Annotated in this window: 44 protein-coding genes; 22 read left to right on the forward strand and 22 right to left on the reverse strand. The window is 58.6% G+C overall.

Translation table 11 applies throughout. The features are described 5' to 3' along the window. Positions 1-8: 8 nt before the first annotated feature. The 5 genes from BN1130_RS03095 to BN1130_RS03115 form a co-directional block, all read right to left on the reverse strand. Positions 9-1,535: an efflux RND transporter periplasmic adaptor subunit gene (locus BN1130_RS03095; protein ID WP_042040264.1), complete on the reverse strand. Its 1,527-nt coding sequence runs from the start codon at positions 1,533-1,535 to the stop codon at positions 9-11. A 263-nt stretch (positions 1,536-1,798) separates the two neighbouring features. After that, a complete protein-coding gene (locus BN1130_RS03100; RefSeq protein WP_042040265.1) occupies positions 1,799-2,281 on the reverse strand; it encodes a hypothetical protein in 483 nt (160 codons plus the stop codon). Positions 2,282-2,465: 184 nt separating this feature from the next. After that, positions 2,466-3,272: an exodeoxyribonuclease III gene (gene xthA, locus BN1130_RS03105; protein WP_042040266.1), complete on the reverse strand. Its 807-nt coding sequence runs from the start codon at positions 3,270-3,272 to the stop codon at positions 2,466-2,468. A 79-nt stretch (positions 3,273-3,351) separates the two neighbouring features. Further along, positions 3,352-5,016 carry a tetratricopeptide repeat-containing response regulator gene (locus BN1130_RS03110; protein ID WP_042040267.1) on the reverse strand — a complete coding sequence of 555 codons (1,665 nt, stop codon included), beginning with the start codon at positions 5,014-5,016 and terminating at the stop codon, positions 3,352-3,354. 122 nt (positions 5,017-5,138) lie between these two features. After that, the gene (locus BN1130_RS03115) at positions 5,139-6,179 is read right to left on the reverse strand and encodes an FAD:protein FMN transferase (RefSeq protein ID WP_084218110.1); all 1,041 of its coding nucleotides are present in this window, start codon (positions 6,177-6,179) and stop codon (positions 5,139-5,141) included. Positions 6,180-6,484: 305 nt separating this feature from the next. Between BN1130_RS03115 and azu the strand changes: the two genes are divergently transcribed. After that, complete coding sequence (gene azu, locus BN1130_RS03120; protein WP_042040269.1) at positions 6,485-6,925, forward strand: azurin; 441 nt, start codon at positions 6,485-6,487, stop codon at positions 6,923-6,925. Positions 6,926-6,968: 43 nt separating this feature from the next. Here the strand turns inward: azu and BN1130_RS03125 are convergent, their stop codons facing one another. Together BN1130_RS03125 and BN1130_RS03130 are read right to left on the reverse strand one after the other, a co-directional pair. Next, on the reverse strand, positions 6,969-7,424 hold the full coding sequence (locus BN1130_RS03125; RefSeq protein WP_042040270.1) for a PD-(D/E)XK nuclease superfamily protein: 456 nt from the start codon (positions 7,422-7,424) through the stop codon (positions 6,969-6,971). An 84-nt stretch (positions 7,425-7,508) separates the two neighbouring features. Further along, entirely contained in the window at positions 7,509-8,051 is a 543-nt protein-coding gene (locus BN1130_RS03130; RefSeq protein ID WP_042040307.1) for a HutD family protein, read from the reverse strand. A 351-nt stretch (positions 8,052-8,402) separates the two neighbouring features. Between BN1130_RS03130 and BN1130_RS03135 the strand changes: the two genes are divergently transcribed. Continuing rightward, positions 8,403-8,735, forward strand: coding sequence for a DUF3634 family protein (locus BN1130_RS03135; protein ID WP_042040271.1), 333 nt, complete (start codon positions 8,403-8,405; stop codon positions 8,733-8,735). A gap of 157 nt (positions 8,736-8,892) precedes the next feature. Here BN1130_RS03135 and BN1130_RS03140 read toward each other — a convergent pair whose 3' ends face one another. Continuing rightward, the gene (locus tag BN1130_RS03140; RefSeq protein WP_042040272.1) at positions 8,893-9,990 is read right to left on the reverse strand and encodes a YdcF family protein; all 1,098 of its coding nucleotides are present in this window, start codon (positions 9,988-9,990) and stop codon (positions 8,893-8,895) included. 229 nt (positions 9,991-10,219) lie between these two features. On the opposite strand from BN1130_RS03140, the gene BN1130_RS03145 reads away from it, so the two are divergent. Both BN1130_RS03145 and BN1130_RS03150 read left to right on the forward strand, forming a co-directional pair. Beyond that, on the forward strand, positions 10,220-11,191 hold the full coding sequence (locus BN1130_RS03145; protein ID WP_042040273.1) for a nucleoside hydrolase: 972 nt from the start codon (positions 10,220-10,222) through the stop codon (positions 11,189-11,191). Between the two features lie 52 nt (positions 11,192-11,243). Next, entirely contained in the window at positions 11,244-11,612 is a 369-nt protein-coding gene (locus tag BN1130_RS03150; protein ID WP_042040274.1) for a DUF805 domain-containing protein, read from the forward strand. A gap of 102 nt (positions 11,613-11,714) precedes the next feature. Here BN1130_RS03150 and BN1130_RS03155 read toward each other — a convergent pair whose 3' ends face one another. Further along, positions 11,715-12,626: a LysR family transcriptional regulator gene (locus BN1130_RS03155; RefSeq protein WP_042040276.1), complete on the reverse strand. Its 912-nt coding sequence runs from the start codon at positions 12,624-12,626 to the stop codon at positions 11,715-11,717. Positions 12,627-12,749: 123 nt separating this feature from the next. Between BN1130_RS03155 and BN1130_RS03160 the strand changes: the two genes are divergently transcribed. The 8 genes from BN1130_RS03160 to BN1130_RS03195 all read left to right on the forward strand — a co-directional run bounded on the left by BN1130_RS03160 (position 12,750) and on the right by BN1130_RS03195 (position 20,621). Then, a complete protein-coding gene (locus tag BN1130_RS03160) occupies positions 12,750-13,193 on the forward strand; it encodes a carboxymuconolactone decarboxylase family protein (RefSeq protein ID WP_042040278.1) in 444 nt (147 codons plus the stop codon). 556 nt (positions 13,194-13,749) lie between these two features. Next, the gene (gene cyoA, locus BN1130_RS03165) at positions 13,750-14,757 is read left to right on the forward strand and encodes a cytochrome o ubiquinol oxidase subunit II (RefSeq protein ID WP_084218111.1); all 1,008 of its coding nucleotides are present in this window, start codon (positions 13,750-13,752) and stop codon (positions 14,755-14,757) included. A gap of 3 nt (positions 14,758-14,760) precedes the next feature. Beyond that, positions 14,761-16,737: a cytochrome o ubiquinol oxidase subunit I gene (cyoB, locus tag BN1130_RS03170; protein ID WP_042040280.1), complete on the forward strand. Its 1,977-nt coding sequence runs from the start codon at positions 14,761-14,763 to the stop codon at positions 16,735-16,737. Positions 16,738-16,745: 8 nt separating this feature from the next. Next, positions 16,746-17,360: a cytochrome o ubiquinol oxidase subunit III gene (locus BN1130_RS03175; protein WP_005905469.1), complete on the forward strand. Its 615-nt coding sequence runs from the start codon at positions 16,746-16,748 to the stop codon at positions 17,358-17,360. Next, entirely contained in the window at positions 17,360-17,689 is a 330-nt protein-coding gene (locus BN1130_RS03180; protein ID WP_042040281.1) for a cytochrome o ubiquinol oxidase subunit IV, read from the forward strand. The genes BN1130_RS03175 and BN1130_RS03180 overlap by 1 nt, the downstream gene beginning before the upstream one ends. A gap of 5 nt (positions 17,690-17,694) precedes the next feature. Then, entirely contained in the window at positions 17,695-18,588 is an 894-nt protein-coding gene (gene cyoE / locus BN1130_RS03185) for a heme o synthase (protein WP_042040309.1), read from the forward strand. 232 nt (positions 18,589-18,820) lie between these two features. Then, on the forward strand, positions 18,821-20,182 hold the full coding sequence (locus BN1130_RS03190; protein WP_042040282.1) for an MFS transporter: 1,362 nt from the start codon (positions 18,821-18,823) through the stop codon (positions 20,180-20,182). Between the two features lie 70 nt (positions 20,183-20,252). Further along, on the forward strand, positions 20,253-20,621 hold the full coding sequence (locus BN1130_RS03195) for a DUF1428 domain-containing protein (protein WP_042040283.1): 369 nt from the start codon (positions 20,253-20,255) through the stop codon (positions 20,619-20,621). Between the two features lie 68 nt (positions 20,622-20,689). On the opposite strand, the gene BN1130_RS03200 is transcribed toward BN1130_RS03195, so the two are convergent. The 5 genes from BN1130_RS03200 to BN1130_RS03220 all read right to left on the reverse strand — a co-directional run bounded on the left by BN1130_RS03200 (position 20,690) and on the right by BN1130_RS03220 (position 24,238). After that, entirely contained in the window at positions 20,690-21,163 is a 474-nt protein-coding gene (locus tag BN1130_RS03200; RefSeq protein WP_042040284.1) for a DUF1203 domain-containing protein, read from the reverse strand. Positions 21,164-21,382: 219 nt separating this feature from the next. Further along, on the reverse strand, positions 21,383-22,084 hold the full coding sequence (locus BN1130_RS03205) for a hypothetical protein (RefSeq protein WP_042040286.1): 702 nt from the start codon (positions 22,082-22,084) through the stop codon (positions 21,383-21,385). Between the two features lie 220 nt (positions 22,085-22,304). Further along, positions 22,305-22,547, reverse strand: a complete 243-nt coding sequence (locus BN1130_RS03210) for a DUF3297 family protein (RefSeq protein ID WP_042040288.1) — start codon at positions 22,545-22,547, stop codon at positions 22,305-22,307. Positions 22,548-22,644: 97 nt separating this feature from the next. Continuing rightward, a complete protein-coding gene (locus BN1130_RS03215) occupies positions 22,645-23,961 on the reverse strand; it encodes a HipA domain-containing protein (protein WP_084218112.1) in 1,317 nt (438 codons plus the stop codon). Next, positions 23,945-24,238, reverse strand: a complete 294-nt coding sequence (locus BN1130_RS03220; RefSeq protein WP_232301917.1) for a helix-turn-helix domain-containing protein — start codon at positions 24,236-24,238, stop codon at positions 23,945-23,947. The genes BN1130_RS03215 and BN1130_RS03220 overlap by 17 nt, the downstream gene beginning before the upstream one ends. Positions 24,239-24,518: 280 nt before the next feature. Between BN1130_RS03220 and BN1130_RS03225 the strand changes: the two genes are divergently transcribed. From BN1130_RS03225 to BN1130_RS03230, 3 genes are all read left to right on the forward strand, one after another. Further along, positions 24,519-25,052, forward strand: a complete 534-nt coding sequence (locus tag BN1130_RS03225; protein WP_042040290.1) for a metal-dependent hydrolase — start codon at positions 24,519-24,521, stop codon at positions 25,050-25,052. Positions 25,053-25,291: 239 nt separating this feature from the next. After that, on the forward strand, positions 25,292-25,753 hold the full coding sequence (locus tag BN1130_RS22075; RefSeq protein ID WP_157013875.1) for a hypothetical protein: 462 nt from the start codon (positions 25,292-25,294) through the stop codon (positions 25,751-25,753). 9 nt (positions 25,754-25,762) lie between these two features. After that, positions 25,763-28,552, forward strand: a complete 2,790-nt coding sequence (locus BN1130_RS03230) for a tyrosine-protein kinase family protein (protein ID WP_042040292.1) — start codon at positions 25,763-25,765, stop codon at positions 28,550-28,552. Between the two features lie 86 nt (positions 28,553-28,638). Here the strand turns inward: BN1130_RS03230 and trpA are convergent, their stop codons facing one another. From trpA to BN1130_RS03260, 6 genes are all read right to left on the reverse strand, one after another. Continuing rightward, positions 28,639-29,445 (reverse strand): tryptophan synthase subunit alpha, encoded by an 807-nt coding sequence (gene trpA / locus BN1130_RS03235; RefSeq protein WP_042040293.1) that lies wholly within the window; start codon positions 29,443-29,445, stop codon positions 28,639-28,641. Next, on the reverse strand, positions 29,442-30,635 hold the full coding sequence (gene trpB, locus BN1130_RS03240; protein WP_042040294.1) for a tryptophan synthase subunit beta: 1,194 nt from the start codon (positions 30,633-30,635) through the stop codon (positions 29,442-29,444). The genes trpA and trpB overlap by 4 nt, the downstream gene beginning before the upstream one ends. Before the next feature lie 197 nt (positions 30,636-30,832). Further along, entirely contained in the window at positions 30,833-32,239 is a 1,407-nt protein-coding gene (gene trpCF, locus BN1130_RS03245; protein WP_157013876.1) for a bifunctional indole-3-glycerol-phosphate synthase TrpC/phosphoribosylanthranilate isomerase TrpF, read from the reverse strand. A 44-nt stretch (positions 32,240-32,283) separates the two neighbouring features. After that, complete coding sequence (trpD, locus tag BN1130_RS03250) at positions 32,284-33,297, reverse strand: anthranilate phosphoribosyltransferase (protein WP_042040296.1); 1,014 nt, start codon at positions 33,295-33,297, stop codon at positions 32,284-32,286. A gap of 10 nt (positions 33,298-33,307) precedes the next feature. Then, positions 33,308-33,907: an aminodeoxychorismate/anthranilate synthase component II gene (locus tag BN1130_RS03255; protein ID WP_042040297.1), complete on the reverse strand. Its 600-nt coding sequence runs from the start codon at positions 33,905-33,907 to the stop codon at positions 33,308-33,310. 80 nt (positions 33,908-33,987) lie between these two features. Further along, positions 33,988-35,592, reverse strand: coding sequence for an anthranilate synthase component 1 (locus tag BN1130_RS03260; protein ID WP_042040298.1), 1,605 nt, complete (start codon positions 35,590-35,592; stop codon positions 33,988-33,990). A gap of 433 nt (positions 35,593-36,025) precedes the next feature. Between BN1130_RS03260 and rnm the strand changes: the two genes are divergently transcribed. The 7 genes from rnm (at position 36,026) to tesB (ending at position 41,368) form a co-directional block, all read left to right on the forward strand. Continuing rightward, positions 36,026-36,913, forward strand: coding sequence for an RNase RNM (gene rnm, locus BN1130_RS03265; protein WP_042040299.1), 888 nt, complete (start codon positions 36,026-36,028; stop codon positions 36,911-36,913). A gap of 82 nt (positions 36,914-36,995) precedes the next feature. Continuing rightward, positions 36,996-37,616, forward strand: a complete 621-nt coding sequence (locus BN1130_RS03270; protein WP_042040300.1) for an L-threonylcarbamoyladenylate synthase — start codon at positions 36,996-36,998, stop codon at positions 37,614-37,616. 31 nt (positions 37,617-37,647) lie between these two features. Further along, a complete protein-coding gene (locus BN1130_RS03275; protein ID WP_042040301.1) occupies positions 37,648-38,472 on the forward strand; it encodes a segregation and condensation protein A in 825 nt (274 codons plus the stop codon). Then, positions 38,462-38,695, forward strand: coding sequence for a hypothetical protein (locus tag BN1130_RS03280; RefSeq protein ID WP_157013877.1), 234 nt, complete (start codon positions 38,462-38,464; stop codon positions 38,693-38,695). The genes BN1130_RS03275 and BN1130_RS03280 overlap by 11 nt, the downstream gene beginning before the upstream one ends. Then, a complete protein-coding gene (gene scpB / locus BN1130_RS03285) occupies positions 38,679-39,251 on the forward strand; it encodes an SMC-Scp complex subunit ScpB (RefSeq protein WP_042040304.1) in 573 nt (190 codons plus the stop codon). Before BN1130_RS03280 ends, scpB begins: the two co-directional genes overlap by 17 nt. Positions 39,252-39,393: 142 nt before the next feature. Continuing rightward, complete coding sequence (gene rluB / locus BN1130_RS03290) at positions 39,394-40,317, forward strand: 23S rRNA pseudouridine(2605) synthase RluB (RefSeq protein WP_042040305.1); 924 nt, start codon at positions 39,394-39,396, stop codon at positions 40,315-40,317. A gap of 178 nt (positions 40,318-40,495) precedes the next feature. Next, positions 40,496-41,368, forward strand: coding sequence for an acyl-CoA thioesterase II (gene tesB, locus BN1130_RS03295; protein ID WP_005898684.1), 873 nt, complete (start codon positions 40,496-40,498; stop codon positions 41,366-41,368). Between the two features lie 143 nt (positions 41,369-41,511). Here tesB and BN1130_RS03300 read toward each other — a convergent pair whose 3' ends face one another. Next, a complete protein-coding gene (locus BN1130_RS03300) occupies positions 41,512-42,681 on the reverse strand; it encodes a dicarboxylate/amino acid:cation symporter (RefSeq protein WP_042040306.1) in 1,170 nt (389 codons plus the stop codon). Between the two features lie 280 nt (positions 42,682-42,961). Then, positions 42,962-43,539, reverse strand: a 578-nt coding sequence (locus tag BN1130_RS03305) for a class I SAM-dependent methyltransferase (RefSeq protein ID WP_370736598.1), incomplete at its 5' end; no start/stop codon positions are given.

Here is a 43,539-nt window from a genome sequence, read left to right on the forward strand (position 1 = left end):
CGACGGGATCATGGCTTGGCCCCCATGTCATGCTGGCTGTGATCCATCCCTTCCATCCCATCCTTGGGGGCACTGCTGACCTTTGGCGCTGGCCGGTCGGTCGAGGGTGCCGTGGTGGATTTCTCCGGTTCTATGGTGGTGATGCGGTACTGGTCCCCCTCCTGCTCCACTTGCAGATGCAGGGTCTGACCCTGGCCAAGCTGGCTCATGTCGACCCCCTCCGCCACGGCGAAATCCATCTCCATGGCAGGCCACTGCCACTCGGGGATAGGCTGGTGGGCGACCCCCAGGGTGCGGTTGGCAAGATCGATGCTCTGCACCTCACCCTGAGTCCAGACCTGGCTGGGACGCAGCGCCGTCATGCGCTGGAAGTCCGAATCTATGCTCGATTCCGAGTCGAGCAGGAACTGCGCCGAGCGGACTATGCTGTCCCCGGCCTCGACCCCGTCGATGATGGCCAGCTGGTCGCCAAACTGGGCCCCCAGGGTGACCGCCACCGACTTGAAGCGCCCTTCGCCCAGCGCCAGGACCAGTCGGTCCTGGCTGCCGGTGCGGATCACCGCTTCGCTTGGCACCAATAGACGGGGCCGACCATGGCCGCTGCGAATGCTCACCTTGGCAAACATGTTCGGTTTCAAGAACTCGTCTTTATTGTCAAAGCGCAGTCGCGCCTTGAGGGTGCGGCTGCCCGCGTCCAGGGTGGGGTAGAGGTAATCCACCCGGCCCTGCCAGCGGCGGCCCGGGGCGTAATCCAGGCTCATGGTGACGGGATCGCCCACCTTGAGCTGGCCCGCCTGACGCTCGAACACCTCGGCGCTGACCCAGACCTGGCTCAGGGTACCGAGGCTGAACAGGGCGGCGGCGGGCTCCACGTATTGACCCTCGCGCACCTTGAGATCCGAGATATAACCGCTGCTCGGGGCATAGATGCGGATGGTCTCGCTCACCTTGCGGCTGCGCCTGAGCTGCTCAATCTGCTCGAGGGGGACCTGCAGGGCCTTGAGTTTACCGGTGGCGGCGCGCAGCAGCAGGGGGTTGTTGCTGCCCATGGCCAGCAGGTACTCATGCTGGGCATTGACCAGGTCCGGGGCATAGATCTCGTAGAGCAGACTGCCTTTGGCCACTTTCTGCCCCTCGCTCTTGATGGTCAGGGTGCGGATCCAGCCTGCCATGCGGGCGTTGATAGCCTCTAGCCTCTCCTCGTCATATCCCACATAACCCACGGTCTCTATCTGCTGATAGGCGGGGGCCAACTCGACCTTGGCCAGCCTGACCCCCAGATTTTGCTGGATCTCCGGGCTGATGGTGAGGGTGCCGGGAGAGCCATCTTGTCGCTCCTCATAGACCGGCAGGAAATCCATGCCCATGTTGTCCTTGGCGGGGCCATCGCGCTTGTCACGGGGATCCATGGGATTGACCCAGTAGAGCGGTGCCTTCTCTTTGGCCCCACTGTCCGTGCTCTGTTTGGCGGCCCAGTAACCCCCACCGGCGCCGAGGGCGAGCAGCAGCAGGGATAGCGGCAGTGTCTTGGTCATGACAAGCCTCCGGCGCAGGAGGCGGGGGCGCAGGGGCGCAGGGCAATATTGGTTGCTGACATGATACTTCTTCTCTCTGGTCGAGCCGCGCGGCCAAGGCGCATCCTGGTCGGCAACCCCGAGGGCGGGTTGCTTGTGTCAGGGATGCAGCGATAGCGTTGGGCGGAAAGGGGCGTCAGAGACCGGGGTCCTTGGCGCACAGCACGTCGTGCAAGGTCGGCCGAGGGCACGTCTTGCACAAAACAGGCAGGGAGAAAGTGTGGCTAGTGGCGCAGCACCGACAGCATCAGGTGGCGGCGAGGCCAGGAGGGAGGGTGGCAGCGTTGTTCCCAGAGGAAGGGATTGCGCAGCCAGAGACCGAGGCGCTGGGGCAGCGCTCGTTGGCCAAACCAGAGCAGCAAGGGCAGGGCCAGCAGGGGCAACAGAGCCAGCAACAGCGAGAGGGTGGCACCCACCACGGACTGCAACTGGCACTCATCATGGGGGCTCTGATCGCCGCTGACGGCATGGCAGCCGAGGGGGGGAGCAGGGTGGTCGGCATCGGCCATCAGGGTACTTGAATGAGGAGGAGCGCCATGGTCGGCCCCCGTGAATCCATGGTTCATGGCGTCATGGCTCATCTGAAGTGCGGCCGGCTGCGCGATGGGGGCTGCGTGCCAGCTGATGCAGAGAGTCAGATTGCAGACGAGCAAGAGCCCCAGCAACAGCCGGGCAATGCGCTCTGTGGGCAATCTCGATGACAGCATGGGACTTTCCTGACGAGGGATGGCTTCACTATAAAGCTTGCCGTCAGAGTAAGGTCAAGGCGAAGCCTGGGGTTTGATGACAAGCATCAACAATGCAAGCAAGAGGGGCAGGGCACAGGCGGGAGAGGCATGAGCCCCAGGTCGAACCTGGGGCCAGGCAAGAGGCCGGGAAGGGGCCTCCTTATCAGGCGAAGCAGGCCCAGATGGGGGCATGATCCGAGGGTTTCTCGATGCCGCGCAGCTCGTAGTCGATACCGGTCTCGGTCACTGTGTCCTTGAGGGCATTGGACGCCATGATGAGGTCGATGCGCAGACCGCGGTTTTCGTCAAAGCCCTTGGAGCGGTAGTCAAACCAGGAGAAGCGTTCGCACTCGGTGGGGTTGGCGGCGCGGAAGGTGTCGGTCAGCCCGAAGCCTTTGAGGCGTTCCATCCACTCGCGCTCCACCGGCAGGAAGGAGCACTTGCCGTCCCGCAGCCAGCGCTTGCGATTGGCCTCGCCGATGCCGATGTCGAGATCCGTGGGGGAGATGTTCACATCGCCGATCAGCACCAGCTGATCATCCGGGCTGTGGTGGGTCTCCAGGTAGTGTTGCAAGTCCTCGTAGAACTTCTTCTTGGCCGGGAACTTGGTCTCGTGATCCTGGCTCTCACCCTGGGGGAAGTAGCCGTTCATGATGGTGATGATGGAGCCGTCTTCGCGCTGGAAGTTCGCCATGATCATCCTGCGCTGGGCATCTTCGGCGTCGGTCGGAAAGCCCTTTTGCACGGAGAGAGGCTTCTGCTTGCTCATCATGGCCACCCCGTAGTGGCCCTTCTGGCCATGGAATGCCACGTGATAGCCCATGGCTTCCACGTCGGCCACCGGGAAGGCGTCGTCGTGGACCTTGATCTCCTGCAGGCCGATCACGTCCGGCTGGTGCTTGTCGATGATGGCTTGCAACTGATGAAGACGGGCGCGAAGGCCATTGATATTGAAAGAGATGATCTTCATGTCGATGTGCTCATGTCGTTTTTATAGGTGACTATTGGACTAGGAATCCCGGGCCGATGCAAGCCCGAAGCCTGGCCCCTCATTGGCTCTGGCTGAACTCCTGACGCAGCTTGCGGAATCTCTCCTGCTGGGCGGGATTGAGGGGGATGCCATCCAGCATGGCCAGGGTCTCCTTGCATTCGCTCGGAAATTCAGGGCTCTTGCGGTGCTTCTCGATGAGCTTGAGCAGCACCTGTATCTTGTTGAGCGCGGCCCCGGTATTGGCGGGAGCGCGGCGCAGCGCCTCACGAAAGTGGGTCAGGGCCTGCTCGAACTCTCCCCCTTGATAGGCCTTGATGCCGAGCTCATTGAGCTGTTGGTAACGTTGACGCCGCTCCTGCACCGTCTTGTCATTGCGAGTTGCCTGGATGCAGATGGTGAGCAGCCGGTCCTCGTCTTCGGCCAGGAGGTCTTGCAGGCTCTCGGCGTACTCGAACTCGCCGAGTTGATAGAGTGCAAGCACCGTCTCGCCGAGCAGGGCGACCGGCATGCTGGCCGGTTGATCCAGCCAATGCTGGTTGGCGCGATAGAGCATCTTCTTGCCCTTGATGAGCTGGCCGAGGGCCACCTGCACCCGGGCCTGGCAGATCTGCTCGAACACCGGGTAGTTGAATTCGCTCACCATCAGGGAGTCGCGGATGCGTGACAGCGCCGAGTTGACCTGCTTTTGCAGATTGGCGATGTGATAGCCGTCATTGCTGTTGAGGGCATAGAGGGTCAGGCACTGGATGTAGGCCCCCAGATAGTGAGGGGTTCTGTGGATGGAGTTGCGGGACAGGTCGATGAGGGTGAGCAGCACATCCCGGGCCTGGGCGTAGTCGTGACGCTGCAGGCAGATTTCGGCCAGACGGCGCGACAGCAGCACGGAGTGGGGGGATATCTCCACCGCCCGTTTTAGCTCGCGCTGGGCACTCTCCTCCTCCCCCAGAGCAAGCTGCGCCTCGGCCAGCCAGCGATAGGCTTCCACCATCAGGGGATGGTGTTTGAGGGTCGCCTGCAGATGGCTCACCGCCTCCTCATTGAGCCCCAGGGTATGGCATGCCTTGCCGAGGGTGAGCCGGGCCCAGCCATTCTCCTGACCCGCCAGCAGTTGGCGCATCAGGCTGCGCGCCTCCTTGGCCTGGCCCAGCCTGAGCTGGGTATCGGCCTGCAGGCAGCGGCAGAAGTTGGCAAATCGTGGGAGGGCATCGGCCCGCTCGGCGCAGGCTCGGATCAACTGTTCGGGTTTGTCCTCGGCCAGCGCCCGGAACACGCTCTCCAGTGCCTGACGGCGCGCCAGTGCCCGGCGCAGCCGAAACTTGAACTGCTCCTGGGAGAAGGGTTTCATCAGGTAGTCATCGGGCTCGACCTCGAGGGCGCTCAGCACCATGGCCCTGGAGTTGTCGCTGCTGATCATGATCACCACGCTCTGGGGCGGGATCAGCCCCTTGTCGCGCAGACTCTCCAGCAGCTGGCGGCCATTCTCCCCACCCCCGAGATCGTAATCGAACAGATAGACATCGAAGCTCTCTTTCTGGCAGCGGCGCCGCGCCTCCTCGGCACTGTTGGCAAAGTTGATGCGATTGATGCCGATGTTCTGCAGCATGGCCTTCATCATCACCTGGAAGGCGCGCTGATCGTCGACCAACAGCAGCCGCAGGGGCTTGACGGGGGCAGGCTTGGGCGGCGCATCGCCAGCGGAGAGGTCGGGGTCCTGGGTCGGCATGGCTCTGGGTCTTGAGGCTGGGATAGGTCAGTGTGCCACCAAAGTTCGGGATCAGGCAATTGGCAAAGGTGGGGGAGTTGCCAGGCCCGTGATGGGCCCGGCATCTTGCTTAGTCGGCAGGGCTACTTGACCAGATAGGGCGCAAACTGCGGGCTGTAATCGGCCTTGAAGCCCTCATCCATCTTGATGATGAGATAGACCGCCAGCTGGTGCGCCTTGGCAAAGGCCATGGCTTGCTCCGGGCCCATCACCACCAGGGCGGTATCCAGGGCGTCCGCCTCGAGGGCATCTTGGGTGATGACGCTGGCCGACACCAATCGATGGGTCACGGGGCGGCCGGTGGCGGGATCGATGATGTGGGAGTAGCGCACGCCGTCTTGCTCGTAGTAGTTGCGATAGCTGCCTGCCGTACTCACCGCCATCCCCTGGGGCATGACTATGTCAGAGAAGGCCCCTGGCTTGTCCGAGGGCTCGACGATGGCTATGCGCCAGGGTTGGCCCTTGCCATTGACCCCCTTGCTGCGCACCGCGCCCGCCACCTCGATGAGATAATCCTCGATACCCTTGTCATCGAACAGCCGAGCGATGGCATCGGCGGCGGCCCCTTCTCCCAGGGTGGAGAGATCCAGATAGAGATCCGGGATCGACTTGCGAAGCAGGTACTTCTCCCCTTGCCGGGTCAGGCTCAGCTTGTCGATACCGACCCGCTGGCGGGCGGCGGCAATCTGGGCCTCGCTCGGCGTCTTGACTGGTCGCTTGTCCGGGCCAAAGCCCCACAGATTGACCAGGGGCCCTATGGTGACATCCAGTTTGCCCTGGGTAAGCTGGCCTGCGTCTATGCCTTGCTGGACGATGCGCGCCATCTCGGCCGGTATCTCAGTGGCAGGTTCCACCGGCCCTCGATTGAAACGGGAGATGAGGGCGTCCGGATCGTAGGTGGAGATCTCCTTGTTCATGCGGCCCAGCAGGGTTTCGATATCCTGCTTGAGGGCGGGATCGCCGCCTGGGTAGCCTCCGGGCAGCGTCAGGCCGTAGTAGGTCCCCATGGTTTGGCCTTGCAGGCGGGTTGCCGTTGGGGGCTTGGGCTGGCAAGCGGTCAGCAGCATACCGAGTAACGAGACCAATAGCAGGCCGAAACCGGGCCGCAAGGCAGGAACTAACATCAACACCTCTCTCATCCGGGGCCCGGCAGAGGAGCCGGGGCATGAAGGGGCAGAGCTTAAGGCAAGGCAAGGGGGGATGCGAGCCCGGCGCCTGGTTCGGGGGCAGTAAAATTAAGCATTGCTGAGCTTGGGGGAAAAGGGCGAGGCGTCAGGCGGTGATCTGGCCCGCAGTTTTGGGACTAAACCCTGGTTGATTGGAACCCAATGAGTACAATAAGGCCGATTCAGACAGCATCTTTGTCTGCCAAGGCCCGAGCTGGCCAGGCAATACTGTGGCTATCGTCTGCCAACCAAAGGAGAGGATGATGAAAAAGGTAATTCCCCTGTTGTTGCTGAGTGCCCTGGCGGCGCCCGCTTTTGCCGATGAGTGTACCCTGGCGGTGGAAGCCAACGACGCCATGCAGTTCAACGCCAAGGCCTTGAGCGTACCGGCAACCTGTAAAGAGGTGACCATCAACCTGACGCACACCGGCAAGCTGCCGATCACGGCCATGGGACACAACTGGGCGCTGACCACCACGGCTGACTTCCAGGACGTGGCGACCGCTGGCATGAGTGCGGGGCCGGACAATCACTACCTGCCCAAGGATGATGCCCGTGTGCTGGCGCACACCAAGCTGATTGGTGGCGGTGAAACCACCAGCGTCACCTTCCCGACCGAGGGGATGGCGGGCAAGGATCTCACCTTCTTCTGCTCCTTCCCCGGCCACTGGGCCATGATGAAAGGCAGTTTCAAGGTCGGTTGATTGCGAGGCTCAAGATGAGAGAAGCCGGGCTTGCCCGGCTTTTTTATAACCAGAGTTCAAACTCGGCTAGGTCTTTGCACATAATCTGTTTGGACTGGCACGCTCTTGCCTCTCTACAAAGCCAGTCAAAGGCAGCTTTTTTATGTCCTTTCCCTTCGATGAGCAGCAATACATTTGGCTCTGGAGCTCTCTGGGCACTGAGCAAGAAAAAGGGAAACTTGCGATCCACCGAGCCTGAGACTTGTTGCTGATGAGGTTCTATACGAGTAAGACCCCCTGTCATATGACAAATAACAAAAGCACTATATGCGGTTGTGCCATAGAGATCTTCATAAGCAACATGGCTCTTGAAAGTGCCAGGAGTTAGTAGATCTTGGCTTTGAACGTAACCCTGTGCCTCGAGAATGTCCTTTACTCGTTTGCGTAACTGAACATTGCTCTTTTCTTCTTCTGTAGGGTTGGCGGGAAGAGCATCAAAACCTTCCAATATGTATTGCATAAGAGTCCCTCCTGATTGATGGGACTCATGCTAGCGCGCCTCGTGTGCTTTTTGTACAAAAGATTCTTATGAGGCTATGTGGGGTTACTGTCTGGTATCAGCCGTTGTAAGTTGCCGCAGGGTAAAGAAGGCAATAGTGGCCTTCTTGCTGCACTCGAGCATGATGCTCTCTTGCGCGCTGACCAGCAGGGTATCCCCCTTGGCGAGGTCATGCTCCGCCACCTTGAGGCTTCCCTCCAGCAGGGTGACCAGATAGGTGTGGGCAGACTCCAGGGTCAGGGGCACGGAGAAGGGCAGGGTCAGCACCCGCACATTGGCATCCAACTTGGTTGCGTCATAGATGAGCCCGAGATCCGTCACCTCTTTTTTCAGCAAGGCGCAGTGGGTCTCATCGTCGCCGCTAAAATGGGCCGCCTCGAAGGTGGCATAGGGGTGGCCGTTGAGCACGAAACCGGCGCCGCTGACAGGTAACAGGATGCGGGCATAACCGGGGAAGGGGGAGAAGGGGCCAGCTTCTTTGATGGGGGCCGTGCTCAGCCGGTAATCGAAATCGAGTTTGGCCAGGGAGCTGCCCGCCGGGGCTATCACTATTTCGGCAGTGCTGCCCTTGCCATTTTTCCAGGGCATCTTGCGCTGCTGGGCCACTGTGATCAGTTGGTACAAGGTTTTCCCCTCATCATGAGTCTGGCCCCAGAGATACCATCCTGACACGGGTGCCGACAAGCCTGCCCGGTGCGAGTGCGGTTTTTTCCAGCGTTTGTCAGGATGCCGCCATCGGCACACACGCCGCGGCAGCCCGAGATGAACATCTGTCTGAGCGGGCTCGCTCCCCTTCCCTGGCGACCAAGAGCCGTAGGGGCCGCGCAAGGTAGCGTGGTCATGGTCACCGTTGTCCGCAACGTCATGCGTTGAGGGTTTATCTGCGGGCGATATAAGGATTATGCTGAGTCAAGTTCATGGTGTTTAAGGAGAGACAAGATGGCCTGGATATCCTTGTTGGTGGGCATCGCCCTCATCTGGTGGCTGCTCAAACTGGGCCGCGGCCCCCTGTTCGACCTCAGGTTGGCTCATGGCAAGTTGACGATGCAAAAGGGCAAGGTGCCGCCCGCCTTCATCACGCAACTCGAGCAGATCCTGAAACGAGAGTCGCTGCGGGGTCGCATTCGGGGTGTGCGCGATGGCGACGGGGTGCGTCTCGTCTTCTCCCGCTCCATCCCCGAGCCCATCGCACAGCGGGTGCGCAATGTGTTCCCCTACGGGGATTACCGCAGCCCGTTGTCCAAGCAGCCTTCGGGTCACAAGCGCCACTGAGCGAAGTCGCCTATTTCACAGGGCGCTCGACGTGATATGAGAGAGGCCCCACTGCCAGCAGTGGGGCCTTCGTTGTTATGTGGCTGAGCCACAGAGATGGCCGCGCAGCGTGGGTGCAAGCGAACCCTCATCATCGGTCGACAAGGGCCATGCCGCATCAGCGCTCCAGCAGGGGCGCCGAGCGATAGCTCCACATGCCATAGGTGCGCAAGGCGTCGCGGTAGATGCCTTGCAGCTCGCTCTCTTCCACCTTGGCGAGGCTGGAGATGGGCTTGTCCGGGTAGCTGACGCTGTCGATGCGGATCTTGGCCGGGCCGGTTTGCCAGCAGGCTATCTCGAGCAGGGTCTGGCCACGACGCACATGGCTGGCGGAGCTGACCAGGGTCGCGCTGTCTATCTGATGGCGGGCCAGCACCCAGGCACTGTAGAGGGCATTTTCCACCGTGCTGGTGGCATAATTCTCCTCGATGATGCGCGAGCGACTGATCCCCTTGCTCACCAGCCAGTCGGCCATCTGCTTGCCCTCGGTCTGACGATTCTGGGGCACGCCGCCGCTCACTATGATGAGGGCCTGGGGGTCGGCCTTGGCCAGGGCGCGGGTGGTGTCGAGGCGGCCGAGCAGTATGTCGTTCATGCTGCCATCGGGGTTGAGGGCATAGCCCAGGGTGACGATGGCGCGCCGTCCACTCTTGTCCTGATCCCGCGCGGCCCGCTCCTTGAGCGGGGTCTTGACCACCTTGTCTATGGTGGCAAAGATGCGCTGCAAGTCGGCCTCGCGCCCCGGGTTACGTGCCGTCAGTTGGCCGAGGTAGGTATTGGCGCGTTCGGTATTGCCCTTGAAGCGCTGCCAGACCGCGAGGTAGGAGAGCAAGTCCACATCATCCGGGGCCGCGACCAGGGCCTGTTCAAACAGGGAGATGGCGCGGTCAATCTTGCCGTTGTAAATCTGGGTGTTGGCCGCCGAGATGAGCAGGTCGGTGCGATAGGGTTCGAGTTGGTAGGCTTCGAGCAGCCGGTTGGTGATGAGCTCCATGTTGCTCGGCATCTTGGCGGTGAAGCCCGCATCCGAGACCCGGGCCGGGGAGTCGAAGATCTGTTTGGCCTCGCCGAGCAGTTGATCAACCACCTGACGCTTGCTGATGATCTGGCCGTAATCCTGATCGGATTGCAGGCTGCGTACCGGCACGGCCCAGGCTGCCGTCGGGGTGAGCAGACTGAGCGTGAGCAGGGCGGCGAGGGAGAGTCGGTTGTCCATAAGCTGTCCACCTGGTTGGGAGAGGAGAGACCGGCCAGGAGCCGGACAGGGCGCATCAGCATGGCGAGGCGCCGTACCCGGACGACTATAACAGGCCGGGCGCCATAAAAACGGGGCAGGGCCGTCAAATCGGCCAGACAAGGTTTTTCAGAAGGACAAGTGTGAGCGGGCCCCGGACAGAATGGAAGGGACTCGCTACACTGGGATCCTTTTCCAGCTGGAGCCTATCATGACCACCAAGATCATCCTGGACACGGATCCCGGCATCGACGATGCCATGGCCATCCTCTTTGCCGAGGCCCATCCCGCCATCGAGCTGGTGGGGATCACCACCGTCTTTGGCAATGCCACCATCGCCGATGGCACCCGCAACGCCCTCTGGCTCAAGGAGCAATTCGCCATGAAGGCCGATGTGGCCCAAGGCGCCGCCGCGCCGCTGGTGCGCCCCCCGGTGGGGGCGACCACAGTGGTGCACGGGCTCCATGGTTTCGGTGATGTCGAGGCGGGTGAGCCGAGCCTGAGCGCGGATCCCCGTCCCGCCTGGCAGTACATCGTCGAACAGCTCAAGGCCGCCCCTGGCGAAATCACCCTGGTGACCATAGGTCCGCTCACCAATCTGGCCCTGGCCCTTGAAAAGGCCCCCGAGATAGTGAGCCTGGTCAAGCAGGTGGTGGTGATGGGGGGCGCCTTCGGCGTCAACGGTCACCGCGGCAACGTGACCCCCTATGCCGAGGCCAACATCCACGACGATCCCGAGGCGGCCGATCTTGTCTTCACCGCCGACTGGCCCCTGGTCATCATAGGGCTGGACGTCACTCAGCAGAGCCTGTTCAGTGGGGCTTATCTGGATGCCCTGCGCGATGAGGCCGGGATGGCGGGCCGCTTCATCTGGGACGTCAGTCGCTTCTACCTGCGCTTCTATGCCGAGCGGATCGGCATGGATGGCTGTCATGTGCACGATCCCTCGGCCATCGCCTATGTCATCAATCCGGCGCTCTTTACCCTGCGCCGGGGGCCGGTGCGGGTCATCACTTCGGGGCCAGCCATCGGCCACACCCTGCAGAAGTTTGATGACAGGCGTCATCCCCATGACGACTGGGCGCGCTTCCGGGCTCAGGACGTCGGGGTGGCCGTCGATGCGAAGGCGCTGCTCGCCCTCTATCGCAAGACGCTGATCGACTGGAGCAAGCAGTGGGACTAGGCTAGGGAAGCCAAGTGTAAACCGTTCATTTTGTTCATCATCTGGAGGTGTTATGGAGTGGTATCTGACCGTCATGAAGCAATACGCCGTCTTTAGCGGACGAGCGAGGCGCAAGGAGTACTGGATGTTTGTGCTCTGCAACCTGGGGATAGCCCTGGTACTGAGTCTGCTCGGCCAGTTGATTGGCCTCAAGGAGCAGATTGCCAACCTCTACTCCCTGGTGGTATTGCTGCCGAGTCTGGCGGTCGGGGTGCGTCGCTTGCATGACACGGACCGCTGTGGCTGGTGGCTGCTCATCAACCTGATCCCGGTGGTGGGCACCCTCGTTTTCCTCTATTTCATGGTCTGTGAGGGAGAGGCTGGCCCCAATCGCTTCGGCGAAGACCCCAAGGCCGGGTTATCGGCCGCCGCCACCTTTTGATCTCTCCTGAGCGCGCAGGCCATCTGCGCGCTCTGCTTCCCCAGTTGTTCTCCCTCATTGCCCGCTCGCCAAGATTGACGTTTCATGCCGCTCGCCATGTGGTTATGAGGGGCCGTCCTGCAAGGCAGGGATCCGCTCGGCCAGGAAATCGATGAAGGCACGGGCCTGGGGTCTGAGGAAACGACCACCGCGAAACACCGCATGGATCTCGTCGTTGCGGCTCTCATAGGGGGAAGCCTGCCAGCCCGGCAGCACCCGCTGCAGGCTCCCCTCATTGATCCCGCGCTGCACCATCCAGCTCGACAACAACAAGAGCCCGCAGCCGGCCCGGGCTGCATCGAGCAGCGGGGTACCGCCAATGGAGGTGAGGTTGCCTTGCACGGCGACCCGACACTGCTGTGAGCCCTGGTTGAAATACCAGTGCTGACGCTGGCGGCCATGGCCGCGGATCAGGCAGTTGTGTCCGGCTATCTCGTGTGGCGTGGCGGGTTCGCCATGACGGGCAAGATAGGCGGGGGAGGCGACCAGCAGGGAGCGATTGGTGAGCAAATGGCGGGCATGCAGGCTGCTGTCGGCCGGGCGACCAATACGGATTGCCACATCCACGTTTTCGGCATCCAGATCCACCAGGCGGTTATCGAGTTCGACTTCGAGACGCACCTGGGGGTAGCGAGCCAGAAATTCGGGCAGCAGCGGCGAGAGGCAAGCCGCGCCGAAACTCTCGAATACCGAGACTCGCAGCGGCCCGCTGGGCGCTTCGTGCAAAGGCTGGAGGGATTGCACCAGCTGATCGGCCTCCTCCAGCAGTCGCACCGAGCGGGCCAGGAAATACTCCCCCTGTTCGGTCAGCAGCAGCTGGCGGGTGCTGCGCTTGAAGAGGGGAACCCCCAGCTGGGCTTCCAGGCTGTCTATGGTACGGGTTACCGAGGAGGGGGCCAGATTGAGGGCCCGGGCGGCGCGGGAGAAGCTGCCTGACTCAACCACCTGGGCCAGGATACGGACACGATCCAGCACTGTGACTCCTTTGCGATAAACGCAAAACTATTGCAGTTTGTAGCTGTATTCTATTTGCCAGTGCGTGGATGGACAATGACGTTGTCGCCCAACATCGGGCATCTCTCCCACAGGAGCACCACAATGTCAGACCGTATCCAGTTGGCCAGCCAGGCCCCCGCCGCCATCCAAGCCATGATGGGCCTCGAATCCTATCTCGGCAGCACGGACATTCCCCTCAACCTCAAGGAGCTCATCAAGCTGCGCGCCTCCATGATCAATGGTTGCGCCTATTGCATTGAGATGCATGCCGAGGTGGCGATGAAGATGCAAGAGAGCCCCCAGCGGCTGCTGGCGCTGGCGGCCTGGCGTGAGTCTCCGCTGTTCGATGGGCGTGAACGCGCCGTCCTGGCGCTGACCGATGAGGTGACCCTGATTGCCGGGCAGGGCGTCACCGAACACACCTATCGACAAGCACAACAACTGCTTGGGGATGCCCTGCTGGCCCAGTGTCTTATGCAGATCATCACCATCAATGCCTGGAACCGGGTGGCGGTTGCCACTCAAATGGAACATGAACATCGTTGATCCCGGCCTCCCATGCCAGGCGCCCATTGCCAGTCAGAGTGGGGGGATGGAATGGGACATATTGATATGGCGCAGCAGCCATAACATGTATTGCAATGGAGTGTTTAGCTCGGGAAAATGTTTCTTAAATGGTTTTATTTGTTTCTGGTCTGTTAATTTAAAGGGAGGGTAAACCCTCCCCCAGGGCCTTATTCGTGGTCAACATAGGGCGAAAATATAATTAATCTAACCTTGGGGGCCGGCTGTTTGCCCGCCTGATGCGGCCTCCCTGCATTTATGAAAATCCCGCGGGTCATCCATTGACCCCACTCTTCACAATGGCAACTGTTCAGGGATTGTTCATTTTGCGTCATGATGGCTTTTTTGGGCCTCGCATGGGGCACTTATTTGTGCCCGACGACCTTGCGATTAGTTAATGGAACGCTGACATCTGGTTTCCAAAAAGTAACCATTTGCTTCGATTAATTTTTCATGTTGTTCACATGGGTGTGTCTTGCTCAAAATAATGTGTTTTATTTATAGCTTTACGTCTTGCAAGATAGATAAAGGAAGTAGCATGAGACCTTTGGAATATAAGAAGGGCTTGGGGACTTTGTTATTAATCACCGCCGCCAGTTTGCTGAGTGGTTGTGATATGGCATTAATGAATCCCAAGGGCCAAGTTGGCCTGGAAGAAAAGTCACTGATATTAACAGCATTGTATTTGATGTTAATTGTGGTTATTCCAGTCATCGTCATGGCAGTGGTATTTGCCCGCAAATATCGCGCTTCCAATACCAGTGCCACTTACGCACCGGATTGGGCCCACTCGACCAAGATAGAAGTGGTCGTCTGGACAGTCCCCGTCATCATCATTGCCATCCTGGCCGTGATCACCTGGAAAACCTCCCACGAGCTTGACCCATACAAGCCGCTGGTCTCTGACGTCAAACCTGTCCAGGTTGATGTGATCTCATTGGATTGGAAATGGCTGTTCGTGTATCCGGAATTGGGCATAGCCTCTGTCAATGAATTGGCATTCCCGGCCAATACGCCGGTCAATTTCCGTATCACCTCCGATTCGGTCATGAACTCCTTCTTTATTCCTAGCCTGGGCGGTCAGATTTACGCCATGGCGGGCATGCAGACCAAATTACACCTTATCGCCAACGAGGCCGGTCAATACGACGGTATCTCCAGCAGCTATAGCGGTGCCGGTTTCTCCGGCATGAAATTCAAGGCCATCGCCACGCCGGATCAGGCAGGTTTCGATGCCTGGGTTGCCAAGGTGAAGCAGTCGTCCAAGCCACTCATGACCATGGGTGAATTTGATGTGCTTGCCAAACCGAGCCAATACCATCCGGTCGAGTATTTCTCCAGTGCCGATCCAGCTCTGTTCACCAAGGTGATCAATAAGTTCATGGGTCACGGCATGAAGATGAAAGAGGGCGAAAAAATGGATATGAGTCATGGCCAGAGCATGGATCACAGTGCACACCAGCAACAGGGTGAGCACCAGGATCATGCCGGTCAGATGAATATGCCGATGGCTAGCCAGTCAGTACAAGCGGTATCCGGGGAATAATAGATGTTTGGAAAATTAACACTCGAGGCCATCCCTTACCATGAGCCCATTATCGTGGTCACGGTTGCCTGCATATTGCTGGGCGGGATGGCCATTGCCGGGCTAATAACCTATTACGGCAAGTGGCAATATTTGTGGCAGGAGTGGTTCACCTCGGTGGATCACAAGAAACTGGGGATCATGTATCTCATTCTGGGCATGGTCATGCTGCTGCGCGGCTTCGCCGATGCGGTGATGATGCGTACCCAGCAGGTGATGGCGTCGGCCGGGGGGGAGGGCATATTGCCGCCTCACCACTACGACCAGATCTTCACCGCCCACGGCGTCATCATGATCTTCTTCGTGGCCATGCCGCTGGTGATCGGTCTGATGAACATTGTGGTGCCGCTGCAGATCGGTGCCCGTGATGTGGCCTTCCCCTTCTTGAACAACCTGAGCTTCTGGTTCACCGCCGCGGCCGTGGTGCTGATCAACACCTCCCTCGGGGTCGGTGAGTTTGCCCAGACCGGCTGGTTGGCCTATCCGCCCTTGTCGGGCAAGGAGTACAGCCCGGGCGTCGGGGTCGATTACTGGATCTGGAGTCTGCAGATTTCGGGTCTTGGCACTCTGCTGACCGGGGTCAACTTCTTCGCGACCATCATCAGGATGCGGGCTCCGGGCATGACCATGATGCGTCTGCCGGTGTTCACCTGGACCGCCCTGTGCGCCAACATCCTGATCATCGCCTCTTTCCCGATCCTGACCGTCACCATCGCCCTGCTCACCGCAGACCGTTACCTGGGTACCCATTTCTTTACCAATGACATGGGTGGCAACATGATGATGTACATCAACCTGATCTGGGCCTGGGGTCACCCCGAGGTCTACATCCTGGTGCTGCCGGTGTTCGGTATCTTCTCGGAAGTGGTGGCGACCTTCAGCAAGAAGAAGTTGTTCGGTTATACCTCCCTGGTGTGGGCGACCATCGCCATTACCGTGCTCTCCTTCGTGGTCTGGCTGCACCACTTCTTCACCATGGGGTCGGGTGCCAACGTCAACGCCTTCTTCGGCATCTCCACCATGATTATCTCGATCCCGACCGGGGTTAAGATCTTCAACTGGCTGTTCACCATGTACCGGGGTCGCATCGCGTTCACCTCGCCCATGTTGTGGACCGTCGGCTTCATCATCACCTTCACCATTGGGGGGATGACCGGGGTGCTGCTGTCGGTACCGGCTGCCAACTTCGTGTTGCACAACAGCCTGTTCCTGATCGCGCACTTCCACAACGTCATCATCGGCGGCGTAGTGTTTGGCTGCTTCGCCGGTATCACCTACTGGTTCCCGAAGGCGTTCGGCTTCACCCTGGACGAGACCTGGGGCAAGCGCTCCTTCTGGTTCTGGATCACCGGCTTCTTCGTGGCCTTCATGCCGCTCTACGTGCTGGGCTTCATGGGCATGACCCGTCGGGTCAGCCAGCAGATCGATCCCGCCTTCCATGGCTGGCTGGTGGTGGCCGCGTGCGGCGCCGGCCTGATTGCCATCGGCGTGTTGTGCCAGGTGATTCAAGTGGTGGTCAGTATTCGTGACCGCGAGAAGAACCGCGATCTGACCGGCGATCCCTGGGGTGGCCGTACCCTGGAGTGGGCAACCTCTTCCCCGCCGCCCTTCTACAACTTCGCCATCGAGCCGAAGATTGCCGGACTGGATGCGTTCTGGGAAGCCAAGCAGGACGGTTCTGCCTACCAGCAGCCCCAGCGCTACGCCCCGATCCACATGCCGAAGAACTCCGGTGCGGGCGTCATCATCGCCGCCTTCAGCGTGGTGTTTGGTTTCGCCATGATCTGGGACATCTGGTGGATGGCCATCGCCGGCTTCGTTGGCATGATAGCCACCTGGATCATTCACAGCTTCAACGATGATGTGGACTACTACGTGCAGGTCGACGAGATCGAACGCATCGAAGGTCAGCATCATGACAACATCAGCAAGGTGGCATGAGAACCGATATGGCTACTGATATTCTGCAACACAATCATCATCAGGGTGCCCATGACGGGCACCATGATGCCGGCGCCACCAAGGTGTTCGGCTTCTGGATCTACCTGATGAGTGACTGCATCCTGTTTGCCACTCTGTTTGCAACCTACGCGGTGCTGGTCAATGGCACCGCCGGGGGCCCGAGCGGCAAGGACATTTTCGAACTGCCGTTCGTGTTTGGCGAGACCATGCTGCTGCTGTTTAGCAGCATCACCTTCGGGTTTGGCATGCTGGCCATGAACCAGAACCGGGTCGGCACGGTCAAGGCCTGGCTGATGGTCACCTTCTTGCTGGGTGCCGGCTTCATCGCCATGGAGATCTACGAGTTCCATCACCTGATCGCCGAAGGCTTCGGCCCGCAGCGCAGTGGTTTCCTCTCCGCCTTTTTCACCCTGGTCGGTACCCATGGTATCCACGTCACCAGTGGACTTATCTGGATCATCGTGATGATGGTGCTGATCTCCAAGAAGGGGCTGACCGAGCGTAACCGTACCCGTCTGATGTGCCTGAGCCTGTTCTGGCACTTCCTGGACGTGGTGTGGATCTGTGTGTTTACCGTGGTCTATCTGATGGGGGCAATGTAATGAGTCATGCTGTTGACAATCACGGCGCCAGCCACGGCAGCGCCAAGACGTACCTGATAGGCTTCGTGCTCTCGGTGATACTGACCGCCATCCCGTTCTGGATGGTGATGGACGGCTCAGCCTCCCATCACCTCATCCTGGGCACTGTGGTCGCCACTGCCGTCATCCAGATCTTCGTGCATCTGGTTTACTTCCTGCACATGAACACCTCCTCCGAGGAGCGCTGGAACCTGGTGGCCCTGGTGTTTACCGTGCTCATCATCGCCATCGTGGTGGGGGGATCCTTGTGGATCATGTACAACCTCAACATCAACATGATGCCAAGTTGAGTGGTGTGATGATGAAGCAATACCTGCAAGTGACCAAGCCGGGCATCATCTTCGGTAACCTCATTTCGGTTATCGGCGGTTTCCTGCTGGCATCCAAGGGGAGCCTGGATCTGCCCCTGTTCATCATGACCATGGTGGGGGTCTCCCTGGTGGTCGCCTCCGGTTGTGTGTTCAACAACTACATCGACCGGGACATCGACTGTATCATGGAGCGCACCAAGCACCGCGCCCTGGTGAGGGGGCTCATTGCCCCCGGCGTCTCGCTCTGGTACGCGACTGCCCTCGGCATCGCCGGGGTCGGGTTGCTCTACGGTGCGGCCAATCCGTTGGCGGCGCTGTTGGCCGTGTTTGGCTTCATTGTCTATGTGGGGGTCTACAGCCTCTATATGAAGCGTCATTCGGTCTATGGCACCCTGATTGGCAGCCTGTCTGGCGCCGCGCCCCCGGTCATCGGTTATTGTGCGGTGAGCGGCCAGTTCGACTCCGGTGCGCTTATCCTGCTGGCGATCTTCAGCCTGTGGCAGATGCCGCACTCCTATGCGATTGCCATCTTCCGCTTCAAGGATTATCAGGCGGCGGGCATCCCGGTGTTGCCGGTGGTGAAGGGCATCTCTGTGGCCAAGCACCACATTACCCTCTACATCCTGGCCTTCATGGTACCGACCCTGATGCTGTTCCTCGGCGGCTACGCCGGTTACAAGTACCTGATCGTGGCCACGGCCGTCAGCGTCTGGTGGTTGGGGATGGCCCTGTCGGGTTACAAGCAGGCGGTCGATGACTCCCTGTGGGCCCGCAAGCTGTTTATGTTCTCGATTGTCACCATCACTTGTCTGAGTGTGATGATGTCGGTGGACTTCCAGCCGGATGCGGCGCCCGTCTTGGTGAGCATGTTGCCTTGAACCTTGCGGTCGCCCTCAGAGTAGAGATCGGCTTGTTCATCTTGCCCTGAAAATGAGTAGAATCCAGAGCCGGGAACTTTCCCGGCTCTGTTGTTATATGGGGATGGCCAAGGGCCAGGTCTGTTTTCTCCCAGGCGACGGCGTCAGCGCCATCGCCTGTATTTGCTACCCATGACCACCGGTTCCTCGGCCACTATCCCGACCACACACCTCCAATCACACTGAGGCCGTCATGCATGATTTCAAGATGACCCGGGGTGAACTGCGTGCCACCTGGGCACTCGGTTCCCTCTTCTCCCTGCGAATGCTCGGCATGTTTATGGTGCTGCCGGTACTGACTACCTACGGCATGTCTCTGGCTGGCGCCACCGAAACCCTGATCGGTATCGCCATCGGCATCTATGGCCTGACTCAGGCCCTGCTGCAGATCCCCTGCGGGCTGCTCTCGGATCGCATCGGTCGCAAACCCCTCATCGTCGGCGGCCTGCTGATGTTTGCCCTGGGCAGCGTGATTGCCGCGCTGACCCACAGCATCTGGGGCGTGATCCTCGGCCGCGCCCTGCAAGGCAGCGGCGCCATCTCCGCCGCCGTCATGGCCCTGCTCTCGGATCTCACTCGCGAGCAGAATCGCACCAAGGCGATGGCCTTCATCGGCATCAGCTTTGGCATCACCTTCGCCATCGCCATGGTGACGGGGCCGCTCATCACCCATGCCATCGGCCTCTCGGGGCTGTTCTGGCTGATAGCCCTGCTCGCCTTTGGCGGCATCGCCATCACCCTCTGGTGGGTGCCGGCCCCCAAGGCGCATCTGCTCAACCGCGAGTCCAGTCTGGTCAAGGGCGGGCTCAAGAGGGTGCTTGCCAACCCCCGGCTGCTCAAGCTCAACCTGGGCATCCTCTGCGTGCATACCCTGCTGATGTCGAGCTTCGTGGCGCTGCCGCCCCTGCTCGAGCAGGCGGGGCTACCCCGTGACCAGCAGTGGAAGGCATTCCTGTGCACCATGCTGATTGCGTTTGTGAGCGTGGTGCCTTTCATCATCTACGCCGAGAAGCGCAGGCAGATGAAGCGGGTATTCCAGATCTGCGTGCTGCTGATGCTGGGGGCGGAAGTGGTGCTCTGGCAGTCGGGTCTGCAATTGTGGAGCATATTGGCCGGCTTGCAGCTGTTCTTCATCGGTTTCAACCTGATGGAGGCACTGTTGCCGTCGCTGATCAGCAAGGAGTCGCCGCCAGGTTACAAGGGCACCGCCATGGGGGTCTACTCCACCAGTCAGTTCCTCGGGGTGGCCATCGGCGGCAGCCTGGGGGGCCTGCTCTACAGCCAGGGGGGGGCCGCCCTGGTGTTTGGCAGCTGCGCCGTGCTGGCGCTGGTCTGGTTCGGGATCAGCCTCACCATGCAGGAGCCGCCCTATGTCAGCAGCTTGCGCATCGTGCTGCCAGAGGGCGTGGAGGCCACCGAGGCGTTGGAGCAGAAGGTGCGCGCCCGTGAAGGGGTGAAGGATGTGTTGCTCGACAGCGCCGAGCGCTCCCTCTACGTCAAGGTGGATTCGCGGTGCATCAAGCGCAGCGATCTGGAGCAGCTGGTCGCCGGTTGATGGGGCCCGTTTGGGAGTGAGCGGTACACAGTACCCATTGCTATGCTGAAATCCTCAACAAGGAGGCTCTATGTCATATGTCGATGGATTCGTGATTGCCGTGCCCACGGCCAACAAGCAGGCCATGATTGAACATGCCAAGCACTTTGATCCCCTCTTCCTCGAGTTCGGTGCGACCCGGGTGCTGGAGTGCTGGGGGGACGATGTGCCCCACGGCAAGCAGACCGATTTTTACCGCGCCGTGGCGGCCAAGGAGGATGAAACTGTGGTCTTCTCCTGGGTCGAGTGGCCGAGCAAGGCCATCCGGGATGACGCCATGGCCAAGATGATGGCGGATCCCAGAATGGATCCGAGTAACCCGGCCAATCAAGCGATGCCGTTTGATGGCGCCCGCATGATCTTCGGCGGGTTCAGTTCGGTGCTTGAGTTAAAAGCATGATCTGCCTTCCCCCAATAAAGAAGAGGCCCGCCTGATGGTGGGCCTCTTCTTTTGGGCTGGAGCCAACATCAGGCGCGATACACGGCGCAGCTGAAGCAGCCGGGGTTGGCATTGTGGATCTGCAGGTAGCTTACCCTCTCGTTTAAAAACTGATTACGAACCGCCTGCTCGAACTCTGTACCCTGAATAGTCTGTGCGTGGATCATCATCTGGGAACTGTCATAGGCCCTGATAGAGAGCAATCTTCCCGGCAATATCTCAGGTATCTCATTTGTGTCCAGCATGGCGGTTTTGGCATGTTCGCGTACAAACACGGGGCCACAAGCGCGATAGGGTGAACTCACGTCGTGATGAGGAAAGTGGATCAGCAGCACTCTCTCTCCCACACAGGCCTCTCGCAAGGAGACCCGGCAGGGATACCCTGGGCTGGCATCGGCGATCAGCCATCTGGCATTGACGGCTTCGAGCTCTTTATCATTCATGCCCATGGCGCGGGCAAACAGATTCTTATCGAGAGCCTGGATGATGAAGTTGGTATTCATGGAGACGTCCTATCAGGTGAAAAAGCCATGGTAGTCATTGCGCGCGCGGATGCTGGCCACTTTCGGCCAGGGAATCTTGTTGTCGAGCGCCCTTGACCGAGAGGGGAGGCCGCCAGATGGCGTACTCAGCCCCTATGGTCGGCAAGCTAACAGCCGGCCTCGGCAGAGGCTTCTTGGGGTATCGGTATGCGCAGCAGTGACCCAGGCCAACGCCACCGGCTACTGGAGCAGCGGGTACACCTTGTCGTAATAGAAACCGTCAAAATCCGCGATGGCATCGAGCCGGAAGGGGGCTGGCAGGGTGAAGCCTTGCCAGGTCTCCCTGAAGACTTCATCGCCATCCTCCTGCGCATCTTGGTTGATGTTTTCCCGGATCAGCACCTTGCGGGTCGAGAAGTTGATGCTGGTCATCCGCTCGACCAGGGGCCCCCGGTTATCACTGTCGTCGTAGCCAATCAGCGTGAAGCCGGCGTTCTGATACCTGAATTTGTAGGACCAGTAACCATAGCGCCCGTGACCGTAGTGAATGTGCAATATCCCCTTGTCGATGGATACCCAGAGCTCGGGGGCAAAATAGACGCCGCCATCCTCTTGCTCCGAGGAGAAGCAGGCCAGGTTCTCCAGCGCCAAGGCGTAGTGATCCCCCTGCTTGAACGCAATGATGAGACCCCGTCGGTTGCGATCCAGCTTGCCACGGTATTCGTCCACCAGCCGCTTGGCCGGGTCCATGCCCTTGATGATGATGACCATGTCCGCCTGGCCATCCCGATTGAGATCCCCCTCCATCTTCTCAAAGAGCACATAGTCCTCAGGGATGAAATCGAGGGGATCCTGCGCGGCGGTCTTGGCCGGTTGTGCGAGCGCATGCCCAGGCAGTACTGCAAGCAGCACCAAGGCGAAGAGCCAGATCAGCGTTTTCATTGTGTTCCTGTTTTCAAACGACACCAAATGCTGCGATCATGCCCAGCCCGGCAACCAATGGCAAGCCGCTTAGGGAAGCCGATCAGGGGAGAAAATACGCAGAGGACGGCGCAGCGCCCTGGGCTGAAAAACAAAGACACCGGCGCGAGGCCGGTGTCTTGGCATAACGAGAGCGGTACCCAGGCTCGCGCCCCGGAGTCAGGGCGGCTGCCATGGGCTATTAGGCGTAAAACGCCTCGACGGTGCCCTTGACGGTGATCAGCATGGGGTTGCCATAGCGATCCTTTGCCTTGGGGGAGGGGATCTTCACCCAACCTTCGCTGATGCAGTACTCCTCGACATTGGTGCGCTCCTTGCCGTTGAGGCGAATGCCGATCTCGTGCTCGAAGCACTCTGCCACATGGTGCGGGCTGCGCGGGTTGGCCGCCAGACGGTCGGGCAGTGCAGGTTTGTTGTCGCTCATTTTATGGACCTGAGTTTGATAAAAAGTGGGTCATTGTAGGCAATGCCCGCCACGGGCTCAAGGCTGGGTTGCGTCCCATGAGGTGGACAAGGCCCGGTTACAGTTGCAGCTCGGGCAACAGCGTCGCCTGCTCCTGAAAATGGTGGCAACGGCGCTCAACGTCGTCTCGGTAGCCTGCCAGATAAGCCAGCTCGGCGGGATTGTCTGTCTCAACCATGGCGATAGCGGCATCCAGATGGTGAAGGATGTCGTTGGCCACCTTGTGCAAGGTCTGTTGCAACAGGCGTTTGGGCAGGTCACACGCTTCAGCCATCTCCAGCAACTGCCATGCGTTGACCGCCTCGGGGGCAAACTCGTCGCCTATGGCCATGGCCAGATGCTGGTTGAACTCGGGGTAAAGCCCCACATTGACCAGATCGTACCAGGGGGTGGGCATCAGCCCTGCTTTTGATACGAAGAAGCTGTAGTTCTTGCCGTGGGCATCGTGATTGTTGACGCAGAGGTTGAAGAGCAGCCATTGCAGCATGTCCAGTCTGGCCTGCGCCGGATTGACACAGAGGGCGCTGAGGCTGAACAGCCGTGGCAGGCTCACCCCTTCCCGAATATGGGCCACGTCCCGCCCGTCACCGAAGTTGCGTTCATATTTTCGGGCGACGGGAAACCCCAGCCCCTGACAGGCATCGATCATATGGCGACGGCGTACCCTAACGCCATCCTCATCGAGGCGCCGATCGAAGCGTTCTACCAGCAAGCCTCGGTGGGACTTATCGCCTTGGCCGACCCTGTGCAGTTCGACCTGTGCCACCTGCATGCCCAGCAGTGCGGCCAGCCGCATGGTCACAAACTCATTGATCACCAGATGAGGATGGTGCTCGAACTTGAGGAGGTGGGTGGAACAGAGCTCGCCCTCGCCAAATCCCAGCGCCCCCTCGAGTCGCAGCAGGTTGAGCTTGGCCTGCACGCCCGCAACCGAGAGGCGGGGGCGACCATCCCAGACTTCCAGCGGCCAGATCTCGGGCTGATCGAGGCGCAGCAACAGCTCTTCCGGGGTGATGGGGCGAAAATGGGTGGGGACGTCGGGCTCTGCGGGCAGGGTAAAGGTGACAGCCCCTGAGACATCGCGGCCGATGCCGTGGATCAGGGCAAAGAGATTGCTGCGCGAAACGGAGAGCGCCTCAATCAGATGGTCCAGCCCGCGATTTTCAGGCAGCAAGTTGCCGAGATATGCCCGGACTTGGGCGCTGCTGGCCGAGCCATCCAGCGCCAGCGGGGGGGAGAGCGGGAAGCCACGTGCTTGCCACTCAGGTGTATAGCCGAGCTGAAAAGTATCCCGTTGGGAGTCATATTCAAGATGACCGATCAGCTGGTTACCCAGCCGAAGTTCCAGCCGATGGTGCTCAGAACCACTCATCATCACCGACCTCTGGTTGGCTGTTGCCGCTCGCTACCTGTGAGCCCGTTTCTTGCACCAGTTGCAACCTCAGCCCCAGCGCCTTCATCACTTGCAACAGGGTCGAGAGGTAGACATCACCCCCCTTTTCAATCTTGATCAGGGTCTTCTTGGAGATGCCGCACAGTGAGGCCGTCACCTCCTGGGTCATCCTGGCGGCCTTGCGCCTCTCGCGGATCGCCAGCCCCAGCGAGGCGGGATCCAGTTCTTTCGGGCCGGTTTGCAACGATGCGTCTGCCATCATGATCACGGAAAAAAGTGTAGGTTATTACACCTTAACCCATGGCAAGAGTAAACAGCAATAAAAAGTGTACGATGGTGCACTTTTTATGGTCCTGGTGCTGGTTGCGAGATAAAAGTGTAGAGGAGTTCATTTTTTAGAACAGAAAGGTGGTTAGTGATGGTCCGGGGGGTGATCGAGGGGCCGGGAGGGGCTCGCTTGCAGAGCCGCAGTGCACTTCATGTTCACTTCACCGAGCGGGGGTAGGGTAGGAACCGGTTTTCAGTTGGAGCTTTACCCTATGCCCGCCATAGTTACCCACGCCGTCGTACCCCTCTGCCTAGGGCTCGGGCTTGGCAGCCGGATTATTCCGCCGCGTCTGCTGCTGGTGGGGGTTGCCATCGCCATGCTGCCCGATGCCGATGTGCTCGCCTTCAAACTGGGAGTCGCCTACGGCCATGTCTTTGGCCACCGCGGTTTTACACACTCATTGCTGTTCGCCTTTGCCCTGCCCACTCTGGCCATGCTGTTTCACCGCCAGCTTAGGGCGAGTGCCGCCACTGTCTGGTCGTTTCTGCTGGTCTCGCTACTTTCCCACAGCCTGCTCGATTCCCTCACCACTGGCGGCAAGGGGGTTGGCTGGCTCTGGCCGTGGCGTGACGAGCGTTTCTTTGCCCCCTGGCAGGTGATCCGGGTCGCCCCCTTCAAGCTGGAGGCCTATCTCACCGCCCGAGGCGAAGCGGTGATCTTCTCCGAACTCTACTGGGTCTGGCTGCCGGGGGTTGTGTTGATGCTGGTATTGATGGGGTGGCGGGTGTGGGGCAGGGGGCTGTAGTGGTGGGATTCATGTATGGGAATGGCTATTGGATATATCGTGCACATTTCAGCCCTGCATTGCACTCTATATCCTTGAGGGTACAAATAAGGATAGGGATACACCCGCTTGTGATGCTGTTCGGACAGAGCTTTTCACCTGAAAATAGGTGGTCTAAATATGTTAATATTAAATATGGTGTACTTAATCTTGGGATTTGATATGATCCTTTTATGGGACTTTTTTCCTAGGGGCGTTACGTGACGTATTTGGAATATTTATCATCTGCAAGAAAGCATAATCATACCTGCAGGGTATTAAAAGAAAAAATTGATTCATTACCAGTGGAAGAGGCCGGTGGTGATGAATATAAGTATTTGGTAATGAGTCTTTATTATTTGTCTGGGTATATTATAGAGTGTGCAATTAAGTTCAAGATATTTCAACTAAATGGATATGATGTTCATGCTGAAGTTGATGCAGCCTCTTGTTCCAAGGTTGGTATTGATTATCAAAAAAATATAAAAACACATAGTTTTCAAAGATTGCAGAATTATTTGAGTTCATTAGTTAGTGACCTATCCTATGTAAGTGATCAAAAAGACCTTAACAAGCTTCTTCATAATTGGTCACCTGAATTAAGGTATGCTTACTTTGAGTTAGATTATCTTAAAATAAAAGAATTGCATGAGCATACAGTTCAATTTCTAAAAAAAATGTAAGGGTTGATAATGTTAGAATCAATTCGGTTTATCCAAAGGTTAGAAGATGATCTTCGTGAGAATGTTGAACATAGTAACATTCAAGATTTTTATATTGAGTTACGCGTCAATCAAACCATTGAAGTATATGTTGTTAGCGACATTATTTACGAAAAATCTGATTTGTATTTGAAATCTATTTTCGCTGATGAGCTAGAAAATGAAAATATAGATATTGTTTTTTTAAGCTCTGCAAAAGCTAATAGTGATGATTATGAACATCTATTTAAAGGTGATAAAACATCATATGGCTTGAGGCGTTCTTTAGGTGCATTGCTGAGCATGAAAAAGAGCAATGATGATAATGGCAATGTAGTTACATTTTTTAGCTATAAAGGTGGGGTCGGTCGCACAACTTCGCTAGCACTTACAGCCACATATCTAGCGAGAAAAGGTAAAAATGTTTTTGTACTAGATTGTGATTTTGAAGCTCCAGGGTTAATAAACTTCTTTAATAGCTCACAATCCGATAACTGTAAGAGCGGTTTGGTTGAGTATTTGAATGACCGTGTTTTTTTGCAACAATGTGATATTGAAAATTATGTCTATGAAATAGAGAAAAGCTACTCTGGTAGTGGAAGTATAAATCTCATGCCTGCTGGTAATATCTTGCACAGTCATGAGGATTTAATTTCTTACTTGGAAGGGCTTGCCAAGATAGATATACAAGGTGAGCGCCTGGTAAAAATATTAAGTGATGTAATTAGTGACATAAATTCTAAATATCACCCTGATGTGATATTGGTTGATTCTAGAACAGGGTTTAATAACGCTTTTGGTGCATTATCTCAAATTTCCAAAACGGTAGTAGTTCTTGCTGGTGATGACATACAGAATCAGCCAGGGATAGAGTATGTAACGCGAACCTTGAATGAAATGAACATAAATGCATGTTTTGTTCTTTCCATTTTGAGTGGTAACTTTAGTAAAAGATACAATAATTTTGTAAGTCAAATTCAAGGTCTTTCATCATTTGATGCTGAAGTATTTTATTTTGATCGTCAGAACACTCTAGAGTTTATAGGGACACCTTTAGAAGATAAAGATGATGTAGATGATTTTATTAACGGTGAGAATGGTTCTGGTCAATATCAAAAGTTTTTTAATTATATTTATGAAGTTACAACCTCGCCCGGCATTTTAAAACATGAGATTGAGTTAAAAGAAATAGAAAAAGAAGAGGGTGAAAGTAACGTCTCATTTTTGAATTCTACAGCTGTAGATGATTCAACATCAAATGTGAGTGAGAGTATAGATGTAGATGAGCGTGAATTGTGTATTTCTATACAAGATAAGGTTCTGAATGATGTAAAAGGCAGGTTGCCTAATTTATATGCTGAGAACATTGAGTATTCTGATGAATATATAAATAAATATTTCTATTTTCGTCCGTGCATGGAAGATTTATTCATTCCTGAAAAGAGTATTCTGCTGGGTGATAAGGGAACAGGAAAAACAGCTTTTTATAAAGCACTTCAGATAGATAGCTTTTTCCAAATGTTGACATCAAAGGCACAAAAGCAACATTTAGATTATCATGTACTAAACGTTACAGATTTTGATAATGATAACTTTGAGTTTTTAGGATTTGATCGGTATATCAAAGATGAGTTGTTCATTAAAAAGTTCTGGATGTTCTTTATCTGGAATGCGATTCGATCTAGAAAAGAATATAGTGGGGAGCATAATAATCTATTAATTGATTTAAAAATAAGTTCTCATGAGCAAAGTAAAATCATAGCTTTAATTAATGATGATGATTTGTATGAGAAAATTGTTAGCGATCTAAATGAAGTTAACAAGGATCTAAAAAGTAAAGATAAAAGGTTAATAGTCACTTTTGACCAGTTAGATAACATTGTCAAACCATTCTTATGGAATGATGTTATATCTCCATTGGTTAAGATCGCAATGAGATTTCCATATGACTATATCCATCCCAAGTTATTTTTACGTAGGGATCTTTATGAGCGCCTAGGTAATTTGACGAATAAAAACTCTTTTAGTGCAAGAGTAATAGACCTTGAGTGGTCTCAAAATGAGATATTTTCATATTTTTTGAAAATTGTATTTAGCTATTCAAAAGAAAATTTCTTTAAGTTTCTTGACTCCTCTTTGCCAAGCCCTGCGCTAATCTCTCAGATTAGGAAAAAATTAAAAACAAAAAATATCGAACACAATCAAATACCATTAGATAAACATCTAATCCAACCTGTTATTAATGCTTTTTTTGGTGCCCCAAAACCGAAGAAGAATGGTCGACTCAGCACTGCATATGAAGACTTGTATCGCAACATTCAAAGTGCAGATAAGACCGTTAATTTGCGTCCTTTTATTGACTTAATAACCAATGCAATTGAAGAGCAGGAAGAACAAGATGCTGAAAAGCAATATAGAGGGAAGTCTATAATTGGATTGGCATATTGTACAAGTAAACAAGTGCGAAAGAATGCTGTTGTTAAATATCTGGAAGACCTATGGAATGAACAGGGTAACGAGTTCGTTAAATATTTTTGTTTGGATTTGGCAAATAATAAAATCAGTGAGCAATATAAAAAGAATGTATTAAATGAGAGTAATTTTGATAGGCTGTTAGAGGAGGTAAAGTCAAATCACATTGATGACTTGAGTATCCAAAATGGAACGCTAGAAGATTTTAAGCAAATCCTTATAGCCAACAAAATAATAACGCCATACATGGTCGGAAGTAAAACGAGGTATGGTTTCGCCTATTTGTATACTAACTATCTTGGTCTGTGATCTCTGCTTTTATTATTTAAATGGAAAGAAAGGGAGACTCTAGTGGTCTCCCTTTCTTATTACATATATACAGATACATCCTGTGCTTATCGATTGGTCGCCGCCTTCATCCCTTCCACAAACTCCTTCAGACGAGTGAGCATATGTTCCGGGTTCTTGTGGTGGGTCTCGATGATCTTGACCACGGCCGAACCCGAGATGGCACCGGCGGCGCCGGCCTTGATGGCTTCACGTACCTGGGCCGGTTCGCTGATGCCAAAGCCGAGCAGGGCGGGGGGAGCATTGAACTCGCGCAAGGTGTTGATCAGGCCATCCACCGGCATGCCGGCCTTGGTCTCGGCGCCGGTCACGCCGGCGCGGCTCACCAGGTAGGTGTAACCACTGCCAAGCTCGGCCACGGCTTTCAGGGTCTCGGTGTCGCCGTTGGGCGGGGCGATAAAGATGCTGTCGATACCGAACTTGTCGGCCGCCGCCTTGTAGGGGGCGCACATCTGCACCGGCACGTCGGCCACCAGCACCGAGTCCACCCCTGCCTGCTGGCACTTCTCGTAGAAGCCATCGATATGGCGCACATAAACGAGATTCGCGTAGACCAGCAGGCCAATGGGCAGCTCCGGGTACTTGGCGCGGATGCGGCCGAGCAGGCCGAAGCAGTCGTCCGGGGTGGTGTGGCTGGCAAAGGCCCGCAGGGCCGCCCCCTGAATGGTGGGGCCGTCCGCCACCGGATCGGAGAAGGGAATGCCGAGTTCGAGGGCATCGGCGCCCCCTTCGACCAGGGCATCGACGATGGCCAGGGAGAGTTCGGGGGTGGGGTCACCCAGCATCACGAACGGCACGAAGGCGCCCTGATTGACGGCATCCAGACGGGAGAAGAGTTGTGCGTAGCGATTCATGACAGGGTTCCTTCTTTCTCGAAAATGTCGGCAACGGTGAAGATGTCCTTGTCGCCACGGCCGGAGAGGTTGACGATCAGCACCTGCTCTTTTTCAGGTTCGCTGCGAGCCATCTTGAGGGCGTGGGCCAGGGCGTGGGAGGACTCCAGCGCAGGGATTATCCCCTCGGATTTGGCCAGCTCCTGGAAGGCGTCGAGCGCCTCCTTGTCGGTGATGGAGACATACTCGGCGCGGCCGATGGCGGCCAGGTGGGCGTGCTGGGGGCCGACGGAGGGGAAGTCGAGCCCCGCCGAGACGGAGTAGGACTCCTGGATCTGGCCCTGGTTGTCCTGCATCAGGTAGGAGTGCATGCCAAAGAAGACCCCCTTGCTGCCGTGCCCCAGCGGTGCACCGTGCTCGCCGCTCTCTATGCCGTGACCACCGGGTTCGACCCCGATAAGGCGCACTTCCTTGTTGTCAATGAAGTCAGCAAACATGCCGATGGCGTTGGATCCGCCGCCGACGCAGGCGATCACGGCGTCGGGCAAGCGCTCTTCTTTTTCGAAGCACTGGGCCTTGGCCTCCTCGCCGATCATCTTCTGGAACTCCCGCACGATTGTGGGGAAGGGGTGAGGGCCGGCGGCGGTGCCGAGCAGGTAGTGGGCGCTGTCGTAATTGGCAGCCCAGTCACGCAGCGCCTCGTTGCAGGCATCTTTGAGGGTGCTGGAGCCGGAGTGCACAGGAATGACGGTGGCCCCCATCAACTTCATGCGAAACACGTTGGGCTTCTGGCGCTCGCAATCCTTGGCACCCATGTAGACCCGGCACTTGAGGCCGAGCAGGGCACAGGCCAGGGCAGTGGCGACCCCGTGCTGACCGGCGCCGGTCTCGGCGATGATCTCGCTCTTGCCCATGCGCTTGGCGAGCAGGGCCTGACCCAGCACCTGGTTGGTCTTGTGGGCGCCGCCGTGCAGCAGATCTTCACGCTTGAGGTAAAGCCGGGTCTTGGTGCCCTTGGTCAGATTGCGGGTCAGGGTGAGGGGGGTCGGGCGACCGGCATACTCGGTGAGCAGCTCCCCAAACTCGGCCACGAAGGCCGGGTCATCCTTGGCATCGACGAAGGCCTTCTCCAGCTGGAGCAGGGCGGGGATCAGGATCTGGGGCACATACATGCCACCAAATTCACCAAAAAACGGATTGAGCAGGGTCATGGTTATCTTCCTTTACATTCTGCAATTGAGATCAGGTATGAGCCTTGGCGGGCTGAGGCGTATGGCTGGGGCACATACATGTCATCGACGAAATTCACCGAAAAACGGGTTGAGCAGAGTCATAGATTATTCCTTGTGCTTATAGGCAAATCCAGTTCATTAATTTGGTGCATGTTCAGAGGGCGCGCAGAGCACTCTTACAGTTGGCGCAGGGCGCCAAAGGCTGCCGCTATTTTGTGCGCATCCTTCTGGCCCGGGGCACTCTCCACCCCGGAGTTGAAATCAAGGCCGAGGCAACCCACCTGGGCGGCCTGCAGGGCGTTGTCGGGATTGAGCCCCCCCGCCAGCATCAGCTTGGCTTTATCCAGCTTGGCCAGCATGGCCCAGTCGAACGCCTGACCGGTGCCGCCGCTCTGGCTGCCGACTTTTGTATCCAGCAGCAGGCGATCCGCCGGGAAGTCGAGGGCGGGTAGCGGCTCGCCGCTTGCCTTATCGAGAGTGACGCCGACCGCCTTCCAGATCTCGCAGTGGACGGGCAGCAGGGGGCGCAGCGCCTCGATATAGGCGGCGTCCTCCTCCCCGTGCAACTGCACGGCGACGAGCCCGAGGGCCTCGACCGTCTTGGCGATGGTTTGGGGCTGGGCATTGCGAAATACCCCCACGTAGCTAAGCGGTGCGCCAGCCATCACGGTGCGGGCGCTCGGGATATCTACATAGCGCGGGCTTTTCGCCACGAAGATAAGGCCGCCAAATACCGCACCTGCCTGATGGGCGGCGGCGGCATCTTCTGGGCGGGTGAGGCCGCACACCTTGTTCTGACCCAGGACAAGCCTTCGCACCGCCCCTTCCAGGTCGGATTCGCTCATCAAGGAGGAGCCCACCAGGAAGCCCTTGGCATGGGCGTGCAGGTCGGCGACCTGGCTGCGATCCTGGATGCCGGATTCGCTGATGACCACGCGATCCCCTGGGATCCGCGCCGCCAGCTGGCGGGTACGATCCAGGCTCACGCTCATGTCCCGCAGGTCTCTGTTGTTGATGCCGATCACCGGCGAGCCCAGCGCGATGGCACGTTCCAGCTCCTCTTCGTTGCTCACCTCGGTCAAGACCCCGAGGCCCAGCTCCCTGGCGACGGCGAACAGGCTGCGATACCCCTCATCGGTCAGCACCGAGAGCATCAGCAGGATGGCGTCCGCCTGATAGTGGCGGGCCAGATAGACCTGATAGGGGTCAATCATGAAGTCCTTGCAGAGCACGGGTTGCTTGACCCTGGCCCTGACTCTGGGCAGGAAGGCGAAATCCCCCTGAAAGAATTTCTCGTCGGTCAGTACCGAGATGGCGGTGGCGTATTTGCCATAAATATCGGCGATGGCTTCGGGGCTGAAGTCGTCGCGGATTAAGCCTTTGGAGGGAGAGGCCTTCTTGCATTCGAGAATAAAGCGAGTGCCGCCTGCCCGCAGTTCCCCCTCAAAGTCCCTATCACTTGGAGTGAGCGCGGCCTGGAAGCTTGCGAGGGGCTGGGCCAGTTTGCGGGCCGCCACCCACTCCTGCTTGGCAGCCACAATGTTGCCGAGAATGGTCTGGCTCAGGGAGGGGTGGTTAAGCATTTCGATATCCTTGCTGCGATGAGTTGTGTTGGGTCCCGCTGACATCATGCCTCCTGATGGCTCAGGGTGGCCAGCGCCTGGGCGAGGGCGCTGGTTTCGCCGCTGGCGAGCTTGGCCAGCACCTGGGCGGCGGCACGCTTGAGGTCCGGGGCCTTGCCTGCCATCACCAGCAGCGGGGCCACGTTGGCGGCGATGGCGGCATTGTGGGCCTGGGTGCCTTTTCCTGCCAGGATGGCGGCGGTGATGGCCCGGTTCTCTTCCGGCTCGCCCCCCTGAATGGCGCTGACCGGGTAGGTATCGAGCCCGAAATCGGCTGGGGTGAGCAAGTACTCACGAATTTCGCCATCGCGGATCTCGGCGACCTGGGTCGGGCCGTGAATGGCCACTTCGTCCAGACCCGCACCGTGCACCACCATACCGGTTTTCAATCCCAAGGCCAGCAGGGTTTCGGCAATGGGGCGCACCAGTTCGGGGGCATAGACCCCCATCAGCTGATAGGTGGGGCGGGCCGGGTTGATAAGCGGCCCCAAGACGTTAAATAGCGTCCTGGTTTTCAAGGCCTGGCGCACCGGCATGGCATGGCGTACCCCGGCGTGGTACTGGGGGGCAAACAGGAAGCAGATGCCGAGCTCGTCGAGGCAGCGGCGAGCCTGGGCCGGGCTCATGTCGAGCTTGATACCCATCTTGTCGAGCAGATCGCTCGAGCCCGATTTACTTGAGACCGAGCGGTTGCCGTGCTTGGCCACTTTCAGGCCGCAGGCGGCGGCGACCAGGGCCGAGGTGGTGGAGACATTGATGGTATTGAGGCCATCGCCGCCGGTGCCGACGATGTCGCAAAAGGGGTAATCGGGGCGCGGAAAATCCCGGGCCTCGGCCAGCAGCGCCTCGGCGGCGCCGGCTATCTCTTCGGGGGTCTCGCCCTTGAGCTTGAGGGCAGTCAAGAGGCTTGCGAGCACTATGGGGTCCACTTCGCCGCGCACGACCTGACCGAAGGCGTCACGGGCTTCGTCGCGGGAGAGAGACTGTCCCTGATAGAGGGTGTTGAGATGATGCTGCATGAGGGTCTCCTTACCGCACACTACTAACTGGACGGGTGATATGGGCGAGGGCCTGGGTGAGCAGGCGTGCCCCTTCGCACGTCAATATGGACTCGGGGTGGAACTGGAAACCGAGCACTCGCTCATCCCCTTGCTCGATGGCCATGGGCATGCCCTGATAGTGGGCAATCACCTGCAGCTCTTCGGGCACATAGGTGGCGACCAGGGAGTGGTAGCGCGCCACCGGCAGGGGGCTTTGCAGACCGGCGAAGGCACCGTGGCCGTTGTGCTCTATCAGGGAGCGCTTGCCGTGGACAATTTCACCGGCGGCGCCGACGGTGCCGCCATAGGCTTCGCACAGGGCCTGATGGCCGAGGCAGATGCCGAGGATGGGCACACGGCCGCGGGCCAGCTTGATGAGATCGATCAGGCAGCCCGCCTCATGGGGGGCGCCAGGGCCCGGGGAGAGCACCAGCACGGCGTCGCCACCACAGGACTCTATTTCCGCCATGATGCGGGTCGCCGGCAGGCTGTTGCGATAGATGCGCACCGGATAGCCGAGGGTGCGGAACTGATCCACCAGGTTGTAGGTGAACGAATCAAAGTTATCGAGCAGGAAGATATTAGTCATGGGACTGCTCCTTCGAAGTGCGGAACTGATCGGCCGGGGCGCTGTAGGTAAAGGAGTCGAAGTTATCGAGCAGGAAAATATTAGTCATGATGTTGCTCCTGCTGGGCGCTCAGGGCTTGCAGTGAGGTGCCATGGCTGGCGGCGATGGCGGCCAGCACGGCGGCAGCCTTGGCGCGGGTCTCGTCCGCCTCCATCTGGGGCTTGGAGTCATAGACCACACCGGCACCGGCCTGGACATGGGCGATGCCATTCTTGACGAAGGCAGAGCGGATCACGATGCAGGTATCCATCTCCCCTGTGCCGTTTAGATAGCCGACGGCGCCGCCGTAGCTGCCCCGTCTGCGCCCTTCCACCTCACGGATCAGCTCACTGGCCCGCAGCTTGGGGGCGCCGGTCAGGGTGCCCATGTTCATGCAGGCCTGATAGGCGTGCAGGGCATCCAGATCGGATCTCAGGGTGCCGACCACCCGGGAGACCAGGTGCATCACATGGCTGTAGCGATCCACCTTGAGCAAGTCCTTCACGTAGCGGGTGCCGGGCTCGGAGATGCGGGCGATGTCGTTGCGGCCCAAGTCGACCAGCATCAGGTGCTCGGCGACCTCCTTCTCGTCCTGGCGCAGTTCGAGCTCGATGCGGCCATCGAGATCCAGATTGATGCTGCCATCGGGGTTGAGGCCACGGCGGCGGGTACCGGCGATGGGGTACATCTCCACCTCGCGGCTCTTGGCGCAGAACTTGACCGCGCTCTCTGGGGAGGCGCCAAACAGGGTGAAGCCCTCGTCCTGCACATAGAACATGTAGGGGCTGGGGTTGGTCTGCTTGAGGCGGCGATAGGCGGCGAGCGGGTCGGGGCAGGGCAGGGAGAAACTGCGCGACGGCACCACCTGGAAGATGTCGCCCCGACGGATGAAGCCCTTGAGCCGCTCGACTTCGGCGCAGAACTGCTTGTCGTTCTTGTCCACGCTCATGCCCGCCGTCAGCACGGGGGCGGTCCGCGTGACGGCGAGGTCTTGCTGGCAGGCCAGCTTGAGGGCCGCCAAGCGGTCGGTCAGCCGGGCACAACGCTCGTCCAGGTCCCCTTCGCCACCGAACAGGCAGGCGCTGAGCTGGGTGCTCTGCTTGATGTGATCGATGGTGATCAGGGTCTCGGCCACATAGAAGCAGTAGTCGGGGCAGTCGTTGCTGCCTTCCGGCACCTGGGGCAGATCTTCGAAGGAGGCAATCAGGTCATAGGCAAAGGTGCCCGCCAGGAAGAGCGCCTCTTTGCCGAGTTGGCAGTGCAGCTCGCGCTGCAGGGTGCGCAACACGTCCAGTACGCCATAGCCCTTGAGGCGGCTATCTTCATCCAGCTCCCGATCCGAGGCGGGAAAATCCAGCACCAGTTCGCCATCGGCATCAGCCTGGCTGATGAAGGTCGGCAGGTGAGCGCGCAACAAGGCTTGCAGCGCAGGGCCGTTGTCATTGAGGGTGCGCACTCGCACCCTGCGGCCCCGGCACTCGATGCGCAGGCAGGCATCGACCAGCAGCAGGCTCTGGGTGCCCGCCTTGGAGTCTATCTCCACCGATTCGAGCAGCAGGGTGTTGGGGCTCTCCTGACAGAGCCGGGTGAACAGGGCCAACGGGTCGGCCACATAAGGGGCGTTGAGCTTGAGGGCGTCAAATTCGCCCAGGGATAAACGAGTCATAAGGCCTTCCCTTGCGATGGTACTTGGCGTGTGCCTATGGAGTGAAAACAGCGAGTCATGACGTTCTATTCCTTGAAATTGAGTGGGTTTTGTCCGCTTCAGTCGGGTTGCCATCGCCATGTCTGTTTAATCGGTTTCATCACGCGTCCATTTACCGGATAATAAAAAAGCCCGCTGGGGTCAGCGGGCTTTTTCTTTGTGTTCTTTATTTGCTGTCAGATTACAGGTACAGCAACGACCACACGCCCGCATGTCAGGGAATGTGCCACCACCAGTTTGCGTTCAGGGTGATTGTCGTTTGCATGATAGAGTCCTGTGACTGTCATTCGAGTGGATGCCCTTGGCATCGAAGTGCCTACAGAAAACGATAAAGCGGCGACCAAGTCAAGTCGCTTTTGCCAATTCGCCCTGAACCATGTGAGCGAGATAGCCAATGCGATTCGATCTGCACTGCCATACCACAGCCTCCGACGGTGTGCTGGCGCCCAGGGACCTGGTGCGCCGCGCCGCCGAGAAGGGCGTAGAGGTGTTGGCGGTCACTGACCACGATACCCTCGCCGGACTTGACGAGGTGCGCGCCACCATCGCCGCCGAGCAGCTGCCGCTGCGGCTGGTGAGCGGGGTCGAGATCTCCACCGCCTGGGAGCATAACGAGATCCATATAGTGGCGTTGGGGGTGGATGAAAAAAATCCACTGTTGATGGATTTTCTTGCGGCCCAGCTCGCCCGGCGCGAGGCCAGAGCCCAGGAGATTGGTCGGCGCCTGGAGAAGTGCCAGATCCCCGGCACCTATGAAGAGGCCAAGCAGCTGGCCGGCGACGCCGCCGTCACTCGCGCCCATTTTGCCCGGGTGCTGGTGGCCCGCGGCATTGCCGACAACATGCAGAAGGTGTTCAAGAAATACCTGAGCCGGGGCAACAAGGGTTATGCCCCGGCCGACTGGCCCGAGATGGCGGCGGCGATCGCCGTGATCCACAGTGCCGGTGGCCTGGCGGTGCTGGCCCATCCTAGCCGTTATGATCTTACCGCCAAGTGGATCAAGCGGCTGCTGGTGGTGTTCAAGGCCGCAGGGGGGGATGCCATGGAGGTCTCCCTGCCCCAGCAGAGCCCGGGGGAGCGCGCCAATCTGGGCCAGTGGGCCAAGGATCACGATCTCTATGTGTCGGTCGGCTCTGATTTTCACTTCCCGTCCAACTGGACCGAGCTGGGCCGCCATCTCTGGCTGCCCAAGGAGGGCACGCCGCTCTGGCTCGCCTATCCGGGCCATTTCGGACTCAGCAGCGATGAGCACCAGCGCTTGTTGGCGAGCCGTGCGACCTGAGTGGCGCCAGCCGATAGGCAGCGTGCTAAAGTGGCTATTGTATTGAAGGCAGGATGAGCCTGCCCTATTCCGGGAGGAATATATGACTCAGCATTTCTATGTACATCCAGACAATCCCCAGGCCCGTCTCATCAGCCAGGCGGTGCAGATCATTCAAAATGGTGGCGTCATCGCTTATCCCACCGACTCGGGCTATGCCCTCGGCTGTCACATGGGCGACAAGGGCGCTCTCGAGCGGATCTGCCGCATTCGCCGCATCGATCCCACTCATGATTTCACCCTGGTGTGCCGGGATCTCTCCGAGATAGCCACCTATGCCAAGGTGGACAACAGCGCGTTTCGTCTGCTCAAGAGCAATACCCCGGGTGCCTATACCTTCATCTTCAAGGCGACCAAGGAAGTGCCGCGCCGCCTGATGAACGAGAAGAAGAAGACCATCGGTATCCGGGTGCCCGCCAACAACATTGCCCTGGCACTGCTCGAGGCCCTCGGTGAGCCGCTGCTCTCCACCAGCCTGATCCTGGCGGGATCCGAGATGGCGGAGTTTGACCCGGAAGAGATCGCCGACAAGCTCGGCAAGCAGCTGGATCTGGTACTCAATGGTGGTTATCTCGGCGAGCAGCCGACCACTGTGGTCGATTTCTCCGACGAAGACCCCGTGGTGCGCCGCCGTGGCGCCGGAGATCCCACTCCGTTTGAATGAGGCCAGCGCACCATCCCATGAGAGGGAGAAGATGACGCCGATGGTGGCCACACCCATCGCGACCGTACTGGGGCAGCCCTATCATGAGCTGCCCCAGGATCTCTTCATCCCCCCGGATGCGCTGGAGGTGTTTCTCGAAACCTTCGAGGGGCCGCTGGATCTGCTGCTCTACCTGATCCGTCGCCAGCAACTCGATATTCTCAACCTGCCGATCCTGCAGATCACCACCCAGTACATGCGCTATGTGGAGCTGATGCAGGGGCTCAATCTGGAGCTGGCAGCCGAATATCTGCTGATGGCGGCCTGGCTTGCGGAGATAAAATCCCGGCTGCTGTTGCCCAAGGCGCCCGAGCTGGAAGACGAAGACGAGGGGGAGGATCCCAGGGTCACTCTCATTCGCCGCCTGCAAGAGTATGAGCGCTTCAAGCATGGTGCCGAGCGGCTCGATGGCTTGCCCAGGGTGGAGCGGGAGATTTTTATTGCCGCCGCCCTGCCACCGGACTTTGGCGCCCTCAAGCCGCTGTCACCCGATGTCTCCCTGGTCGAGCTCGCACTCTACATGCAAAGTGTGGTAAAACGCGCGACGCATTTTGAGCATCACCAGATCCGCCGCGAGCAGATCCCGACCCGGGTACGCATGGCCGAAATTCTCGCCTTGCTCTCCCTGGGGCAGACGCTGCAGCTGGCCGATGTGCTGCGCGCCGAAGAGGGGCGCATGGGAGTGCTGGTCAGTTTTCTGGCTCTGCTTGAGCTGTGCAAGGAGCAGCTTATCTGGATCTTGCAGGCCGAGCCGCTGGGCCCTATCCATTTCGCCCTGGCAAGCCAGATAGAAGAGGCGAGCGGACATGAGCAATGAGTCAATGTGGCTGGCCCTGCCCGCCGCGATGGCGGCAGGGGCGGCCATGGCCCTCCCGTCGGAAGGGGAGCCGGGGGCCATCGTCATCATTCACGAGCGAGAGTTCATTAATTCGCCAGCCGACTTGTGGTATGCTGCGCCCCGCGATTTTTGCGCTGCGGCCATCTTTGGCGAGCGCGGTCTGGCAAGCCTGGAGGAGAGTGGTCATGGCTCTGCCTGCTGAACGGCTCAAGACCCTGCTCGAGGCGGCGCTGTTCGTGGCGGGTCGGCCCTTGACGGTGAGCGAACTCAAGGGCAGCGTGCTGGCGGATTATCCGGTGACCAGCCGTTACGTGCAGCTGCTGCTGGCCGAGCTCAAGCAGGATTACAGCGAGCGGGGGGTGGAGCTCAAGGAGGTCGCCTCCGGTTGGCGTTTTCAGGCGCGCCAGGAGTATGCCGAAGAGCTCTCCCGGCTGTGGAGCGAGCGGGCGCCGCGTTACTCGCGGGCCGTGCTGGAGACGTTGACGCTGATTGCCTATCGTCAGCCGATAACCCGGGCCGAGATCGAAGCCATCCGTGGGGTGGCGGTCTCTAGCCAGATAGTGAATACCCTGAAAGAGCGTGGCTGGGTGCGCAGCATAGGCCACAAAGAGGTGGTGGGTCGGCCCGAGCTGCTCGCCACCACCCGAGAATTTCTCGATTATTTTAATTTGCAGAGCCTGGAACAGCTCCCCGAGCTGGATCCTGAACTGCAACAACCCTTGTCCGCCATGCTGGGCGAGGAGAGCGCTCCCCATTGAGCAAGCCGGTCGAATGAGCGGTGCGATCTGGTGAGTGCGGTATCTTAATCATTGAAGCGGTGGCGGATCCCCGTCTGGGATCCACCACAGTCATTACCCTTGCCCGGCATGCCGGACAGGGAACAACAATCAGGTAACCCCGATGAGTGAAAAACTGCAAAAAGTGTTGGCCCGCGCGGGTCACGGCTCCCGTCGTGAGATGGAGGCCCTGATCACCGCAGGTCGGGTCAGTGTGGATGGCAAGGCTGCCACACTGGGAGATCGCGTCGAAGTGAACGCCGTGATCCGGGTGGATGGTCATCAGATCAAGACCCGTGCTGCCGAAGAGCAGATCTGCCGTGTGCTGGCGTATCACAAGCCAGAAGGCGAAATGTGTACCCGCCACGATCCGGAAGGTCGTCCGACCGTGTTCGATCGTCTGCCCAAGATGGATGGTGCCCGCTGGATAGCGGTGGGGCGTCTGGACGTCAACACCTCGGGTCTGCTGCTGTTCACCACCGACGGTGAACTGGCCAACCGCCTGATGCACCCGAGCCACCAGGTGGAGCGTGAATACGCGGTGCGGGTGTTTGGCGAGATCACCGAGGCCATGCTGCAGCGTCTGCGCAAGGGCGTGCAGCTCGAAGATGGTCTGGCCAAGTTCAACAAGATCAAGGCAGCCGGTGGCGAAGGCCTGAACCAGTGGTTCAACGTCACCCTGACCGAGGGTCGCAACCGTGAAGTGCGCCGCCTGTGGGAATCCCAGGAAGTGCAGGTGAGCCGCCTGATGCGGGTGCGTTACGGCGACGTTACCCTGGATCGCGGCATCCCCCGTGGTGGCTGGAAAGAGCTCAAACTGCAGGAAGTGAACTACCTGCGCGGCTTGGTCCACATGAACTACGAGACCGAATCCAAGGTCGATCTGCAGCAAGAGGGCAAGAGCACCCGTCACAAGCAGGCCGCCCAGATCCGCCGCGCCGTCAAACGCCACAAAGAGATGCAAGGTCAGGAGCCCCGTGCCCGCACTGCGAGCGCCCGTCGCAAGCCGACCTCCTCGACCCGCAACTCGGGTACCGGCAGCAAGTAAGCCGCCAGTCATGCTGACTGACGCGAAACAGGGCCCGCACTCCTCAGTGCGGGCCCTGTTCGTTATGGGGGCGCCACAGGGCCTGGGGCTGTGCGCCTCAACCCTGTCCGCGGGAAAGGGAGGTTGCCTCGGCCCTGGCTCCTTGTTAGCCTCTGGCTATCGGATACAGGAGAAACTAATGAGCAAGGTACTGGATGAGCTGCTGGCACTGCTGGCGCTGGAGAAGATCGAAGAGGGCCTGTTTCGGGGCCAGAGCCAGGATCTCGGCCTGAGAGCCGTGTTCGGCGGGCAGGTCATGGGGCAGGCGTTGTCCGCCGCCAAGCAGACGGTGGCCGCCGATCGTCAGGTACACAGCTTTCACTCCTATTTTCTGCGCCCCGGGGATGCCAATAGACCCATCGTCTACGACGTGGAGAACATCCGCGACGGTCAGACCGTCTCCACCCGCCGGGTCAAGGCCATTCAGGGCGGCAAGCCCATCTTCTACCTCAACGCCTCCTTTCAAGTCGAGGCCGAGGGCTTCGAGCATCAGATCAGCATGCCGGAGGGGATCACGCCTCCTGAGTTGCTCAAGAGCGAGCTGGAGCTGGTGCGTCCCTATGAGCATCAGATCCCGCCCGCTCTGCGTGACAAGATCCTGTGCGAGAAGCCCCTCGAAATTCGCCCGGTGACCCTGGTCGATCCGATCCGGCCGGATGTCCACGAGCCGCTGCGCCACGTCTGGTTCAAGGCCAATGGCCAGATGCCGGATGATCCCAGGGTGCACAAGTACCTGCTGGCCTACGCCTCGGATTTCCATTTCCTGTTTGCCGCCCTGCAACCTCACGGCGTCTCTTACTGGGAACCAGACATACAGGTGGCCACCATCGATCACTCCATGTGGTTCCATCGGGACTTCCGCCTCGATGACTGGCTGCTCTATGTGGTGGACAGCCCGAGCGCCAGCGCCGGCCGTGGTCTGGTGCGCGGCCAGTTCTTTACCCGGGACGGGGTGCTGGTGGCGAGCACCGCCCAGGAGGGGGTGATCCGCCGCCGGGGGAGCAAGCCATAGTCGCAGGTTGTATATCGGAAGCGCTGTCGGGGCACTGTGTTCAGTGCGAGCGTGGCGACGAGTGGGTGAAGGGGTCAGCCCCATCAGAGATCGCACCATAAAAAACGGGAGCCATTGGCTCCCGTTTTTTATGACCGTCAGAGTCAGGCAGCTTCAGACCGTGAGGTGCTATCACGCTGAGCGAAGCGATCGGCCCAGAGGGCGATGACGCCGTCTCCGGTCACGTTGCAGGCGGTGCCGAAGCTGTCCTGGGCCAGGTAGAGGGCGATCATCAGGGCGATGGAGGCCTCACCGAAGCCGAGCATGGAGGTGAGCAGGCCCAGGGCGGACATGACGCCGCCACCCGGGGCGCCGGGCGCCGCTATCATGATGACCCCAAGCATCATGATGAAGGGCAACATGGTGCCGTAGCCCGGGATGGCCAGGTGTTCGGAGAGGTACATGACGGCGGTGGCACAGGTCACCAGGGTAATGGTGGAGCCGCACAGATGGATGGTGGCGCACAGGGGCACGGTAAAGTTGGCAATCCCCTCGCTCACCCCGTTCTGACGGCTGGCGCGCAGGGCCACCGGGATGGTGGCGGCGCTGGACATGGTGCCCAGGGCCGTGAAGTAGGCGGGCAGCATGTTCTTGAGCAGCATGAGCGGCGAACGGCCAAGGGCCAGCCCGGTGCCGACGAACAGCACACAGAGCCAGATCCAGTGCATCAGGATCGCCATCACCAGCACCACCCCGAAGGTCTTGAGGGTGGTGAAGACGGTGCCCTCCACCGTCATCTCCACGAAGACACCGGCGATATAGATGGGCAGCAAGGGAATGATCACCCGGGCCAGCAGGCGGTCGATGATATCGCGGCCCTGATCGGCGATACGACGCAAGTCAGTGGCCTCATTGGCGCTGATGCCGATCCCGAAGATGAAGGCGGCGGCCAGGGCCGACATGACCCCGAACAGCGGTGGTATCTCCATGTTGATATAGGAGACCAGCTTGCTGGCCGGATCCGCGCTGGCGGTGGCGGCCTCGGTCAGGGTCGGGATCAGCCGACTGGCCAGGGTGAAGGCGAAGGTGCCGGCCAAAATGGTGGAGCCATAAGCCAGGGCCACCGTCTTGCCGAGCAGCTTGCCCGAGTTCTTTGGCAAGCTGGCGATGCCGCTGGTGATAAAGAACAAGATGATGAGCGGAATGGTGAAGCCAATCAGCTGGCCGACCACCGTCTTGGCGGTGAACAGCAGACGGGCGACCCAGTCGGGGGCATAGAGGCCGAGCAGCAGACCGGCGAGGATGCCGGCGAGGAGTTTGAGCACGAGTTTCATGGGCAGATCCGGTATGAGTGTCTGACTTGTTATTGTCTTCTGAATTTAGTGCGGCTTTTTAACACATATACACTCTTATGTCTGTCTATGCCTTGTTATGGTTGTGTTAAATGTTGTGAAGGATGCATCTATCCGATAGATGCGCTTGCGAGCCAGGTGCCGGATGGCCTGGGTTAGTCCGCCGGTGAAGACAAGGTAATACCAGGCCGGGGGCGCCACTCATCCGGACCAGAGGAGTCGTCGGTAGCGGACTCTGACCGAGCCCATCCATCGATCAGAGTCAGCCCTTGCGCAGCAACAGATGGCGCCAGATTCGGGTCTCGGGCTCCGGGGGCAGGGGAGCCTGCCACTGCCGGATCAGATGCAGCGAGCGGGCGCTCAGCAGTGCCAGCTCATCGGCATCCATCCTGGCCTCTGCCTCGGGGCGGTCACTCTCCGCTGGCAGGATCAGCCGCTCACCGAGAGGGAGGTTGCAGTAGAGGATGCCCCCGCTCTTGAGCAAGGCGGCCAGTCTGGTCAGCATCAATGCCCGCTGGCAGGCTGGCAGATGAGGGAGCAGATCACAGGCCCAGATGCCATCGAAGGGCACCACTGTGTGCAGCGTACTGATGTCGCCGACTCGCACCGGTAACTCCGCATGACGCGAAGCGCGCCTGGCCAGGGTGATATCGACCTCGATGGCACTCACCACATAGCCGCTTTGCTGGAAATGGCGGGCATCCTGCCCCTCGCCACAACCCGCATCGAGCAGATGCGCGCCGGGGGCCAGCTCATGGCAGAAGCTGTGAGGGAGGGGGGCGCGGGGGAGGAGATCGAGAGGGAGAGCAGCTGGCATCGGGGGATCGGGACAATAGAGAG

This window comes from Aeromonas rivuli, assembly GCF_000820045.1.
Classification (GTDB): Bacteria; Pseudomonadota; Gammaproteobacteria; order Enterobacterales; family Aeromonadaceae; genus Aeromonas; species Aeromonas rivuli.

Coding starts and splice junctions, on each gene's coding strand:
- trpD (WP_042040296.1), bottom strand. CDS start 33,297: ATGCAGCATCATCTCAACACCCTCTATCAGGGACAGTCTCTCTCCCGC.
- trpCF (WP_157013876.1), bottom strand. CDS start 32,239: ATGCTTAACCACCCCTCCCTGAGCCAGACCATTCTCGGCAACATTGTG.
- tesB (WP_005898684.1), top strand. CDS start 40,496: ATGAGCAAGGTACTGGATGAGCTGCTGGCACTGCTGGCGCTGGAGAAG.
- BN1130_RS03130 (WP_042040307.1), bottom strand. CDS start 8,051: ATGCCCTGGAAAAATGGCAAGGGCAGCACTGCCGAAATAGTGATAGCC.
- BN1130_RS03255 (WP_042040297.1), bottom strand. CDS start 33,907: ATGACTAATATCTTCCTGCTCGATAACTTTGATTCGTTCACCTACAAC.
- BN1130_RS03145 (WP_042040273.1), top strand. CDS start 10,220: ATGACCACCAAGATCATCCTGGACACGGATCCCGGCATCGACGATGCC.
- rluB (WP_042040305.1), top strand. CDS start 39,394: ATGAGTGAAAAACTGCAAAAAGTGTTGGCCCGCGCGGGTCACGGCTCC.
- BN1130_RS03215 (WP_084218112.1), bottom strand. CDS start 23,961: ATGATGAGTGGTTCTGAGCACCATCGGCTGGAACTTCGGCTGGGTAAC.
- BN1130_RS03220 (WP_232301917.1), bottom strand. CDS start 24,238: ATGGCAGACGCATCGTTGCAAACCGGCCCGAAAGAACTGGATCCCGCC.
- trpB (WP_042040294.1), bottom strand. CDS start 30,635: ATGACCCTGCTCAATCCGTTTTTTGGTGAATTTGGTGGCATGTATGTG.
- azu (WP_042040269.1), top strand. CDS start 6,485: ATGAAAAAGGTAATTCCCCTGTTGTTGCTGAGTGCCCTGGCGGCGCCC.
- BN1130_RS03225 (WP_042040290.1), top strand. CDS start 24,519: ATGCCCGCCATAGTTACCCACGCCGTCGTACCCCTCTGCCTAGGGCTC.
- BN1130_RS03195 (WP_042040283.1), top strand. CDS start 20,253: ATGTCATATGTCGATGGATTCGTGATTGCCGTGCCCACGGCCAACAAG.
- BN1130_RS03125 (WP_042040270.1), bottom strand. CDS start 7,424: ATGCAATACATATTGGAAGGTTTTGATGCTCTTCCCGCCAACCCTACA.
- BN1130_RS03110 (WP_042040267.1), bottom strand. CDS start 5,016: ATGCCGACCCAGGACCCCGACCTCTCCGCTGGCGATGCGCCGCCCAAG.
- BN1130_RS03175 (WP_005905469.1), top strand. CDS start 16,746: ATGGCTACTGATATTCTGCAACACAATCATCATCAGGGTGCCCATGAC.
- BN1130_RS03300 (WP_042040306.1), bottom strand. CDS start 42,681: ATGAAACTCGTGCTCAAACTCCTCGCCGGCATCCTCGCCGGTCTGCTG.
- rnm (WP_042040299.1), top strand. CDS start 36,026: ATGCGATTCGATCTGCACTGCCATACCACAGCCTCCGACGGTGTGCTG.
- BN1130_RS03095 (WP_042040264.1), bottom strand. CDS start 1,535: ATGACCAAGACACTGCCGCTATCCCTGCTGCTGCTCGCCCTCGGCGCC.
- BN1130_RS03115 (WP_084218110.1), bottom strand. CDS start 6,179: ATGTTAGTTCCTGCCTTGCGGCCCGGTTTCGGCCTGCTATTGGTCTCG.
- BN1130_RS03275 (WP_042040301.1), top strand. CDS start 37,648: ATGACGCCGATGGTGGCCACACCCATCGCGACCGTACTGGGGCAGCCC.
- BN1130_RS03200 (WP_042040284.1), bottom strand. CDS start 21,163: ATGAATACCAACTTCATCATCCAGGCTCTCGATAAGAATCTGTTTGCC.
- BN1130_RS03100 (WP_042040265.1), bottom strand. CDS start 2,281: ATGCTGTCATCGAGATTGCCCACAGAGCGCATTGCCCGGCTGTTGCTG.
- BN1130_RS03210 (WP_042040288.1), bottom strand. CDS start 22,547: ATGAGCGACAACAAACCTGCACTGCCCGACCGTCTGGCGGCCAACCCG.
- BN1130_RS03190 (WP_042040282.1), top strand. CDS start 18,821: ATGCATGATTTCAAGATGACCCGGGGTGAACTGCGTGCCACCTGGGCA.
- xthA (WP_042040266.1), bottom strand. CDS start 3,272: ATGAAGATCATCTCTTTCAATATCAATGGCCTTCGCGCCCGTCTTCAT.
- cyoA (WP_084218111.1), top strand. CDS start 13,750: ATGAGACCTTTGGAATATAAGAAGGGCTTGGGGACTTTGTTATTAATC.
- BN1130_RS03160 (WP_042040278.1), top strand. CDS start 12,750: ATGTCAGACCGTATCCAGTTGGCCAGCCAGGCCCCCGCCGCCATCCAA.
- BN1130_RS03280 (WP_157013877.1), top strand. CDS start 38,462: ATGAGCAATGAGTCAATGTGGCTGGCCCTGCCCGCCGCGATGGCGGCA.
- scpB (WP_042040304.1), top strand. CDS start 38,679: ATGGCTCTGCCTGCTGAACGGCTCAAGACCCTGCTCGAGGCGGCGCTG.
- trpA (WP_042040293.1), bottom strand. CDS start 29,445: ATGAATCGCTACGCACAACTCTTCTCCCGTCTGGATGCCGTCAATCAG.
- BN1130_RS03270 (WP_042040300.1), top strand. CDS start 36,996: ATGACTCAGCATTTCTATGTACATCCAGACAATCCCCAGGCCCGTCTC.
- BN1130_RS03135 (WP_042040271.1), top strand. CDS start 8,403: ATGGCCTGGATATCCTTGTTGGTGGGCATCGCCCTCATCTGGTGGCTG.
- cyoB (WP_042040280.1), top strand. CDS start 14,761: ATGTTTGGAAAATTAACACTCGAGGCCATCCCTTACCATGAGCCCATT.
- BN1130_RS03140 (WP_042040272.1), bottom strand. CDS start 9,990: ATGGACAACCGACTCTCCCTCGCCGCCCTGCTCACGCTCAGTCTGCTC.
- BN1130_RS03150 (WP_042040274.1), top strand. CDS start 11,244: ATGGAGTGGTATCTGACCGTCATGAAGCAATACGCCGTCTTTAGCGGA.
- BN1130_RS03260 (WP_042040298.1), bottom strand. CDS start 35,592: ATGACTCGTTTATCCCTGGGCGAATTTGACGCCCTCAAGCTCAACGCC.
- BN1130_RS03230 (WP_042040292.1), top strand. CDS start 25,763: ATGTTAGAATCAATTCGGTTTATCCAAAGGTTAGAAGATGATCTTCGT.
- BN1130_RS03205 (WP_042040286.1), bottom strand. CDS start 22,084: ATGAAAACGCTGATCTGGCTCTTCGCCTTGGTGCTGCTTGCAGTACTG.
- BN1130_RS03180 (WP_042040281.1), top strand. CDS start 17,360: ATGAGTCATGCTGTTGACAATCACGGCGCCAGCCACGGCAGCGCCAAG.